Below are 57,671 nucleotides of genomic sequence, written 5' to 3' on the forward strand. Positions count from 1 at the left end.
TTAAAAACACGGCAAAACTGGCATTTTTACGCATTACAACACAACAGTCCCCACCACATGCGGCTTTTTCTCGCTACCATTCATGGTTAGGAAAACCAAAAGGGATCGATTCAGTTTCCTAACCATGAACGCTAAACAGCGTTAAAGCGTTAAGCTGCGACACCTCCTTTCCAGCCCAGGGCTCGCGGCTTCCTTTTTCACTTCGCATTCACTTCTTTAAACACAAATTCTGAATTGTGCGCTTGATCGCTCATTTAAACACCTTAATGAGATATATCTATTAACACGATATATCTAAATTTAAAGCATTACGCGTTACCGACGTCAGTAGCGTTAAGACAAAGCGGCTCGCCCCCTCACAGGCTGGTAGCTGATAACAACACTGACATTCCCTTAGTCTGAGAGAGAACACACCCATGCCACAGATTGATGAGTTGGTCCTGGATCCACCCTTTAACGTGACGCGTGCCAGCCACGTTGTACTCAACGTGCGCGACCTTACGGCCAGCAAACTGTTTTACACCGAGTTAATCGGGCTGGTCATCAGTGACGAGGATGATTCCGCCGTCTATCTGCGTGGGCTTGAAGAGCGTGGCCATCATAGTCTGGTGCTACAAAAATCATCTGAAACTACCTGCGCACGTATAGGTATGCGGGTGCGCAATGACGAGGATATTTATAAGGCGCAAGATTATTTCGCCAGCCAGGGCAAAACAGCCACACTGGTGGACGCGCCCTATCAGGGATTGACGTTGCAGGTTAACGATAACGTCGGCGTGCCGCTGGAGCTCTGCGCAGATATGGTGCCCTGTGAGCGTATGCTTAAAAGCTATCAGCACTATCGCGGCGCCTGCGCGCAACGGCTCGATCATTATCAGCTTCAGACGCATGACGTGCGTCAGGCGTGGTCGTTTTATCAGCCACTGGGTTTTCGCGTTAGTGAGTTTACCTATTCGCAGCCGGATAACGCCCCGCAACATTTATGGGGCGTCTGGCTGCAACGCAAAGGTAATCCCCACGATATTGTTTTTACCCAGGGACCCGGACCGCGCCTGCATCACTTTGCTTATACCTTGCCTGACTCCAATGACATGATCCGTGCCTGTGATGTCGCCGGGGCGCTGGGATATTCAACACAACTCGAACGTGGCCCAGGTCGTCATGGCATCAGCGGTGCACTGTTTATTTACTTTCGCGATCCCGATGGTCATCGCATCGAGCTTTTTAATACGCATTATCAACACATCGACCCTGAACCCGCGCTGGGCTGGGATTTGGCCGATCCTAAACGTGCCGACCAGTGGGGTTTACCTGCGCAAAACAAGTGGTTCACCGAAGCCAGTACGTTCACCGGTGTCCCACTGATTCAACCTGATATTCATATTGATCCGCCCACGCTTGAGCGTTTTTTGGCCCTGGCTAACGATGGCTAGCCGCTCAGTTCGCTCGCTGTAAATCAGATAAGTGTCCTGCCTGAACAGGTTGCCGCTAACAGCTATACGGAGAATGGATCATGAGTACCTTAATACAAAGTCCCCTCGTCAGAATTTTAGTGGCTTACGCCCTGGGCGTTATGGCTGCGATGACCGTCAGTGAAGCGGTGACTGAGCTCGGCGCCATCGCCAAAGAGTTTCATGTATTCGAGCACAGCCAGATAGGCCTGATCATGTCATTGCCCTCGTTAATGGTTGCGTTAGGCGCACTGCTGGCTGGTTACATTGTGGATCGTGCTGGCGATCGCATCGTACTGCTGGCCGGCGCAGTGATTATCGTCACAGGCGATCTGTTTGTTGTCGCCGCTCCGGCATTCAACCTGTTACTGGCAGGGCGTATCGTCACCGGTATCGGTTATGTACTCACCGCCGTCGCCGCTGTCACGCTGCTTATTCGCATCACCACCGGAAAGCAACGGAATATGGCCATGGCGCTGTGGTCAACCTTTGTGCCAGCCAGCTTCCTGCTACCGTTTCTGTCCGCGGGTCTTGCGGATCACTTCAGCAACTGGCGTGCAGCCTTTATTGCCCATTCGATATTGACACTTTTACTGGCAGCCGTAGCCATGGTCAGTCTGCCGCGCCGCACCGCTGAGGAGAAAGCACAGTTTTCCCGCACACGGGGACTGCGGAATGTGCTGAGAAGCCCACTGACTTATCTGCTCGGCATTTCATTCGGGGCAGATGCTTTCCTACAGACTGGCATTATCTCGACGCTTGCGCCTTACCTGTCTAAACGCTACAGCGTGCCACTGGTAGACGTGGCGCACTGGAATGTGATGGCGATGGTGTGTAACGGCATTGGCTGCCTGATGGTGGGTGCCCTGCTCAACCGGGGAGTAAAAGCTGCAGCTATTGGGTTTATTGGCTTGTTTCTTACCGGCTTGCCTGCACTGGCAATCTATACCCTGTCGCTGGGATTCATGGTGTCGATAGGTGCTTCATGGCTGTTTATGTTTGGCAGCGGTTTGCTGGTGGGCATGTGGGCGCTGGCACCGGTAGTTGCCCCTTCAAGAGAAAGTATCGGGGCCACCAGCGGCTTAATCACGCAATTCACTTTGGTCGGCGTGTTTTTAGGTCCGCCGTTGTTTATCGCGGCGCAAAGTAATCAGGACCCTCAATCCCTTGCCGTGCTGGTTATCAGTGGCCTGGTGGTGTGTCTGGCGGGCGTGCCGATCTGGCTGCGCGATGTACATCATCACCCCGGTCAGGATAGTAACGCTGCCAAACGCAGCACATTGAAAAGTCACAGTTAATACTCTCCAGACTCTGAAACAGAAGAGCCATTACAAGAGGAAGTTATCATGTTGGATATTGTTATTATTGGTGCCGGCCCCGCCGGGCTGGCGGCCGCCCTGCGCCTGCATCAGCAAGGTTTCCGGCCGCGGTTATTTGAAGCCGTTGCTGAGATTAAACCCCTTGGCGTAGGCGTCGATATCAAGCCTTACGCAGTGAAAGAACTCACTGAGCTGGGCTTATATGAGGCGTTCGTTGCTATTTCAGTAGAAGCCAAGGAGTCCGTTTTCTATACCGGGTACGGGCAGCAGATCTTCGGCGAAAAGTGTGGTCGCCATATGGGCTATGACCATGACCAGCGTTTCGTCCATCGCGGACAGCTACAGATGATGCTGTACAAAGCAGTGCAGGAACGGCTGGGCGCTGATGCCATCACGCTCGGCTGTCGCTGCAGCCATTTTGAGCAGGACGACAATGGCGTAACGGTGCATTTTGATAACCACCTCAATCCTTCCGCACCGCAAAGCGTACGGGCCGATATTGTCATTGGTGTTGACGGTATTCGATCGGTGATACGCAGCAAGCTGTTACCGGGCTCCTCGCGCAGTCATTTCTCAGGCTTAACCTTGTATCGCGGCGTGACGGTCATGCCTCCCTTCAAAACCGGCGGCAGTATTCTGCACATTGGCGATCCGATCCGTCAGGGAACGCTTATCGTCTATCCCATTCAGGATAACGTCGATGGTCAGGGTAATCAGCTGGTGAACTGGGTGATTGAACAGGATGAAAAACCGCAAAGCGAAGAGGACTGGAACCAGGAAACCGGCGTGAAAGAGATCGAGCATGTATTCGACGACTGTAAGCTCGACTTCCTCGACGTCAGTGAAATGATCCGCAACGCACGTGAATGTTACCTGTTTCCGCTTATCGATCATGACCCGCTACCGCAGTGGTCGTTTGGCCGCATTACTCTGCTGGGCGATGCGGCCCATGCCATGTATCCACGCGGGGGTAATAGCGTCTGCCAGGCCTTTGTTGACGCACGCGTTATAGCAGAAAAGCTCGCCAGTATCCCCGATCCGGTCGCCGCCCTGAAAGCGTACGAAAACGAACGTCGTGAAAAAGTGAACTGGCTGGTACTGGCATCACGCGGTGAAGGCCCGGAAGTGGTACGCCGCATCGTCGAAGAACGCAGCGGTGGCCAGCCGTTCGACGACATCGAAAACATCTTCCCTTACGAAGAAGCCCTGTCAATTTTCAGCGAATACCACGCCAAAGCCGGTATGCGCATCCCGACAGAGAAAGAAACTGAGCAACCGGGCAAGTACAAGTCGGTTTTTAGCACACAAAAATAATTTCCCTACTTAACAAAACTGAAAGGAATGGACTATGAGCAAAATTATTGATGCCAACATGCACTGGCTGCCGGGCGAATTGTTTTCCGATCGCAAGCTGCTGAATTCTTTTCTCGATTGCGTGCCAAAACAATACGGCGTGCATACCCGCGTAGAAAAAATTGAAGGTAAAGATCTCAGCCAGCTCATTATCGAGCAACCTAAAGGTTACGTGAACCTGAACTACGCGGAAGGCCAATATACGCTGGAAAGTCAGCTGGCTGATATGGAAAAAGCGGGTGTTGACCACGCCATTTTTCGTTTACCGGTATGGCAAGAATGGCTGGATCTTGAGACCTGTAAAGAGGTCAATACCCGCATGGCGGAATACGTTAAACGCAGCGAAGGTAAAATGTCTGCGCTGGCGGTTGTGCCGCCGTGGGGAACCGAAGATTGCCTGCGTGAAGTTGATCGCTGTCTGAATCAGCTCGGTTTTCGCGGCGCGCAGATTGTGGCGCATTATGGTCAGATTTATCTCGACGATGCGGCGTTTCGCCCTTATCTGAAATTCCTAAACGATCTGAATGTGCCGGTTGTGGTCCATCACACGCCGTTGCCGGTAGATTTTAACTCCGTCTTGCCTTACACCAACCAGCGCCGTCAGTTTGGTCGCTGCGTTGATCAGGCTACCGCTGTGGGTCGTGAATTATTCAGCGGCATGTTTGATGAACTGCCGAACCTACGCTTTATTCACTCTATGCTGGGCGGTGCATTTTATGCCTTTGCAGACATGCTGGTGCCACCACAGCATCAGTTCAATGATGCCGTAGACCGTTTTCAGACGGGTACGGGCAATCTACGCGCGCAGCTTAACAATAATATTTTCTTTGATACGTCTGGCGCACCGCAATGGGGCAAGGCACAGCTGGAAGCAGCGGTGAAGGTCATTGGCGGCAAAAATATCCTTTACGGCAGCTCTTATCCCATCCGGAAGGACTGGTTTTTTAAAGGCATTGAGACGATTCAGGGGCTGGACATCAGCGAACATGATAAATCCAACATTCTGGGAGGCAACGCTGCACGCCTTTTCGGGCTGGAGTAATGCGTAACGGCGCTGCATCAACGCCGTAAAACCTCTGTAATTTACTTACTGCTCAGTCATCATGCTGGGAGCGGCGGGCTTCTGCTCGCCGTATTTCCCCCCAGGCTAGCCAAATGGAATTATCAACCTCTTGAAAAATTTAGACATTATCCGTTTCGCTCTCTTAATCACAGGAGAAAAAAACACGGTTTTTCAGGATGCAAATAACATGCCGGCCCACTTCAGCGAGCGCTGAGTGAGGTGGTTACCTTTACCCGCAGTAATAAAGGCCCGGCGTGCAAAGGTAAAAGATGCCGGTCACTGCGTCGTTTTGCTTTAGGCTGGCTGCCAGCTAACTTCCAGCGTTTCACGCACGGCCGCTTCTTCCAGATGGCGCACCAGGATATGTTGCATCTCCATCAGCTTTTCCTGATTTGGCGCGGTCAGGCTGACGTGAAAGATCCCTTCCTGCGCTTCCATCCGCACTTCTCCCATACTCATGCGAAAATGACCGCTGTTTTCATCAGTAACTACCGGCGTACGGTGCTGAAAATGGCTACACAGGCGCTGCAGAAAACGTTCACCGTTCGGTGTCACAATATCCGCAACACATTTCACGGCACCCTCATGCAGCACAGGGGCTTTAAGCAAGGCTTCAATTTGGCTGGCGGCGACGTGAATGATACTGCCCATGCGCACCACGATGTCGTCCGCAACCGGCTCCATTTTGGCGCGCAGACTTAATGCACGCTTCAGGTGATCCATCGCATCAACAATAGCCTGGGGGGATTTACCCTGTCCTTTCGGCCCCGCTCGTGCCATCAGCATATCAATAGCGTTTTTATTGGCGCTGAGAAACGCATTACCTTCGGCAGTAATGCTGTAACGCTTGCGGCCGCCCTTCTCTAAATCGATTTCGGTATAGCCGCGATCGTAAAGCCAGGTTAATGCAGGATAAAGCACGCCGGGGCTGGGTTTGTAAGTGCCGCCTAACCGATCATTCACGGCGTGAATCAGCTCGTAGCCGTGACTAGGCTGTTTAGCGATAATTGCCAGCAGTAAAAGACGTAACTCACCATAATCGAAGGCGCGCGTGCGGCGACCCGGTTTGCTGCGGGTTTGCACTTCTGTCACTTCGGTTGGCCCGGTTGTCAGATCGTTTTCACTCTTACCCGAACGGCGTTTTTGCACCATCATTACCCCGCATGAATAAACCCACATAATTGCTGGGCCAAACTATATCTAAATTGTCGTCATACACCAAGCTGATGCGCCAAATAATGAATATTTTCAACCTATTTCGCTGGCTGGGATCGCATTTTTTTCGCTAATTTCGATTGTTTACCGCACAGGTAATATAGCAGGCAATAGAGAGAAAGGCGTGGACAGGCATAATGCTGGCCACGCCTGAAGTGGCGGGTTAATGATCCAGCACTGCGACGAAATCGCACTGGATTAAAATATTACCGCTGAAGCTGCCGTCCAGCGTATGACGCGCCGGTCGCGAGTGTATATCCGGGAAGGCGCGTTCCCAGTAACGGTTTACAACTTCACGCTGAGATTTATCGTTCATCCACAGCGTCATTTTGATGACATCCGCCAGCGAGCCACCTGCTGTTTCAACGATACTCTGGACGTGTATGAACATCAGTTCGCACTGGCGATCCAGACTCGCTGGTACCTGCTGCGTGACACCGTCACGACCATAAATCACGCCTGAATAGAGCATCGCGCCAATGCGGCACGCTGCCGGAATGGGGTTAGCGTGCGGAAAGGCGTCAATGTAAATACTTCGCCGGTTAGTCATAGCCTCTCCTGCTTAATAGTCGTCATCGGCCATTTTTCCGCCAAAGCGATACACCAGACGCAGCCGCTCGGCGTGGTAGTTGCCGGTCACTTCAGACGGCGAGTGCACATAGTCGAACTCAAATTCCAGATGCAGGCGCGGCGTCAGGTTATAACCGAGGATCATAAATGCTGCGTTAATGTCTTCAGCAGGCAAGGGATAGTAAATGCCGGTAGAATCTTTCAGCTCCAGGCGGGTAATGCCGAAAACGCCTAAATATCGCTCGTCGTGATAAGCATAACGCAGCGCAAACGCGTTGCCGGGCTGGTTGGTCGTCACCATAGAGACCAGCGGCTGACCACTCTCAAGCGGCGTGTGATCATAAATACCGTAGCTGTAAGGCGCGAAAAAACCTCCGCTGAGAAAGGCGTCCTCTTTTGACGGCACATGCGTGGCGGCGAAATAAATATCGTGGTTGCGCGAACGCAGGCCGATGCGTCCAGAATAAAGATCGGTATTGATATTGTGATAGGGAGCCGCCTGATCGTTAGCATCCCATTCATGCAGGTATTGAATGCCCCAGTATGGCGTCCAGTTACCGAACTTCAGACTTTCAACCGGAAGCTTTAGCCCGCCATAACCCAGTTGTGCCCTTTTATCGAAGTTGTAATACCAGGCCTCAGCGGTAGTATTCCAGAACTGTCCATAACGCAGGCCCAGGGTGGTAAAGCCATCGCTGTCTACGGATGGTATGCTGGTATCTTCAATTTCAGGGCTGCCGGCATCGCCTTTTACAAACTGATCCGAACTCAGCGGCTTAAAACGATAAATTCGGTAGGCATTGAATTTAAAATCGCCTTTTTGGTTTAACGCATAGCTACCGCCGAAGCCCTGATAAAGCGCCGGGATCATCGTCCAGCCTTCACCTTCGTTGGCGAATGGCGTGTCCAGTCCAATGCGACCCGCTTGCAGATCAAGCCCGTAACCCTGATAGCGAAGAAATGCTTTGCCGAGCACCGTGACGTTGTCCGAGGGTAAATAAATCTCCGTTTTTTCCACATCCGATGAGTTTAGCCCGAGGTTATAAGCGCCATAAGCTCCCAGGCCGACGCTAAAACCTCCAATACTCGGGCTGCGATACTGAATATCACCCCCCACCGAACTGGTGCGTTTATTCGGTAATGTTCCGCTAAATTCCTTGAAGTACGTCATGGTTTTTAGCTCGCCAGAAATATTTCCCTGTGTCAGCCAGTCGTTAAAATTGTCCGTATCGGTTGCGGGTGATGCATCGGCATGACAGAGCCCGCAGCACAACGCCAGAGGCGCTACGGTTAATGCAGCAATTTTGGAATTTTTATAGAGACGCATTGCCAGATAACCTCGTATCAGTTTGTAGGGTTTATCACTTTTTTGACACAGGGAAGCTCGCCGTTTCTGTTGAGAAACGGTTGCTTTGCGCTGTGGGTTATCCGGGCAAAACGACGTCACCCGGTACGACGAGTGTTCAGACGCAGCGGCCTGATGTAAGTTTTACAACTGCGCCAGCAGGGCCTTGCCGTAATCGTTGCCGTTAGGAATGCGAGTAATCGTGTGGATATGAAAGCGTGCTGGCTGTTCATTGGTTAACCACATGCCGCTGTGGTGATCAAATTCCAGCATTACCACCGGGCTCTGGATGCGGTAGTAAAATACGTCATCATCGCCGCAGCCACCAATCCAGCTCCACCATGTTTCATCAAGATAATGTTCAATCAGCTTTAGCCGCGCCTGGTACGGTGCATCAGGCAGAAAGCCGAGGAATACCCCGATCGTCGCCATCAAGGCAGCTTTTTGTGATGGGCTAAATTCAGCCACGCAGATGCCTTCTGACGGGATAATCCGATTGTCCTGAAAGGCACCGCCGAGGTGACGCTGATCGGCAAAGTTGAAACGCTCCGGCGGCATTGCCGGATCTTCCATCAATGCATAAACGGTTGCGCGTGTCTGTTGCTCGCTACTCAGCGATTGCATTAGCGCCAGGCCGTGTTGTTCCTCAGCGGTGAACAGTACGCAATCGCTCTCGTCGCCGCGTGCAATGACATTAGGCTCTACGCCCATAAAAGTCGGCGCAATCACCAACTGACGGCCAATCATGAAACAGCAGAACGCGACGTGATGGCCATAAATGCTCCACCCCCAGGGCTGGGTGGTCGATGGTTCGCCAAACAGTAAAAAGTGGAAGCTCCAGCGGTTCATAATGTGTGTCAGATCGTAGAGTTCACCGAGAAAATGGTTGGCGTCCATTAACTGTTGTACTTTGTGAAAGCCGCGCTCACTGGTGCAGCTTCGCAGCAGTTGCCAGAAGGCTTCCCGGCTCTGCGGCGCTGTCTTTTCAAGACGCAGACCGAAATCGTTAAATGGAATCTCCGGGTTGTACCAGGCACGCCACTCTCTGGCATCAATGGCGTATCGCGCTTGCGCCTGTTGCGATTCGTCCAGCGTGACAAGTAGCGCCTGCGCCGCCGCTACCGCCTCTTCCACGGCGAATCCTTCATCCTGCAAGGTAAAAAGATCAGGTTTTATCTCGCCATCCGTGGTGATCCCGCGAAAAGTCTCATCCAGCATTGTTTGCCAGTGCGCTTTAAGTTTTTGCGCTTTTTCAGTAGCCAGCATGCGCTCGCTGTAGGTAGGCAAATCGACGCCGCGCGCCAGCGCGATGCGCGGGGCATCGGCAGGCATTAAATAATCTCGAAAATCTTGACTGCTCATAGAGCCTCCCAGGATTTAGTAAGATGCCGTTTCTGCTATTACGTGATTTTCGATATAACCGAGACGTTCTATCTCAAGCCGCATCACATCCCCCGGCTTCAGGAAACGTCCGGTTGGCGCACCAATACCCGATGGCGTGCCTGTGGCAAGAATGTCACCCGGTTCAAGCGTCATTACTGTAGAGAGATATTCAATCTGGCTATAAATGTCGTAAATCATGTCGCCCGTGCCTGAGTGCTGACGGAGCTCGTCATTTACGTACAGCTTCATATCCAGATTAAGTGGATCGGCGATTTCATCGGCGGTGGTAAGCCAGGGGCCAATGGGGCCATGAGTATCGAAGGATTTTCCCAGCGTGAAGGTAGGTGATTTATGCAGCCAGTCTCGCGCGGAAACGTCATTGACAATTAAATAGCCAGCAATAACGGATGCAGCATCGCTGGCTTTCACATGTCGACAACGTGAGCCAATCACAACACCCAGCTCCACTTCATAATCCATCTTTTCACTGGCGTCAGGTTTAACAACCGGCGCAAAGGGGCCGTTGATGCAGGACACTTGTTTGTTAAACCACATCTGGCTCTGCGGAATGGGAATACCGGCCAGGCGTGCCTCTTCCGCATGTTTACGGTAATTCATCCCGATACCTAAAAATTTCTGCGCATCGTGAACAGGCGCTTCCAGCTGTACCGCCGGGAGCGGAAAAGCTGGCCCGCAGGCCTCTTCCAACGCGGCCCTCAGATCAGGCAAATCAGTCAGAAGCTGCCTCATCGAATCACTCACGCCTGCAATAGTGGAAAGATCAATGACCTGTTCGCCAACGACTTTGCCGATGCGCGTATGCCCCTTCTCGGTAAAACGTACCAGTTTCATGCTGTGTTCCTTTCCTGAATAGGAGTGAGTTGCGACAGGATAATTTTCCAGCCAGATACCGCACGCCGCAGCACCAGGGTCGAAAAGCCGTAGCGGACTTTTTCTTCTCCACTCTCAAGTAAACGCACCGTATTGCATGTCGGCCCGGTGAGAATGGCGATGTCTCTGTGAATCGTAATTTGCGGCTCCGCGCGTGCGATAGCGACAAACCCGCCCATGCGTTCAACGTGATTTAGAAACTGCGATTTGCTGTGAACCATGCCGGTGCTGTGGATGTGAATCAGATCGTCAGCCAACAGGTTTTCCAGCGTGGCAAGGTCCGCCTGAATGAGTGCGCGCTGACGGCGGGACTCTGTCTCCAGCAGTGCTTTTATATCCGGGCTCATTTTCTCTCCTTAACTCAAATCAGCCCATCATATGAGCCGCCGTCCAGTTGCAGAATTTGACCAGAAATAAAGGAAGCCTGGCGACTACAGAGAAAGGCGCAGGCAGCGCCAAACTCCTCGGGTGAACCATAGCGCCCGGCGGCAATGGACTGCTCGTTGCGCCGGCGTGCTTCGTCGCGATCAAGATTTTCGTTCTTTATCAGGCGTTGCAGCATAAATTCCTGACGCGGCGTATCGATACGTTCAGGCAGCAGGTTATTTAGCGTAACGTTATCTTTAGCAACGTCGCGGCTGATGGCTTTACATATCGCCGTGAGTGCGGTACGCGCAGAGGTTGATAACCCCATCATGTAATGTGGCGATTTCACCATGGCGGAGGTGATATTGACGATGCGGCCAAATCCTCTTGACTGCATACCCGGAATCCAGGCGCGGATGAGTTGAACGGCAGGAATAAAGTTGGCCTCCATAGCAATGCGTAATGCCATTTCGTGCCAGTCTTGCAATGCCCCAGGCTGGGGGCCGGCGTTGTTAGTGATAAGAATATCAACGTGTGGTAGCGCAGTGAGGATTGCTGCCCTGCCCTCTTCCCGCGTCAGATCGGCGACAATAAAATTAACGTTAATGTCAGGGAATTTCACCGCCAGGGTGCGTGTAACCTCCGTCAGCTTACTGACGTCACGCCCGTTTATCGTAATGTTAACCCCTTCAGCTGCCAGCGCTTTCGCGCAGGCCAGGCCCAGCCCCTGTGACGACGCGCAGATAAAGGCGATTTTGCCCCGAATACCCAAATCCATGATCTCTCCTGCCGAATGAACGGTGTGTTGAAAGCAAAGGTATACGGCAACGGCAGCATAATGAGCTGACGACAACATGTCGCACCATAAAAAATAGATATATCTGTAATTGCGATATGTCTAGATAATGCCCTGCTCTGCCCAACAAAACTCAGAAGTGGATCACGGAACAATCACGGCTAGCTGTATTCAATTTTTTACGCAATGGCAAGGTTGTTTTTAGTTGTCTGAACAGACTGGCAAGGACAGCTTGTCATGCTCTGGCTTCGTGTGTATTTATTGCGGAAAAGATCTAAAAACGGTTCGAGGGCGGCTGACTATAAAGAATGGATTAACAGTGAGTTAACAGCGTAGATGATTCCAAAATCCTGCCCGTTATTGTTGCAACAATTTAAATATGTTGAGAGGTAAAATAGTGGAGATAATCCATAGCTGTTTAAACAATAACGAAACGGGTGAAGCCATTATTCTGCTAAATACAGTCGCGGCGAGAAGAGCTTATGATACATCGAAGGAGATGATGATTAACTTCCTAAAAAATCGGGAAATAAAAGATTATTTTCTGCCTTCATGCTGTCACGCTACAGGATAAGCCTGTGGTTATGCAAAACGTGATAGCACTATTTTTAAACAAAATTTAGAAAGCCTCACCCTGTAATATAAAAATATATTTATAACATTGTGGTTATTTTTTATCACGCTAGCAAAGCACGTTTTTTCAACCTCTTATCTGTATAAAACATGTCTCTGACAGAATTTCAGCGGTAAAACCTTTGCGTCTCACCTGTCCATTAAACAGCACGAAATGCTAATGAAGCATCGACTAAAAGGCAAAACAGCACATAAAAGCAAGGGTTGCATTTACAAAAAAATATAATTCTTTGCAAATGTTTAATATGAAAACCCTTTCCATGAAATTTGATACTTCATATCACCCGGGCTTCTTTGCTGTCTTGTTGCTTCCTGTCATTTTCATCGTCGTGCGTATTTTTAACGACTCGCTTTTCGACGCTTTACAGGTCAACGTAATTGAATCAGCGCAGGCTGTCTGGTTGTTATTCTGCTGCCTGTTTACGCTGGCTTATATGAAGCCATGGCAACGTTTAAATTCAAAACGTATGTTCTGGCTATGGGCTGCGCAATGGTGGCTGATGCTGTTTGGCCGCAGCATAAGCTGGGGACGTGACATTTTCCCTCATCATCCTCACTGGATTTTCAGGACGCTTTCAGTCGTCTGGATTGCGCCATTGATTATTATGCTGCTCTCGAAAGATTTAAGAGATGAGTTAAAACAAAAACTCCATACGGAGGCATTTCCTGTGCTCTATTTCGCATTATCGCTGGTGTGCTTTCTTATTTCTGACACCGTTGAGCACAAGCGAGCCTTATATTTTATATTTGTTGCCAATAAACACTATCAGGATATTACGGAAGAGCTTTATGAACTTCCGTTTATGCTTGCTCTTTTTCAGACAGCCTGGCATTTCATGAAAGCAGATAAAAAATCATTAAAAATAGAAGGATATAAAATATGCGCGTCAGAAGAAGTTACCGAGTAATTGATGACAATCATTTATATCAGGCCATCCTTAATAAGTTTTTTAACGGCCAGCTTGAGGCGATCGAAATTTTTCGTAGCGACAGAGATACCAAAGTTTTTAGCATTCAGGAAGGCCTGAAAAAATACGTTGTTAAGGTAATAGTCAAAAAACGTAAAAAACTTTTTTACAGAGCCTTAGCAAGAATAAAAAGTGATCCTTATTTTAATCTGGTTAACATTACGCACAGAATGCTTGCCTCTGATTGTCATGTTGCTTGCTGTCATTATGCAGTGGCTCGCGGAAAGCAACATAACGAGTATGCTGTGATCGTCATGGAGCATATAAAGGGGAATAATCTTCGTTCAGCCAAAATTGAACTTTCTGCTCATCGTGATGAGATTATCAAAAGTGTAACAACCCTGCACAGGCTATGCGCTTTCTCTTCTGATATTAGTCGTGAAAATGTGCTGATCACGGATAACGGCATTCGATTCATTGATATTTCAGGAAAAAAGGCGACGCGTTTTCGCCGAAATAATGACTGGTATGATCTTGAGCACCGTTTGGGAATTAAGCGCAGCGTAACGAACCTGTCATATAAGTTTTTTATGACGCAGAAGAAACTGAAATCCTGGACCAAAGCCGTGAAAAAGGGTTCCGAAAGGCATAAGCTAGCGAGCTGATCTTTATCTATGTAGTAATGCAACGCCCCGCCGGTGTTTCGCATCCCGTTATTTATTGACAGAAAAGTTGCAGTGATTACAGAATCACTGCAACTTTTTTATTGATATTACGCGTCAGAGGATCGCGGCCGTGGAGCAGAAAGGCCGATCAATAGCGCCATAAGTAGTGAGAAGTTATCAAAATTCGATAGCTCCACCACGCCTCGTACTAAATAAGCCGAACTGGCGATCAGGATGATACTTAACCATGCATACTGGATTTCATGGCGCGTATTTTTCCAGTGCTTATAGGATGTCCGGAAAAGCACTGTAAAAAACAGAATAAGTGTTGCCAGGCCAGGGACACCGCCAGAAAACCAAAAAGAGAGATACATATTATGAGGGCTAATCGGTTCACGGAAAAACCAGCCAGGGTGCGAGGGTAAGTTCAGCGCATAAGCCTTGAGGTAAACCTTATCTCCTAGTCCATAACCAATGACCGGATTTTTCAGAATCATATCCAGACCTGCTCCCTGCGTTCCCGCGCCAAAACGCTCGCTGCTGCCTGTCTGTTGAAGTTTATGACTAACCAGCTCCGTCTGTTTAAGATTGAATAAGGATAACGCAATCAAAAGACAAGTGCCTGCTCCGAGTACCAGTGAGCAAAATTTCCAGCGACGCATGAAAAAGCACCATAACAGAAACAACGTAAAAATAGAGAGCCAGGTTCCTCTTTGTAAGGTGCCTAACATGAGAAAAATATACACCGCCGCTGCAATCACTGCACAGATAAGGAATGCAGGCGTTTTCTTCAAAGAAAGCCATAATAAGGCTGGCAGGGTAAAGATAAGCGCATCAGTAATAAACCGATGCTCATAATTAGTAAAAGGCATTACACCATGGCGATACTCAACAATATATATATAAGCTTCCGATATAGCTAAAACAATAAAGAGAATAAGCAAGCTTTGCAGCCAGGTGCGAGCAAGTTGCTGCGCAGATAATTTCAGCAATAAGACAGAAACAAATAATGGCAGCAGGAAATTTGCAAACAGTATATGCTGATTAAAATATTTCAGACTCAGATGAACGTCTATGGAAATCAATGTAGAATAAAGACCATAAACAAGCATTAAGAGCGGTAAAAATAGCCTGACTGGCGTGAAAATTGTTCTCAAAACAGACTTATCTATCCAGATAATCGTTATGGCGGTGATTAAAATAGCGATGTGAACAGCATGTTTATAACGCGTAATTCCGTCAAAGAAATAGGTGACACTGAACAATATAAAAAGCAGTCTCTGCCAGTTTTCAGCCAGGCTTTCCTTTCGTGAAAACAGAGACAATGCGCCTTCCATAAACTCCCCTTAAATATTTTCGTAGTATTCAGATTTTAACATGTGATTTTAATCAGGTATGTCCAGCTGTTGTAAATCGATAAGCGGAATATCTTTATAAGGTACTGAGGTTTCTAATGAGAGAGTAAATAAAGGAGGATTAATGCGCTCCCGCATAAAAGTGAACAGAGGCAAAATTTTATCAAGATCCTGCTGTAACTCAGTCACCAGTTTTGATGAAGCAGATTTATCGTAAAATCGCTTAAATGACCCAGACAGATCCAGCCCTGCGCAAATTATTTTTTCATAACGTAACGAATAAGCCATCTGCATACAGGCGTAAGCTACTGTTTTACAATTGCAATATCCTATTGAAATATCTTTGGAAAAACCCAAAATTCTTTTTTTACGTGATAACGGAACATACATCACAACGTCAGGATGTCGCTGGCAATATAACCAGAACTTTAATTTTTTTATTGGCCCGGCTTTTTCCCGCTTATAAAGCTCATGAATGATATAACAGCGTTCCGCAAGCCATGTTTTCTTATCTGCTGGCGCTTTGGCATAAACATCTTCATTGATTACGCAGTAATCGCTTAGCTCAACATTACGTTCAAACTCACTTTGCCGTGATGTGATAAAACGAATGTCCGTCACCATATAGATGAAAGGATGAATTCCATTTTCAATCAGCCACGAAGCAGAGCCATTTACCGCGATAACATCATTACTGGCCAGCAGTGACAAAGGTGTTTTGACAGCACTGGGACCGGAAAGAAAGATGATGACATTTTTAGCCCGCACCTGGCTTCTTACCTGCTTGAGGGCTTGCTTGTTAAAAATCACTCTCGCCACCTGACTCTGTTTATTTACCTTTTAATGCCAGTTTAAACGCCTTGAACCGCTTGCGGAACTGGGACTTCTTTTTCACCCAATGATAAAAGAAGCCCTTATGGAATGCATTAATGCCTAAATGTCGTTCTAAGTCGATGTAATCCTTGGCAATTCTCATCTTATTGATCTTCTTGCCCGACAGATCTATAAGCCTTAACCCGTTATCAGAGATAATGAAGTTTCCTTTATGCGGATCCCCCGAAACCATACCATTTTCATGCAAACATGAAATAATTGAGACAATTTCTTTTTTAACTCTTCAGGTACGGTGTGATATAAGCTCAGTTCCTGACCGGGTATGTACTCAATCAACATAATGAACAAGCTGGCATAATTAAATATCTTTTTCTCTGCCAGAAGGTAAAAATCGTTCTGGAATTGTACGCCCTTTGACCATAGCTCATCGGTTTTTTTCATTAGATTGAGATAATAGTCCCCTTTGATAAATGACTTCAGAAACCGCTCAAGTTGTTTCTCTTTGGGCTTAAAAACTTTCAGTACATACAGCTTTAATTCAAAATTAACCAATACAACTTTCGTATCTTCAATATTTCGGAAAACTTCTTCTACTGTCAGGCGGTTGTGAATAAAATCCGCAAAGACCCTTTTATAGTCCTCACCCTTTCCTTTGGTGTAAATAACGTAATCATCACATTTGGTTTTAACCAACATGTTAAGCTCCAACTCGTTTAGCGACATGTAAAAATTTTTTCAGTAGATATAAACTGAAATAGCTTATCATTTTGGCTGTTCTTTTCTGTTTTTTCATATGAAGATAAGCATAACGGTAATGCATTGGAGTAGTTGGCTGCATTGAGGCCATATCCTGCCAGGGTGAGTTCGCCAGCGCGTGCCAGAACGGTTTACATTCCTGATATTTTTCCGCCCATGAAAACCAGGGTTTTGTGGGACCAATATAGTGAATTAGCGCGGCGCTATTAATATCTTGCTGTGTAGTATTTTTCAGTAACCGATTGATACTAAACTGAACGTTATATCGACTATCTAAAGGCAGAACGTTATTCAACAGAGTAAGATTGAACAGATCCTGATCGTAAAAAGTTAACCGTTTTACCACGTCGCTATCACTAAGCAGATCTAATATCTGTTGTGTGATATTTAAGCCAGCCCATTTTCTCAGGTCGAAATAAATGACACCTGTATTGAAGTAACCCGATGTAAGCCCCGCGCAGTTCAGTTTGCTGGCGCGCTCTTGCCACCATTCACCGCCACGTTCATGCACGGCACCTGCAATTTTTCCCTGCAGGTCCAGATGGGTGAAAATATCGAGGCTTCCGTTACAAATTACATCCGAATCAAGATAAAGAAGCGTATCCATTCTACTGGCCAGATAGTCAGCCATTAAAAAACGATAGTAGATAGCTGTAGACCATAGCTTGTTCGTTGGCAGCGTTTTCTGATCGTCTTCATTTACTCGCAAGATACTGACCAGATGACCATACTGTTGTGAAAATTGTTCTATTTTCTTAAGGCCAATCTGGCAGTTGTCATTAATGAAAATGAAAAAATGGATGGCTATATTTTTATTATGCTGCATCACTGATGCCATTGAAGCCAGACAACCCGCTAAAAAAAATTCATCGGCACCATAAGCAACGCGAAGCGCAACGCTTTCTTCCTCTATGCTCAGCGGATTAATAACGTCTTCTGATGTCACTTGCAGGCTTAATTTTTGAACATCGTTATTTTTCATAAGATGAATGTCTGTATAGTCATATTGTCATAACGATTTGCGTATCGTTCGCTGCTGAATTTTTTGTGATTTTTTGAGAGCGGCTTTGATCAGACGAGCTTCTTTTTTGATCACGCTGGAATAATCCAGTCCTGTATAGATCTTTAAAAAATAGAGATAGTCTCGCGCATTCAGACCGAGTTCCAGTGTGGAATAATATAGGCCAATCAGATCCTTATCTCGCCAGCGGCGTGGGACATGGTGACGAGACTGCGCACGATGGAGGTCAATGATGAAAAGATCAACCTCACCTTCATTTCCTTCTAAAGATTGTTTTAGCAGGAAATGGCATAAATAACAGTCCCGATGATTAATGCCGATCTGATGCATACGTCTTACCGTGGATGCCAGGCTTCGGATTAACGTGTATTTTACAGAAGGAGATGGCCGGTTGACTTTCCAGTCCTGACAGAAATCCTCAAGGCTAATAGCGGGATTGAGATCTTCTGTGATAATAAAAGACTCCCGATTCAGCGGGTTCCAGTTCTTTTTGCCATAAGCTACGCCTTCCATTGTAGCAATGCCGTGACGTTTCAGGCGGTTAATAGCTTGCCATTCATTATCGGCCCCTAATACCGGCATCTTCAACGTAACGATATTCTTCAGTATTTCCCTGATTGTGGTTCCGCTATGGTATTTCAGGAAATAGCTTTCTTCCGCAAAATTAAATTGAATCGTGCGCCGCGTTCCGACCTGCCGGTAAGTTTCGCCCTGGAGTTGTTTTACCTGAGCAAAAACATCTTTATTTTCCCATTGGGATTTAAAGGGCTCTTTAAGAATCTGCACGTGCATCCTCATTCATAATGATAGCCGACGCACGCTCCGCAAGCTGATAAAGGTTATTCTGTTGCAGATAATTTTTGGCGCTGTTCTGCCAGTATGTTATGCGCTTTTCATCCAGCAGCGCTTCAGCCAGAGCTTCATTTATATCCGTCTGTGTAACAGGCTCCGCCAACACCAGTCCGCATCCTGAATGGGTAACATAGAATGCATAACCACAGGTGCCGCTGACAATAGCAGGCAAACCGCAGGCAATGGCCTCGATAATGACGATACCGCCTGCTTCCTGATAGGCCGGATGCAATAATAAATCAGCGGCAATCATCAGGTCGTTTATATCTTCCCGGCCTGAAAAAAACCTCACCCGATCGCTAATACCGAGCCGGGAGGCCAAACGCTGATAAGGTTCCGGCTTATCTTCACCAACCACCACGAATATGCATCTGGATCGGATATTTTCGGGCAGTGCAGCAATAGCATTCAGGCTTCTGTCAACGCCTTTGCGTTTGAAGTCTGAACCAACCTGTAGCAACAGAAAACTTTCGGATGTGGCCCCAAGTTCTGCCCGAAGCTGCTGAATGCCTGCAGATGAGCGCGCAGGTAAATGCTGGAACCGATCGGCGTCTATCCCTGGCGGCAGCATATGGATGCGCGAGTCCTGGGTATGATAGTGAGACTGGAAATCTGCTTTTTGCTTTTCAGTTAATAAAAGCAGATGCGTTTTGGCCGTCGGAGCCATTACTGCTCTTTCAGCCCGCATATAACTGCGATAACGCGGTGTCAGCTTGTAAAAAAAGCCTTTTTCCTGGCTGGTTTTCTCGGCATAACAGACATCAGCAGCAAAATAATAATCAAGGCCGGGCATTTTGTTAAACCCCACCACGACATCGACAGGATATTTTTCCCGATGCTTTCTGACCCATTTGCTGAAGTTTTCATTGCTGCTGTGGTTGGATAATCCTATCCTCGTGACGATAACGAGTTCAAATCCGGGAACGGGTTCCCCTTCCCAGGAAAACGTATACACGCGAATATCGTTGCCTTTATCCTGGCTGGCGCGGGCAATACGCATAAAATCCCGCTGCATACCGCCATAAGGGAAATAGTCGTGAAGGCAGAAAGCTATTTTCATCCGGCCTTCTCCGCTGTCACAGCACTATTTACCGCATCAATAACTTTTTCGACGGGTATATAGGATAAGTATTTAAAGCTCCGATCGATTTCGCTGCGTTTCGGCATGGGGTGATAATTACCTGCCCATACCATCCAGAATTTTTCTGTCCAGGGATGCCATGCACGATGATCCGTTGCACCAAACAGGCAAATAATGGGCGTGTCTACTGCGGCGGCAATATGCATCGGTGCTGAGTCAACACCGATAAAAAACTGTGCATGATCAATGACCGCAGCGAGTTCATCAAATGTGGTATTTCCCGCAAGTGTCATTACGGGTTTCACTTTGCATAGTTCGGCGATACGCGCAACGCAACGTTTGTCATCTTCAGAAGGACCGCAGGTAATAATCACCTTATGGTGAGTAACCCGCTGAATATAATCGATAACTTCGGCGAATTTTTCATCATCCCAGTATTTGAATTTCTGACGTGCCGTTGGTTGTACAACTACGTATTTTTGCTGATCCCACTCTTTTCCCAGACGGAATTTTATCCCTTCCCAGACAAAGGCGTGATACCCCATTTTGGTGTTTTTTACGGTAACAGGAAAATCAAACGCATTAAGGATAGACAGGTTGCGTTCCACGACGTGTGTACCTTCCGGTTTCACTAATTCATGGAAAAAAAGACGCCACAGAAACTGGTTTCGCTGCTGGAATTCAAAAGCAACGGAATAGCTGGGCGATATGAGACGCGTCATGAGACCGCTGAGCCATTGATCGCTTAAATTAACCACGAGATTATACTTTTCTTTATGAAGCTCATGCACCACTTTGAGGTAATCAAGCGTTTTATTCGAGAAGCTGGCTTTTTTATTCTTGACTGCAAAGATTTTATCTACATCATCATTTACGCGCAATATTTCAACGCTGCCTTCATAACCCAACACATCAATGATCGCGTCAGGATAATTGGCTTTTAAGCTGCTGATCACGGGTGTAATCAGCAACATGTCACCATGAAATCGAAACTTAATGACAAGTATTTTTTTTATTTTAATTTTTTTCATGGAACGCGCCAAATTTATTAATTCAAAAAAGAGAGCCGACTATGATCGTCTGATGCTCTGTCAAAAAATTACCATTTTATGCTATTTTTTGTCACGTATTTGTCATTTTGTTGTAAAGTTCACTTACCTTGCATTTTTTATTGTAACAGCGCAACCTTCACGATTCACGCTTTGGTTTTTTCTTTATTTTCAGCGGGTTGGCCCGCGCTTCCCTCATATTTTTAGCGATGTGCTTGAATGTATTTTGCCCAAAAGGATAGTTTTTATGTTGAATTTCAATGACTGGTGGGAAGTAGAAGGAAGCTGGGTAGAACCACCTAATACGCGTCGTGGAGGATTCAGCGGTGTGATCAAAACCGTGGTAAACGGTGAGGTTGTGTACATTAAACGGATGGAAAATCATCTGTATCATAGCTTACGTTATCCCTTCGGGCTTCCGACAATCATGCGCGAAGTTAATGCCATTAAGCATTTACAGCGTTCGGGTGTGGTTGTCCCAGAAATTATCTTTGGGGATGCAATACGCAAAGATGGACAATGGCGAGCTCTTCTCGTAACAAAAGAAATGAAGAACTTTTTATCGCTAGAGGACTGGTACAAAACGGGAGCGTATCAGACTATTGAAGCGTCCGTTTACGAGAGAATACTTAAGGAAATAGCTTCAGCTTTTAGAAAAATGCATCTGCAAAAACGTCAACATGGCAGTTGCTATCCAAGACATATTTTCATTCATTACGCAGATCATATCCAGGCGGGTTTTATTGACCTTGAGCACAGCCGCAGAAGACTAACCTGCGCCCAGGCTAAGAATCACGATTTTACTCAGTTTGGTAAGAAGCTTGCCGGCATGCCCAAAGACGATTGGGAGAAAGTGCTCAACTGGTATGAACAACTGGCTTAACAGCATACCGTTTAGTCATACCTGATTCGCTGGATAAACGACACGTTGTTATCCAGCGCCCATTACAGACAGACACAACCCGCGAAAACAGGCGCAAGTTAACGATATTATCAACCAGCGTCATTAATCATATCGCCGTGCGATTTTGCGTTATTTGATCGCATATAGGGCTGCACTTTTATAAAATAAGTGGTATCTGATGGGATGTCATTAAGAACAATAGACGCTGCGCCAACAGTGACGTCATCACCAATTTTCAGATCATTTCCAATAATATGTGAGCCAGCACCAATAGTTACATTGTTGCCGATTCTGATGCACCCTTCCTGATACCTGTACCGTTTCCCGATAGTGGCATTTTGAAGGATGGTCAGGTTTTCTCCTGCTATTAATATGTCAGTGATTACTATCCCGTTGAGGTGCGGAATATGTAATCCCTTCCCTATCTTCGCGCCGAGCATGATTTCAACGCCGAATCGGTCTTTGAGACGTGAATTGATTCTTTTGGCATTTTTTTTCTCGCTTTTATTCCCTGTTGCGTACATTTCATTTGCAAGGCGCCACCAGAAAAGAAAATATTTACGTCTGCCTTTTATTCTTTTTGGGAGGTCTATCCAGCTAAACTTTTCCTTTCGGGTGACTTCTTTTAACCAATATTGTTTTAGCACATCACTATTATGCCTACTCAAAAACCTTAAGGCTGAATAATAAATTCTGATGTCAAGCATGTTATACCGAACCCTAAGCAATGTAATTTTTTTGTAAAAAAAATATATTATATTTTACTTAAGGATTGATGCAAATCTATTCTGACGAAAGTCACTATTTGGCGCTCCTTTTGTACAAAACAGACTCAGATCCCTAAGCAAAAGGTTGTGAAACCATGATAATCGCGGTATTCAGCGGCTTTCTGAATCAGGAAAATCTGATTACTGCTCGTTACAGAAACTGCTAAAAGGATCCAGCAGTTTAACCATCGCTTTACAAAGCGGTTTTCCACTATTTTCAACAGGCTACATACGCTTATGTGGTATGGTATTTCATGCCTGCCATTATCGGCGTAAGGGGGTAGCGCACTGACAGAAATGCGCTAAACAGCATGTACACGCCTTTTTTGAGGTAACAGAACGCCTTTCTTTTTAGTCAGGGATGTTTTCTCACTTTACAGTTATGACTGGATTTAACCTTGTGAAAAATAATGAAAACTATCATAAGTAAAACCGCCTGCCGGACATAGCACGCCGTCTCAATATTAATTTTTATAAAGATATGACGCCTGACAAAAAGGATTAATTTCTTTCTATGCAAGCGTGCGACCTCATTCCATGTATTCATGATCTGAGCGCTTATGCCATAGTTGTTATTTTTTATTATTTTAAGAACGAGTGAAGTAATTATCCAGTCCGTTAATTTATAAACAGTTTTTACAGTATCCCATTTCAATTAGAAATCAACAGAAAATTAACTATGCCTGAAAATATTAGGAAAAATAATGCTTCAGCCATTTTTACCTTAATGTAAAATCATATTGAATACTGAGCTTTATATCCCAGTAATTCAGCCTGTCGCCCAGGGCACTTCCGTCTCTTTTCTCTCTGCCCTTATCAGCAGCAAGAAATATGTTGAGTCCTTTTAGCGGCCCCTGTGTCTGACGATGATTTATTCCACCCAGCAGGCCAAGCCCCTGAATTTTGACATCCTGGCGGTTTGATTCATATCCATGTGTAACGATTGGCGCCACAATAACGCTTGTTGAGGCTGTCAGATTATAATTAATCCCGGCCTGCCATGAGACCATATTTTCCCGATTACGATCGAGGCTTAAAGAAAAAGGGTATCCGATGTCAGTATCCACCACGGCACCGCTAATTGCATGTTGCATATAACCTGCACTGGTAAACAGATTCCCCCAGGGGGCCAGCCAGGTGAGTTGTCCGCTAACCAGTGAAGTCTCATCAGGCGATATTTCCGAACGGCTCAGACCGTCCAGATGAACATAAAGACCCAGCAGTTCACCTTTTAAGGCATATTTGTCGTTTAACTCAAACCGTTTTTCCAGAATAGTTTGCAGTTGCGTTGAAACATCTTGCTGAATTGAGGCCCCAACAGAATAACGGCTTTTTTTATCGTGCCAGCTGGTAGCCAGAAATGTTCGTGGGCGGTGCTTATCGTATTCCCCCGTTGCTGCATTATAAACGCCTTCATCACGAATGCCGGTTGCTGAATCCGTCCAGTTAAACACGCGCGTGCGCCACATAGCCCAAAATTCCAGATGAGGTGACATTGCAAAATAGCCCAGCGCGCCTTCCGAAACTGTCGGTAGCGTTCGCTGTGAGCTACTGCCGATTAGCGGGATCCGCCACGGCAGACTGCCATAACCGTAGTCAGTGCCAAAACGCCCAACTTTTAACAGCATATGGTCTGAATATTTAATATTCACCGCACCCAGTGCAAAGCCAAAGCTATCATGATTATCAAGATACCAGCGGGTACTCATATTTTCACGTGCGCCTAATTTATAAACATAATAAGCGCCACCTTCTACACCAACAGCATCCTGATAATAACCACTCCTGAAATCAACTAAAGCACCTTGTACCCAGGCATAAATATTTTTTGCATTTCCCGCACTGGGTTTATCCGCTCGGCGCAATTCATTTTTTAAACGTATACGCAATGCGGGATCATCTTCAGTTATTTTCTCAGCATGAACGCAGGCACAAGTAGATAGCGCAGCTATACTTATAGCTGCGATTTTCGCATTTATTTTCATATTTAACCTTGCAGGTTTTATTTTTACGAAAGATTTATCTATTGAAGTCTTTAATTAATTGTTGTTGCGCACGTTTGCGCACCTCAATTTCCTTTACAATCTCACTGAATTTTTTATCCGTTAGCGGATAAAACCAAATAACACCTAAAGCTAATAACATAAACAGGCAGGGAACCAGCGCGATTGATATTCTTATACCCATAATAACGTCAGATGTTTGTGCCTGGTTAGCAATATATCCGCTCATTCCGAGAATAAAAGCTGGAAACGATCCGCCAATTGCCTGACCGCATTTACGTGTAAAAGAGAAAAATGAATATGTCAGCCCCTCGATACGTACACCCGTTAAGTATTCGCCGTATTCAACCGTGTCAGCTTCCAGCGCCCACATAACAGTCATAGTGATCCCCTGCCCAATAGAAGCAATTGCCAGCGCCGTCAATGCGTATAATGGTGGCTGGTCAGACAGCAGAAAAAACAGCAAATAACCCAGCGTCCCGATGCCCGCACCGCTAAGAAATGTATTTTTTTTACCCAGCCGCTTAACCAGCCGTGGAACCAGGGGTGCCGAGCCGAGCGAACCTACCAACATTTGCACCAACACCAGTATGGAAAACAGTTCAACATCATTCAGTACGTAGCGTACGTAAAACAGTGAAGAGGCACTGACGGCGAAAGTTGAAATCAAAATACACAGCGCGGCGATGCACAACAGCATGAGCGGCCGGTTTTTCTTCAGCGTCTGTAGACTGATATGCAATGAAGGCTGCGCGACGATACGAACCACATTTTCCCGTGTGGATTTAAAGCACAGGAAATAGAGGATCAAACCTGTCACGGCAAGGGTAACGGTCCAGTCAAAATAGACGGATCGTATTTCTGACGCACCAACACCACTTATTTTGGGTCCGATAATAAATGCCAGACAGACAAACGTCAGCGCCGCCGCCACGCTACGCGCAGCGCCCAGTCTGGCGCGAGACTGAGGCTGCTGCGTCATGGCGGTAGCCAGCGATCCGTAAGGAATGTTGACCAGGCTATAGCAAAGACCCAGCCCCATATAGGTCACGTAAGCATAAATAACCTTACTGGTATGACTCCATTCAGATGGAACACAGAATACCAGCACGCTGAAAAGCATCAGCGGTGGCGTAGCAAACAACAGAAAGGGGCGGAATTTACCCCAGCGCGTATTCACGCTATCCACAATACGTCCCGCAGCAATATCGGCAAAGGCATCAAAAACGCGCACGACCAACAGCATGGCTCCGGCGGCAGCGGCACCGACGCCTGCAACGTCGGTGTAATAGCTGAGCAGGAACAGCGCGCCCATAGCAAAGGCGATGTTGTTGGCTACATCCCCCAGGCTGTAGCCGATTATGGTTCGCCATGGCAGTTGTTGACTCATTCCTTGTCTCCCTGAGCTGGCTTTTCGCCAAACGCCATTTCTGTCCAGCGCTTTTTCAGCACAAAAGCGGCAGATTTTGGCCTCCGATCACGGGTAAAAATGCCTTTTTTATTCCCTCCGACCCGCATGATGCCCTGTGAAGTAGCGAAATCGGCGAAGTTCCATACCTGCTCGCCGGTCACCGCACTGACGCGATCAAATACCCGGTGATACATCGCCAGCCAGGCGCACTGATACTCCTCACTCCACATATCCTGGTAAACCGAGTGCAGGCCCGCCAGGGTATCGACACCGTATTCCGTCATAATAATCGGACGGTGTAGTTTTGCCTGCCATGCCAAAAGCTCTCGCTCTAATACCCGCTCGGCCTTCTCCAGATCTCCACACTGAACGTACCAGCCGTAATAGCGGTTCAGGCAGACGACGTCGAAAAGATCGGTAATGGTGTCGGTTTCAGCATCGCAGAACATCACATTAACGCAGGTGATCGGTCGTGTCGGATCTAACTCACGGGTGGCCTTAGCCAGCGGTTCAAAATATTCCCGGGCGCCTTCAGGACGTGTATCCGGTTCGTTCGCGATACTCCACATCACGACACTCGGATGATTTTTGTCGCGCTCAATCAGTTCTTTAATCGCCTGCAAATGCGCTTGCTGGGTTTCACCGTTAATGGCTTCTTCGCTGTAGAGTTCTTTGGGCTTTTCACCGGCGTCAAAGCCAATCCCCAGCGACAAATTAAAGCCAACCGCCGCCGTTTCGTTAATTACCACGATGCCATGTTCGTCAGCCCAGTCGAGCATCTCCTCAGCATAAGGATAATGAGAAGTCCGGTAGGAATTGGCGCCAATCCAGTTCATCAGGGCATGGTCGTGGACCATCAAAACAGGATCAAATCCTTTTCCACGAAAATCCGCGTCTTCATGTCTGCCAAAGCCAGTAAAATAGAACGGCTTGTGGTTGATCAAAAACTGCTCGCCTTTGACGGCAACCGAACGGATGCCAACCCGTAGCGGATATTCATCGCGCTCACCCTCGGCTTCACTGGAAACCCACAACTCATACAAATATCCCTTACCCGGTTCCCAGAGATGAGGCTTATCCAGGATAAATGTGCCTGTTGCGCCGTGACCCGTCGCAACTTTCTGCTGCTTGCTGTCACGTAATTCGACCTGGATGTTTCCGCAGGCAACCACTTCCCATGACATGGTTGCCTGCTTCCTGCTGGTCGCCACGTCAGTCAGCACGGTGATGTCCTGAACGTACTTTTTAGGGGTGGTGTAGAGCATCACGCTACAGTGAATACCCGCATAGTTGAAAAAGTCATGAAAATAAGACTGCTGTTTTTTTCCATTTTCCTGCTGAGTAACCATGCCCGGCGGAATAGTTTGCCAGTTGAGTTCGTTATTGACGCAGACGGTGATGCGTACTGTTTCTCCAGCGGTTACCAGATGGCTAATATCTGCTTCAAAAGGGGTGTAGCCGCCCTGATGTTCCATCACAAAGTGATCGTTGACCCATACACTTCCCCGGTGTGTTACGGCATCAAAGCGCAGCACGATGCGTCGATCATTCCAGCCATGTGGAATACGGGTTTCCCGCTGATACCAGACATCCCCTACGTAATCATGGATCGCTGCATCGGCAAACTGGTCGTTATAACTTCCCGGTACGGCGATAGCGCGACGCTCCGGTAACGCCTGACGCCACCAGGATTGCTTTCTTCCGGCATCATCTGCATCAAGTGAAAAAGACCAGAGTCCATCAAGACGTTTAATTTCACGCGAAGGCGTTTCAGTGGGACGTAACATGATAAAGCTCCTTAAAAATAAGAAAGGGGGAACAGAGTCCGAAAGGCGCATTTTCTGACTCATCCTTCAACGGAATAAAAGTAATCAGAAAGCGGTTACACAGACTTAACATGAAGCATCAGCAGGAAGTATTTGCGGAGTGGCGTTCTAAAATGACGATCATAAATTTTCATATTGCAAGTGGCGTAGCGTGATTGCACTCGCAAAATAAATAAACACATCATTGACTTTAGCCGCACTTTGTTCAACCGAACGTTCGTTCGAGAGATTTCAGCTTCTTGCGTTACTTTTTTACGAAGCGGGAATTAAAAAACGAAAGTGTGAGTACAAATTTGTGCCTTGCCGGACAACTCTTTTACAATGCCGGTAACAAGCCACCGAATTTATCTGGAAACGCAATGACGCTAAACGCAGTTCCCCCAACCCCTGAGCGCGTACTGATTGCGGCACGGCAATGTTTTTCCATCAATGGCTTTCATAGCACCTCAATGAAAACCATCTGTAAAACATGCAATATTAGTCCCGGTACGCTTTATCATCATTTTCCCTCCAAGGAAGCGTTAATTCAGGCTATTATCCTGGAAGATCAAGAGCGTGCGATGATGCATTTTCGCGAACCCATTGCAGGAAAAGAGCTCGTGGATTATCTGGTTGCATCCTGTCTGCAGGTCACTGAAGAAGATCAGGCACAACGTGCATTGGTCGTGGAGATCATGGCAGAAGGGATGCGTAATGCTGAAGTTGCGAAGATGCTCGAAGAAAAATATCAGGCAATTACGGCTTTGCTGACCGAACGCCTAAAGGAAGCCAGACAGGCTGGCGTTATCGGTATGGCAGTTGATTTATCCTGTGCGGCAAGATTACTTTTAACCGTAACGTATGGCGCGATTGCGGGTGCAGAAGCGCTGGCAAAGGGCAACAGAGAGATATTTTCCACCACGCTGAAAAACATGTTTTGTGGGCTATTGCAAATTCCTTCACCGTTTCCTGCCACGTAACGACTACAGCTCCCACTGTACGGGCCATGTCTGGGCAAAAATGGACGCGCGAGTTGGCCTGTGTGGCCGAAAGCGATCTGTCTGAAGATCCCGACAGGGCGGTAACAGGCTCACCGTCTGCTCGCGTTACTGCTCCTTCGGAATAGCGACCACAATGCTAAACATTTCAGTGATTTTCATCAGAGTTCAAAAACAAAAAACCTGATTTTCGACGGATGTCAGAAAATCAGGTTTTATCTGTCAGCGCAGTCATAAGCGGTTTTCGCCCTCTGAGATTTTACTTTTTGGCTGAAATCTCAGCGGAGAAACGTGACTCGGCCTATTACGCGACTCAGAACATGCGGAAGCGGTATTCAATGCTCACTTCTGACCCAAGCGAGTGGGTCCGCATGTAGCGACCGTCCGTCAGCACCGGGGTTTTGCCGCTGCTTTTGTACGACCAGCCCGGACCGAACATCACCCACACCGTCAGGTTCTTTAGCTGCGGGTCGGAAGGCGCCCAGCGGCTGAAAACGCTAATTCCACCACTGCGTACGTGGTTGCCCTTGTAACTGAACTGGGCGATATTGCCCGACAGCCCCACTGCCAGTTCCGGCGTCAGCAGATAGTCCGATATATTCGCCAGTACCAGCTCCCCGTCGCGCATATAGTCATCGCCCGCATTGGCCATTGAGATAAAGGTGCCACGCGAGTTTTTGCTCATATGACGTGGGTAAAAACCCACTTCGTTAGCCTTTTTGGCATCGGTATAACCTATCCCCCACTTGCTACTCCAGCGATCAGCCTTCCAGGTGGCATCAAGGGCAAAGTGCCAGGCGTTATTGTCGAAGTCGCGTTTGCTTTCAGGCATGGCGGTATATTCATCGAGAGCGTAGGTAGCGTAGATTTGCGTGCCGATATTCAGCCGCTCGATGGGCCTGAAGTTAGTGAATAAGAGATGGCGGCGCAGATAGCTGTCGCTTTCACCGTAGCCGTCGGCTTTTCCATAGCAGATCGCCGCTGGCGAGGTAATTGATATTGCGTCCGGTATTCGTCTGGAAGTGCTGCTTGTCCGGTGAGTTACGTTGCATCGAGTTTTCGATATACGCCCCGCGCAGAGTCAAATCGTCATAGCTTAGCGAGCTGCTCCAGCCGGAATAGGTGGTTGGCGACAGGCGCGTTGAAGTGGTGATAACGCCGAAATTTTTCAGTACCTGCCAACCCCAGCGGGCGTTGAGCTGTACATCCGCCACATCATATTTCAGCTTGATATTGCGCTGGCCGAATTTAGAAAAGCCTCCGGCATTGCTTTTCTTATTTCCGCTGCCCTTATTATAAAGCACACCACGAGAGTTAAAATAATCGCTGGCTCCCAGCTTAACGGCGCCATAATAGATGGCATCAACGCCGATTATATCGTCAAAATAGCCAGACTGATAATCAATCGCAACGCCCTGCCCCCAGACATTATGTACGTGTTTAGGTTTGGCATTGCCTTCATTCAGATATTTCCACTGGTTCATTAGTGATAGCGACATCGTTGAATCACGAAAAAATGGATCAGCGATAATATTATTTATCGCCGTATCTTGTTTAAGATTATCATTATTATCAGCAGCCCAGACTGACGCAGAGATGCCGAGCGCAACAAGCGCCAAAGCAATGCGATTCAGGTTCATAATATTACCCTAGCATAGAGCCACAGCGCGTTCTTACCGGCGAGCGTTAATAGCGAGCTGCGGCCAAACGGAATGAAATGAATGTTATTTTATTCGTCGTCGAATGCCTTTCCCTGCTTCGACGCATTTCAGCGAACCGATTTACGGCACCCTATAGCGAGCAAATTTAATAAAATATTTAATTTTTGGTTATCACCTTATTAAAACCACTTTCAAAGCCATCGAAGAACATCCCGACCAGTCCGAGGAACTGATCATCGCGTTCCACCTGTTTTAAAATGACGGTCATGATTTCTTGCTGCTATGCGGCGGCGCTGGCATAGAAGCGACCCGACATGCCCCTGGTTCCTTCGCCTAAACAGCCTGGCTATCTGTACGTTGTCGTGGATCAGCAGCAAACTGGCCCACACCTGATCGCTGTCGGGAACAGTAAACAGAACATCTTTTAACAGTGCGAAATAGATGGTCACCGCATCATCAAAAGATATTACTGTCTTATTTTTACCGGACAGGCTGCAGCATTTACGACAACCATTAACTCTGTCAGCCGTTTTTCATTTATATTCTCCTTTTTATCCGCCGACCAAAACAAAAAACCCACGTCCTTTTTCGGGAGCGGTGATAACCGTTCGCGATATATGACGTAGGTTTTGCCTGTATATACAGTAACAATCCAGTGACGGCGACAATATCATCAACGCCGATAAATCACACTCACTTTTTAGGCATGAAATTAATATCTGTGATCGTGTTCATATCGTAAATGGCGCATCAAACCTGAATATAAATATTTAACGAAAAACAGACTTATATATAAATATTCGATTAACTGAAAGGCGTAAAAAAATAATTTAATTTATCCTTTTAATATAAAAATTCTGTTTTATTTATTGAGCTCTGTCACAGAAAATAGCCTGTCTCTCTGGACGACAACGATTACTGGGCGTATTTTCATTGTCATCCTGGGATTGTTACTGAATGCAGGCAAAACCTAAGATATTTGTCGCAGCCGCGCTGTGTGCAAGTGTCTTAGGTTTTTTTTGCGCCTATCAGGCCCTGACCATCACACAAGGAGCACCAATGAAAACAAAAATACTCGCCGCCGCCCTGCTTTCTGCCTTCGCCTTCACCGCGCAGGCAGCATCGGCCCCGCTGAAGATTCTGATCGTCAATGACGACGGCTGCGAATCGCCAGGTAGCACCTCGCTGCAAGACAAGTTGACGGCTAAAGGCTATGACGTCTGGATGGTGGCCCCGGCCACTAATCAGAGTGGTATTGGCTCCGCCATTACCTTTAAAACCGGCAAGCTCTTCGACGTTAAAAAAGTCGCCAGCAAACGTTACTGCTTCCCCGGCACGCCAGCCGACGCCGTTGATTTCGGCCTGTGGGGGATATTGAAGGACGCCGCGCCAGATTTGGTTATCTCCGGGGTTAACGACGGCCCCAACACTGGCATGTCGCAGGTAAACTCCGGCACCGTCGGCGCCGCCGCACGCGCTGTACGCTATGGCTTTCCGGCGATTGCGGCCAGCATCGGTTACATCCTTACCGAAGATGAGATGAAAAATAAGTGGCCGAGCACCCAAAAATACTGGCCAGAATCGGTCGATTACGTTGTCAGTATGGTCGATAAGCTCAACGCTAAACACAAGGCGGGCACACCTGTACTGCCCAAAGGTTCTGGCCTAAGCATTAATTACCCGGCGTTGGCAAAAACAGACATCAAGGGCGTGCACTACATCGGTAACGAAGTATTCCCCACGCCGCAGATCGGCTATGAATTGTTGGCAGACGGCAAGGCAAAGCAGACCATGAACCCGGCTGCGCTGACACCGGTTCTGAACGACACTGACGCCGGCTGGCTCAATAAGGGATATATCACCTATACCCTCTTTGACGGCGTATGGAACGCCCCGCAGTTTCAGGCGCAATACGAAGCGCTGTTAAATAAATAAGCGAGTCATGCGATAACAGCTAACCCTGTATTTATAAGTCAAACCTGAGTGGCGGGCCTGGCTGGCGCTCAGGTTTTTTTAATGCTGTTTCATCAATGGGTGCAGCGAGCGCGCTGCTTTTTTATGCGTTACACGACAGAGAACGTCACCAGCCCAGCGGGAACAATCTGTTCCCCGGCAGAACACGTTTATCTGTCAGCAATTTAAAAAGTCAGCAACGCAGATCCTACTGACCTGCATTCGTTAACGAACGCGCCAGAATATGTTCCGGCGCCCCGATTGCTACAGGTAAACAGCCGCATCGTCGCTTCGGTCATGAGATCGGCTTTCTCAGAAGGCAAAAACTCACCATTTACATCTCTTTCAAAGAGAAGAAATTGCGTATCTGTTTTAAGCCGCCGCGCCTTTTGGCTGTAACGCGATATGCCCTGCCCACAAACTGGCAACCCATTTAACACCTTTCGCGGTGAAGCGTGCCTGAGAAAAAGCGTGCTGATTTTCACCAATACCGGAATGCAGAGTGAAATAGCCCGCCTGCAAATGATAGTGCTGCGGTGTCAGTACACCATTAGCGCGATACATGATGTTACGCTCCAGCAAAAATTGCCGGAATTCCGGTTCCTTCGCCTTCAGCATTTTGCAAAGCTGACGAAAGCCTAGCGCGTCCTGAACGTCTACAAAACGGTCAAAAAATTCAGCCTTTGGGGCAGAGAGCGCCAGTTGCTGTTCTGCTGCCAGACGCTGTTCAAACTGTTCCGCCCAGGCACGTGCGGCGGCGGCAGGATTAGTAAAGTCCGGTAAATGTGCACTTTTCTCGCGATCCTGCCAGCGATCGAGCGCTTCTGCTGTGAATCCTGGAGAAAGTCGCGCAACGGCCAGTAAAGAGTCCCGTTTATTCAGGCAATATTCCTGACGCATTTCCCCTTCCCGCTCATAAACATTAACGCTTATGGGCTGCGAAAGACGTTGCGCAGCTTCCAGGCTTTTGATCAAACGCTTCACCTCACCATGAGTAATGCCGGTCATTTTGGCAATTTCACGGCTGCTCATCGTGATCGATTGATTCAGCGAATTGAGGTTTTCTGTCGACATCATCATAGGCATCACCATCTACTTACTCACACTAATACCCAGCGGGCAGTAGAAATAGTATACAAATACCTGTTCAAATATCCAGTATTTATTTTAATCAATTTCGTAACCCGGAACGGTTACGCGCAAAAAACATTACCAGGGGCGTGCATCTTGCTGTCAGCTCTGCCTGTTGTGTCCTTCGCCTGCGAAAAGATGATGACTAAAAGTCATTCATTGATCTACTCACGCCGGGCAATTTCATTGGCGCAACGACGACATTAACTCCTAAGTCCTGCAGGCGATGTAAAACGGGAACCGCTGTACCCTGGTTAACAATTACGGCATCGAATTCATTAAGATGGGCAAAGCTATGCAGCGCCCGACGTTCAAATTTGGTGTTATCCATCATTAATATACGTTTCTGCGCAGCGTCAAACATTGCGCGTTTAGTTTCGACCGTTTCTGCCGACTGGTGGAACACGGTGTCGTCAATGATTGCGGACATGCTGACGAAAAACATATCGGCGCGCAGACTGGCAATTTCATTGCGCGTCATGCGGCCCATAAAGGCATTACACCAGTTATGAAACTGGCCACCCAGACCCAGCAGGGTAATATCGCGCACATTTTTTAATTCGCTCATCAGCGTCAGCGAATTAGTGATAACGGTTAAAGGCGCTTTGGCGGGAAGAAGACGTGCCATTTGCAGGACAGTGGTGGAATCATCCAGAAAGATGGCCTGCCCGGTTTCCAGATAACTTGCTGCTATCTCCGCTATCGCTTGTTTTTCCTCCAGCTGCCGCGTTGCGCGATAAATATCGCTGGATTCCACCAGGCTGGTAGGTGTAGCAGAAACCACGCCGCGTGATTTATGCAGTAATCCACGCTCCACCATTTCATCAATGTCGCGGTGGGCGGTCATCAGGCTAATACCGAAGCGCTCAGTAATATCTTCAATGCGGATCGCACCTTCTGCCATTACGGCCTCTGCAATCAACTGGCGTCGCGCCAGCTGCCGCGCCTGTCGGCTGTCACTCGGTAAAGTTTCTGCCATGAATACGCCGAGAGAATTTTCTTGCAGGTTTTGCGCCATATATCATCCGAGATTACGAGAGAAAAATGCTATTTCGGTGCTAATTACACCGCCGAAACGACTATTTAGCAAATAGTGATGCGCGATAAAAAAAGGGCGCCGCAGCGCCCAATAACATCGTTCGCACAATTACTCAGATAAAACAAAAGGTGAAACAAACTTGTTGGCGTTTTCTTTGGTAATCAACACGCAGTCAAATAATTGTTTCTCTGCGGGTGCACCGGTTTTACCCGTTTTGAGGAAGCTGTCAGCCTGCTCAACCGCTTTCTGCGCAAACTGCGCGACCGGCTGCATCACGGTATAGGCCAGCGTACCGGCTTTCACAGCATCCACCGCATCCGGGGAGCCATCAAAACCGCCAACTTTTACCTGATTCAGTTTGCCCGCTTCTTTCAGGGCGGCGATAGCACCTAGCGCCATTTCGTCGTTACCGCTGATCACTCCTTTGATATTGGGATTGGCCTGTAACAGCGATTGCATTTTGTTAAAGCCTTGCGTCCGATCCCAGTTCGCCACTTCTTTACCAACCTTTTTCAGATTTGGATATTGTGACAATACCGTTTCAAAACCGTTGGCACGCGTAGCGGCATTGTTATCTGAAGGCGGGCCAACCAGCTCAACATAATTGGCGCTGTCACCGACCTGTTTTACCCATTCCATCGCACCTACAGCTGCACCTTGTGCGTTATTAGACACTAACTGCGCTTTTGCCAGGCCACTTTGGTTTAGCTCGGCATTGATCACAAATACCGGAATGTGAGCAGCAATAGCTTTTTTAACCGAGCCGATAGAACCGTCGGCGTTCGCCGGATCCAGAATGATAGCTTTAGACTTATTGGTGATCGCAGTATCAATTAGCTGGCTCTCAGTATTGGTATCCCCCTTATGGGCGCTAACTTTGGCGCTGTAGCCCAGCTTTTCCGCCGCTTTCTGGGCAACCTGCCCTTCGGCCAGCCAGTAAGGGTTGGAAGGATCGTTAACGATAATGGTCATCAAGCCATTATCTGCCCAGGTGGGTGTTGCAAATACTGTTGCAGCGGCGGCGGCGGCCAGAATGAAACGCTTGCTGTTAATGAACATATTGTTGCTCCGTTATTATTGGGGGTACAGGTTTACGGGTTCACTCCCGCGCAGGGAGCGAAATTTATCGTCCGCGCCGACCGTATTGCAGCGTGTTAAGCAACACGGCCAGCACAATGACCGCGCCAGTAAATACCGTCTGCCAGTAAGCAGAAACACCGATAATCACCAGACCATCAGAGAGAAAACCGATGACGAATGCGCCGAGCAGTGTGCCGCGCACATTGCCGCGTCCTCCCGTCAATGCTGCGCCACCGATTACCACGGCAGCTATTGCCGTCAGTTCATAAGTTGTACCCGCCGTTGGACCGGCTGACGTAAGCTGAGAAGAAAGCACCAACCCAGCCATCGCAGCGCAAATGCCCGAAAGCACGTAAACGCTAACCTTGATGCGTTTAACCGGCACGCCGGACAGATCCGCCGCGCGTTCATTACCGCCCGAGGCATACAGCCAGCGGCCAAAAGCTGAACGGCTGAGCAAGAAGCCACAGGCCAGCGCAACCACACCGAGTACCAGAACACCCACCGGAATGTTGAAAATACGATTGAATCCCAGCCAGTCGAATCCCGTATTGCCCAGCGCTTCGCTGCCCGACAATTTGTTGTAAGTCAGGCCATTCGTCATCAGCAGCGCAACGCCGCGTGCGACATACAGCGAACCCAGGGTGGCAACAAAGGCCGGTACGCGACACCATGCGATCAGGATCCCGTTCACTAATCCCACCAGCGCGCCCATTGCCAGCGTTAGAACGGCAACCGCCCACACCGGCAGATAAAGCACCACGCCCAGCGCTTCCAGATTAATGCCTTGCATCAAAAAACCCGCGAAAACGCCTGCCAGGCCGAGCGTTGAGCCAACCGAAAGATCAATGCCGCCATTCAAAATAACCAGCAACATGCCAATGGCAGGTAAGCCAAAAATGGCTACATGTGACGCCATAGTGAGAAAGTTGGCACCGGTAAAATAGTTTGGTGAAAGAAAAGAAAAGGTTGCGATAATAATCAATAAGGCGATGAAGGCGCGCCCTTCAAGCAGCAGGTGTGCCACATTCATGCCTTTTGACGCATTCGCTTTTTTGGCGACGGGCGGCGTTGCGCTCAGCGTCTGGCTTCTGTCTGTCATGTTTTTTGCTCCGTTTTTCATCGTCATGCCACCAGAGATTCGCCCGAGGCGGCCATAATGCGTTCTTTGGTTACGCTGGAATCGAAGATGGCTGAGATCCGCCCTTTGCTCATCACCACAATACGATGGGCAATACTCAGGCATTCGCCGACTTCGGAAGTGGTATAGATCACCGCTAAGCCCTTTTTGGCGTTGTCAGCCAGCAGACGAAACACTTCGGCTTTAGCGCCAATATCAATACCGCGGCTGGGTTCATCCAACAGAATGATTTTGGGACGAGTCGCGAGCATTTTGCCGATCACCACTTTCTGTTGGTTACCACCGGAAAGCGAACCAATCGCGGCCTCACCACCGGCGGTTTTCACCGTGACGTTGCGGATGCCGTCGTTGATGAGCTGTTTTTCACGACGCGTTGAAAGTATCAGCCCACGTACGAAGTCGCTGATACTGGCAAGAGAAAGGTTTTCACCGACGGTCATGGTCTGGACCAAACCGTCGCGTTGGCGATCTTCAGGCACCAGCGCCAACCCCCCTGCGATACGCTGTGAAATTGACAGGCTGGAAACATCGTCATTTTCTAAAAGAATGCTGCCGCTGGACTGGTGTAAACGTCCCGCCACGCATTCCATCAATTCAGTGCGACCTGCGCCCATTAAGCCGTAAATGCAGACGATTTCCCCGGCGCGAACATTAAGAGAAACGTTGTCCACCAATTTGATACCCGCCTCGCCTTTTACGGTCAGATCTTTGACTTCCAGCGTGGTATGTCCAAATTCGTAGCCCTGGGGTGGCGAGCCAAGCTCAAAGTGGTCGCCAACCATGTTGCGCACAATCCATTCAAGATTGATTTCATCGCGTTTGGCATACGCCGTCATTACGCCATCACGCAGCACCACCGCACGGTCGGTAATTTCCAGCGCTTCTTCAAGATGATGCGAAATATAGACAATCGCCACGCCTTGACTGGTCAGGTCGCGGATTACCTGAAACAGCACTTCAACTTCTGCTGCGCTCAAGGCAGAAGTTGGCTCATCCATAATCAGAATTTGCGAGTTCACCGATAATGCGCGTGCAATTTCAACAATTTGCTGCTGACCCAGACGCAAATTTTCAACGGGGGTTAACGGATCGATCTCTTCTTCAAGCGCCTCCATCAGATGGCGGGTAATCCGCGCTTCTTCGGCGTAATCTACCCCGCCGGGTTTCATAATTTCCCGGCCAATAAAGATGTTGTCGCGGACGTTCATGTTTGGGGCAAGGTTAAGTTCCTGATGAATGATTGAGATGCCACAATCGCGCGCTTCTGTGGCGGAATGAAACACCTTGTTCTCGCCATTCAGCACAATCTCTCCTGCGCTAGGGTTGATCACCCCGGAAAGGATTTTCATCAGCGTCGATTTGCCTGCGCCGTTTTCACCAAACAGCGTGGTGACTTCACCACGGCGAATTTCAAAATTGACCTCTTTCAACGCATGGGTAGAGCCATAGACTTTGCTGATGTTCCGCGCTTCAAGGATCACTTCACCTTTTAACAGCGCCGGATTAACTTTGAACTGGCTCATTTCACCTCCAGACTAACCGGGGTTACCATCCAGTTTTTGGGATTAAGCAAACGAAATACCCCAACCACCTGCACCGTTTTACCGGGTAAGGCATCACGATCCACTTTGTCTAATACCGCCTTTTTCATCGCGCGATTAATGGCAGAACCCGCATTCTGATATTCGATCTGATTAGTGAAATCGCCGAACTGGATTTTGCCGGTTGCATCACGTAAATCGGTGCCGGTAATCGCCGGCCCGGTTTGCATTCTTACCTGAATTTCTTGCGGCATATTCGCCACTTTCAACGTGTAAATGCCCATCTGTCCCTGTTCGACTACCCCTTCTAATTTGACAGGCAATACCGGTAGCGGCGCACCCACGCCATATTTTTTCGCCGCCTCTTGCTGATTAGCCAGCACTGCCTCAGCCAGCGTTTTGGCGTCAACCGCACGTGAGATGACATCTTTCTGAATATCAGGAAAGTTTTTATTGCCATACGTGTCCGGTGAAAAAGCCTGCTCCTGCACATCATTGGCAGACCCTATTTTGACCACTTTGGTATCCAGTGCCATTGCACCGATGACCGCAATAACAGCGATGCCAATGAAGGTGTAGCGCCGTAAACGGCGACGTGAAATCTGGCGCGTAAGGGTAGAGACATCGGACATAACGTTGACCTCTCAGGCTGTTTAACAAGCGATATAAACCGCCCTAAATGTTATAAATATGATAACTGCTCTGGAGAAAATTGTGCTGATATGGTTAAGTTGTCAACAGCCAGCCACGTTTTTTTTGCAGAGAGAGATCTGGATCGCTTATTTCTGCCGTATTCCGGGAATATAAATTAATCCATTGAGTTATAAACATTATTTACCAAACTCCATTTCGGTAACCTTCATTGTACCGGCGATGAAATGTGATCATCCTCGCTAAACCAACTGAAATATATTCCTTAAACCGAAAAATAATACGATTTGAGTGTTATCTCAGTGAGATGTGGTGTATGTAATTAATTATCAAAATCATCACATGTTGTTAACAGCGTTTCCCTCTCAGGAACGCAAAAAGCGGGATAGCAATGAAAAACTTTTTTCTTACCGGTAAAGGGCTACCGCAATGGCGAGGAGGCGTGCATGGATAATCGCGACATTATTCTGGGTGTGGATTCCGGCACTTCTGTGGTTAAAGCGGTAGCGTTTGATCTTGAAGGCGTGCAGCTTGACTGCGCTTCAGTACGCAACAGTTATTACCGTGGCGAAGGTGGCGCAGCACAACAATCCATGACGCAAACCTGGCAGGATGCGGTGACCGCAATCCGCAAGCTGGCCGAGCGCGTCGATAATTTATCTGAACGCGTAGTAGCCGTTGCTGTGACCGCCCAGGGCGATGGTAGCTGGCTGGTCGGGGCCAATAACCAGCCCGTTGGCGATGCCTGGATTTGGCTGGATGCGCGTGCGGCACCGACGGTTGAACGCCTGAATCAGTCTGAGCTTGCCCGCGCCCGCTTTGAAGCAACCGGAACCGGTCTGACTACTTGCCAGCAAAGTTCACAGCTTGCCCATAAGGATCGTCATTATCATGGACTGCTGGACAGTTGCGAAGTCGCGCTGCACTGCAAAGACTGGCTGTACCTGAATCTGACGGGGGTGCGCGCCACGGATCCCTCTGAAGCCAGCTACACGTTTGGTAACTTTCGCCATCAGCGTTATGACGACACCGTGATTGCTTCACTTGAACTGGAACATCGCCTCCATTTGCTACCTGAAATTATTGATGGAAGCCAAATCACGCATCCGCTCACGCCTGAAGCAGCAGCCTTAACCGGCTTACGGGCGGGTACGCCAGTCTGTCTGGGTTATGTCGATATGGCAATGACCGCGCTAGGCGCAGGCGTGCATACCGGCGAGGCCAATACGGCGTGTTCGATTGTCGGTTCAACGGGCGTACACCTGCGTGCGGCGGCGATTGAGGACGTCTGGCTCAATCCTGCTCAGACCGGCTACATTATTCCGCTGCCGTGGCCGGGTTTTGTCACCCAGGTACAGTCCAATATGGCCTCAACATTGAATCTTGACTGGTTACTCAATGTGGCAAGCGAACTGCTCAAAAGTTTTGGCTGTGAAACCGATCACGCCCGACTGGTGGAGCATATTGGCCGTTGGTTGAGTGAAGCGCAACCCGGTAGCTTGCTTTATCACCCTTATATTTCAGAAGCCGGTGAACGCGGCCCGTTTGTGAATGCTGAAGCCCGCGCCAGCTTTGTCGGGTTGAGTTACAACCATCAGTTTGGCGATATGGTTCGTGCGGTGGTTGAAGGCATTGGTATGGCAGCACGCGACTGTTATCAGGCGATGGGTGGCGCAATGCCCGGTGAGCTACGGCTTACTGGCGGTGCCATTCGTTCAGTCCAGCTTCGGCAAATATTGTCTGCCTGCGTTGGCGTGTCGGTACGGAGTAGCCGCCGTGAAGAAGCGGGCGCAGCGGGTGCTGCGATGATGGCGGCTGTCGCCATTGGTGCTTATCCAACCATGCAGCGCTGTGTTGAAACCTGGGTAACGCCTTTACTCGATACCCCTGAAGCGCCGCCATCCGAACTGGTTGCACGCTATCAACACTTATTCTCCAGCTATCAACAAATCCGCAACGATCTGCCGTCTGTCTGGCATCAACTGAAACAGTCATTCGCGGGCTGAATGTGTTTTTGGTCGAACCGGGTTCGTCCATACAGGAGTCAATAATGAGTGAAAATATTCTGGATTTATTTGTTATCGGTGGCGGCATTAATGGCGCGGGCATTGCCCGCGATGCGGCGGGTCGCGGATTAACGGTAATGATGTGTGAGAAAGACGATCTGGCGCAAGGCACTTCGTCGCGCTCTGGCAAGCTGGTGCACGGGGGGCTGCGTTATCTTGAATATTACGAATTCCGCTTAGTACGTGAAGCGCTTATTGAACGTGAAGTGCTGCTTAATTCCGCGCCGCACATTATTTGGCCGATGCGCTTTGTATTGCCGCACAGCCCGATTGATCGCCCTGCCTGGCTGGTCCGGCTCGGCTTGTTTCTGTATGACCATCTTGGCGGTCGCCAGAAATTGCCGGGTACGCGCTCGTTAAATTTAGCGCGTGATCCGGAGGGTGCGCCGTTGCTGGATCAGTATCAAAAAGGCTTCGAATATTCAGATTGCTGGGTAGATGATGCGCGTCTGGTCACGCTCAACGCCCTGGATGCCGCCGAACGCGGCGCAACCATTTTACTGCGCACGCGCTGCCTTGCTGCAACCAGAAAAGACGGCAAGTGGGAAATTACGTTGCAAGATGAAGCCAGCGGAGAGCAGCGTACCGTGTTAGCGCGCGTGTTGGTCAATGCAGCCGGACCCTGGGTGTTGGACATCGTTAACCAGGTGACCCATACCCGCAGCAACCGCAGCGTGCGTCTGGTGAAGGGTTCGCACATTATTGTGCCTAAGTTCTGGGAAGGTCAGCAGGCATATTTGGTACAGAACAAGGATAAGCGCGTCATTTTTATCAATCCGTATGAAGGCGACAAAGCGCTGATCGGCACCACGGATATTCCGTGGGAAGGCAAAGCCGAAGCGGTGACCGCTGATGATAGCGAACAGCAATACCTTATTGATGTGGTTAACCGTTATTTCAAAGTGAAACTTACGCCGGGCGATGTCATAACCCGTTTTTCCGGCGTACGACCGCTGTTTGATGACGGTAAAGGCAACCCGTCGGCGGTGACGCGCGACTATGTGTTTGATCTCGACGATCAGCAAAACGCCCCGCTGCTCCACGTATTTGGCGGTAAAATTACCACATTCCGCAAACTGGCCGAACACGCGCTGCAAAAGCTGGCGCCTTTCTTCCCAACGATGGGACCAGACTGGACGCGCAGCGCCACCTTGCCCGGCGGCGAAATCGCTAACGCCGACTTCTACAGTTTTCTGCAGCAGGTTAAATCCCAGTATCCCTGGCTTCCTCAGCCGCTACGTAAACATTATGCACGTCTGTACGGTGCCCGCTTAATGCAGCTTTTAGGAAATGCCAGTGAACTGGCTGATTTAGGACGTCACTTTGGCGGCCTTCTATATGAAATCGAAGTCCGTTATCTGGTTGAGAAAGAGTGGGCACAGCAGGCAGAAGATGTGATTTGGCGGCGCACCAAACATAAATTACATCTGAGTGAAGAACAGCAGCAGGCATTTACGCAATGGTTTGATGCCACGTTCGTCACCATACCACCTCAGCCTCTACGCGCGCACGCAGGATAAGGAGAGACTCATGCCGTTAACGCTTTCTCTGAATACTAATCCTCTGGTTAACCGCTTCGCTGATCCGGAAGATTTGATTTATACCGTCGCGCAGCAAATTCGCATTCGCGACCTGCAGCTCACGCATGAATTTATTAATCCTTCCTGGGCCGCGCCAACGATTACGCAAATGGCGCGCCGGATGAAAAAGGCGATGAGCGAAACCGGTGTATGTGTCACCTCTGGTATGACCGGGCCTTATGGCCGGCTGAATCATTTCGGGCATCCCGATGCGGATGTGCGGCGCTATTACATTAACTGGTTTAAAACTTTTGCCGATATTACGGCTGAACTTGGTGGCAAAGCGATAGGATCACAGTTCGCCATTTTTACCTATAAAGATTTTAATGACGTCACGCGACGTGAAGAGCTGATAGTCATCGCAATTGACTGCTGGGCAGAGGTCGCCCAGCACGCCAAATCGGCGGGCCTGGAGTATTTATTTTGGGAACCGATGAGCATAGGGCGTGAATTCGGCGAAACGATCCCGGCGAGTCTGGCATTGCAACAGCGCTTAAGCCAGGCGCCTTTGGCATTGCCAATGTGGATGATGGCCGATATTGATCACGGCGATGTAACGTCTGACGATCCGCGCGACTACGATCCCTATGCCTGGGCTGAAGCCGTGCCGCGCTATTCACCCATTCTCCATATAAAACAAAGTATGATGGATAAAGGCGGCCACAGACCCTTTACATTACAGTATAATGCAGCCGGTCGAATCCAACCGGCTCCGCTACTTGAAGCATTAGCTAAAGGCGGTGCGCAGAATAATGAGATTTGCCTGGAGTTAAGCTTTAAAGAACGCGAGCCCACCGACAGTCAGGTGGTCGCAGATATTGCCGAGAGCGTTGCCTTCTGGGCCGATCATATTGATTCGGGGGTACAGGATCTCCATTTGGTCCGCTAACCCGTTATGTCACTTTTACTGGAGTAAGTCATGCAGCCGTTGAAAGTCGCCTTTATCAAAGCAAACTGGCACAGCGAAATCGTTTTTCAGGCCCTGGTTGGGTTTGAGCAGGAACTTGAAAGCCGTGGAACGTCATTCGAGATTAAAACGTGGGACGTTCCGGGCGCTTTTGAAATGCCGCTGCTGGCTCAACGGCTGGCGCAAACGGGTAAGTTCGATGCCATTGTCTGTGCTGCGCTGGTGGTTGATGGCGGCATTTACCGTCACGACTTCGTTGCACAAGCAGTCGTAAGCGGACTGATGCAGGCGCAGCTGACCACCAACGTGCCGGTCTTTTCTGTGTCACTGACGCCACATAACTTCCAGCCAGCCGATGAGTTCATCAATTTCTATACCGAACATTTCGTGAAGAAAGGCAAAGAAGCCGCTCGCGCTGTAAGCCAAATTCACGCACTGGCTATCTGATTTTTTTATGAAGTCTCCCGTTTCCACTGACAGCGATGAGTCGCTCGCCATCCGCGCGGCCTGGTTGCATTATGTCGGCGGTTATACGCAGGCTGACGTAGCAAAGCGCCTTGGGCTGCCTTCGGTTAAAACCCATCGATTAATTGCGCGAGTGGTAGCAGAAGGCGCTGTAAAAGTTTCGATTGACGGCGATATTGTCGCTTGTGTGGAGCTGGAGAACCAGCTGCGTGAACGTCACGGGCTGCGCTTTTGCCGTGTTGCTCCAGATCTGGGCGAAGCAGGATTGCCGGTGCGTGCGCTGGGTATGGCTGGAGCAGATTACCTGCGCAACCTGCTCAGTTCCGCGCAATCAACTACGCTGGGTTTAGGGCATGGACGGACCCTCTCTGCCGCCATTCATCAGTTACCGCGGCTTGATGCGCAACATATCCGCTTCGTCTCGTTGCTGGGATGCCTGACGCGTCATTACGCCCTCAATCCACACGATGTTATGCACCGCATTGCCGAAAAAACCGGTGCGCAGGCGTATATGATGCCAGTGCCTTTTTTTGCTAATACCGAAGAAGATCGCGACGTATTGCTGGCTCAACGCGGCGTCAGCGAAGTATTTGCGATGGCGGCCCAAAGCGAAGTGAAACTGGTGGGAATCGGAACAGTGGAGCCGGCCGCACAGCTGGTAGAAGCCGGCATGATAGAAGAGACGGAAATTCGAGATATTTCAGCGTCCGGTGGTGTGGGAGAATTGCTCGGTCATTTTTTTGATGCCCGTGGGCAGATGATCCATAACAGTCTGACCGCCCGTACGCTGGCTGTTTCGTTTGATATTCGCCGCCGTGATGAGATTGTTGCGCTGGCGGGAGGCATATCGAAAATCCCGGCTATCCGTGCGGTATTGGCCAGCGGGCTGCTCACCGGTTTGATTACTGATGAGCTGACGGCACAAACATTGTTAGCTGCGCTCTGATCCACAACCAGTTCTGCAAATTTTTTCAAAACCTAAAAAAACGATTTTCTAAATCGCGCAGAATCAGCACAAAACGTCCTCCGGTTGTCTTAGGGAGATGTCATCTCTCTGCCCGCCAAATCACTATAGGCATCACTGAATAAGCCGTGCTGAAGCATCACTAAGACTTCAATCCGGCGCATCGCAACGCGCCGAATTTAAATTTACTTAGCCCTGCTCGCCGTTGCTCTCGGCAAAGGTAGCTTTATTACGCGTAACCGAATAGGCTACTTTTTTTACGCTTTCCGGCGAAGTTGTGATTTCAACTGGCGCAATAGTGACACGCCCCAGGCCAAACAGGGTCGGGACATAGCCGCCGACGGTGTGTTTACCCGCCGGGACATAGATCAATTTACTTTCACCGTTAAGCAATTCGCCAGCGTCCTTGCCGTCAACCGTCAGGTAGACATTTGAGCCATCATCCGCGCGCGTCATTATGTGTGAGACATCGATTTGTGTTGGACCAGCAGCGAATTCATTTGGTGCATCTTCTGATGAATGCTTAGCGCATCCCGCCAACAGAGTGGCGGCCGTGATAGCGGCGAGTATAAAACGATAACGCATTATGACTGTCTTTCTCCGTAACATATGAACTGTCTATTTTAGCGCTTTTAAAAAAGGATAAAAGTACAGCCTGCTTCGGCATGCTCTTAAAATTTGGCTTATAGCGTTATGATTTTGTAAAAGTTAATGAAGGAAGCACTGCTTTAGTGAAAGATCGGTTAATGCGGTGTTCGCTCCATTACTCAGTATTTATACCGCCCCTACTGGCTCATAACATACTCTGGCAAACTTAAATAAACATTAGTTAAACTAATCCGTAATTTAACTTATCTAATGCAGCGCATTGGTGCAACAAAGTCAATGCAGCGAATAAACAATTCCTTCACTTTTTGAACACCCTCAAATATTCACAAATTAATAATAATCTTTGTTTATGCATATTTTATGCAAAATTCAGCGGTTTTATGCAGCAATATTTGCATAGATATTTAGATAATTATTCATTTAATTCTTTTCTTAATGATCCTGACGGCACGGCATACCACCCGGCAGCAATACATATTTTTTTCAGCAGTGATAAATTATGTCGGCGCGGTTGATTGCGCTCTCTATCCACGTCTCTACACAATAAATATCTTCATTAAGAAAGGTTTTTCTATGGATAAGTTATCTTACGCGTCTGAAAGTAGCACATCTGCCTGGTCAACCTACCTGCAACAAATTGACCGTGTTACGCCCTACCTTGGCGATCTTTCACGTTGGATAGATACATTGCGACATCCTAAACGTGCCCTGATTGTTGATATTCCTTTGCAGATGGACGATGGATCTATCCGGCATTTTGAAGGGTATCGTGTTCAGCACAACCTTTCACGCGGTCCGGGTAAAGGGGGCATTCGTTATCATCCCGACGTTGATCTCAACGAGGTGATGGCGCTTTCAGCATGGATGACGATTAAATGCGCAGCAGTGAATTTACCGTATGGCGGTGCAAAAGGCGGCATTCGTGTCGATCCGTTTACGTTATCGGAAGGCGAACTGGAGCGCCTGACCCGTCGTTATACCAGTGAAATCGGCGTTATCATTGGGCCGCAAAAAGACATTCCCGCGCCGGATGTTGGCACTAACGGCAAAGTTATGGCATGGATGATGGATACCTATTCCATGAACATCGGCACCACCGTTACCGGCGTGGTGACGGGGAAACCGATCCATCTTGGTGGCTCGCTGGGACGTGAAAAAGCCACCGGTCGCGGCGTATTTATTACCGGACGCGAAGTAGCCCGCCGTGCGGGGATTGCCATTAAAGGCGCACGCGTGGCGGTTCAGGGATTTGGTAATGTCGGCAGCGAGGCGGCACGTTTATTTGATGAAGCAGGTGCGCGCGGGGTGGTCATTCAGGATCACACCGCAACGCTGTTCAATGCCGATGGCATAGACATGACTGCGCTGACGCAATGGCAGATTGAACATAAGCAAATCGCGGGTTTTGAAGGCGCCCAGCCAATCGAGAAAGAAGCCTTCTGGACTACTGAGATGGACATCTTAATCCCGGCGGCACTTGAAGGCCAGATTACCCGTGAACGTGCAGAAGCCCTGGGCTGCAAACTGGTGCTGGAAGGTGCAAACGGCCCAACCTATCCTGACGCGGATGACATGCTGGCGAAGCGTGGCATCATTGTCGTACCGGATGTGATATGCAACGCAGGCGGCGTCACTGTGAGCTACTTTGAATGGGTGCAGGATATGGCCAGCTTCTTTTGGAGCGAAGATGAAATCAACCAGCGCTCGGATAAGATCATGACCGACGCAATGGTTCACGTCTGGGAAAAAGCCAAAGAGAAAGAATGCTCACTACGCACCGCAGCCTATATCGTAGCCTGTGAACGTATTTTAATGGCGCGTAAAGATCGCGGCATCTATCCAGGCTAATCACCTCAGCGCTGCTGTTTCCGGCAGCGCTTTTCGTTTCCATAAATACGCAAAAGCAAAACAGCACGCAGCATCAGTGATGTTCACGCCTGCTATGTCACCTTCCCAGGCAATAATCAAAGCGTTTTGAAGTGAAAGATAGCGAAAAACTGAATCTGGAAGCTGTTTCGATAAATGGGTGCGGTAATTTTATTTTATTGATATGTTTATTGGAACAATAATTCCATCCAAACATGAGCGAAAAAAATGTCCCCTACCCTTACGCCGCAACTCATCCTACAACAAGAATCTGAAAGCCGTTTACCCACTTTTGATTTTCAGCTGGCATGGCAGCTCGGCCAGAACCTGCAACAGCGTGCCAGCGAACAAAACTTACCGGTTGCTATAGAAGTTTATGCCTTTGGCCAGCCACTGTTTCTCGCTGCGTTGCCGGGTTCAAGCCCAGACAATCTGGAATGGATGAAGCGTAAACGCAATTCAGTGTTGCGCTTTAGTCATGCCTCAATGTACATCGGTTTAATGAATGTGCAAAACGGCAAGCCAATGGTTCAGCAAAACTGGATTGCCCAGGATACCTTCTCCGATCATGGCGGGTCCTTTCCGCTGTTAAACGATGCTGGCGTCGTATTTGGCGCGGTTAGCGTTAGCGGTTTACCTTCAGAAGAAGATCATATGTTGGCGTTATGGGGTATTCAGCAACTTCAGCAGCACCTTAACGCGAAGAATTGACTACCGCTGTGATTAAGGGACGGGAAATTTTATCTGTCAGGTCATTTCAGTGTACCTTCCCGTCCTCTGTTACGCTTGTCGCAGAACCCGCCTGCTACTGAAGCGCTGAGGTAGCTTCTTCTGTTTTAAATACGGCTTTCAGCAAAGATTAGCTGGATAACGCCTTTCTGTTAGTGTCGGTCATTTTGCGCAGCTCACGTCACCCATCCAAAATCGGGCTTTAGCCGTCTGCTTTATTCCTCTTTGCATTTTACTTATTCACTTATGAGCCAATAATTGCCTATAATTGACTCACATAATGAGCCGAATAAGTCAGGTTATTCGGCTCAATGCAGAGGACAGAGGAGATAAGCCACATAATGGCGATACGATGGATCTGGCAACAGGCCGACTGGCCCCACTTTTACTGGCAAAATGCGCAGCTTTTGCCACGGCTGCGTCAGGTTCAGCATGTGCGTGGTATGTTGCTGGGGCGTGCCAGCCTGCATTCCGACAAAGAAGCACAAACGCTGGACACGCTACTGGCAAATATCCTTTCATCATCGGCGATTGAAGAAGAACGCATCAATGCGCAGTCAGTGCGTTCATCGCTGGCGCGGCGTCTGGGCGTTTCTGAAAAACAACCTTATCCGGTATCCGATCGCTCCGAAGGGTTGGCTGCGATGATGCTGGATGCAATTAATAACCGTGACCAGCCGCTGACATTACAACGCTTATGCCTATGGCATCACTGGTTATTTCCGGCTGATGAATGGTCAATCCACTCGTTGAGCATCGGTACATTGCGCGGTAACGAACCGATGCAGGTTGTTTCAGGCCGCATCGATCGCCCCACCATACACTTTGAAGCTCCGCCGCGTTCCGGTCTGGAAACACAGCTTGAAGCGTTCATCACATGGTTTAATCAGAGCCAGCGCGATGTTTTACTTGATCCTTTGCTACGAGCGGCAATCTGTCATTTATGGTTTGTGACGCTCCATCCATTTGATGATGGAAACGGACGCATCACGCGCGCCTTAACCGATTTGGCTTTGTCACAGGCAGACAGCCAAAGCATCCGGCTTTATGCCATGTCCTCAGCAATACTGGCTAAACGCACCGATTATTATCGTGTGCTTGAACAAACGCAGAAAGGCGATCTGGATATCACCGGCTGGCTGGTATGGTTTCTCGATATTCTGGATGAAAGTCTGCAACAGGCGATGATCGGTGTTGAACGCACGCAACAAAAAGCGCGGTTCTGGCTACATCATCAGAATGTGGGATTGAGTAAAGAGCAGGTTAAAGTCCTTAACCGCTTGCTGGATGGTGGCGAACAAGGGTTTGAGATGGGAATCAGTGCCAGCCAGTACCAGAAAGTCGCGAAAGTGAGCAAAGCAACAGCAACGCGCCACTTGACCGATTTACTGGAAAAAGGTTGTCTCTCTAAGCTGGCAGGCGGCGGACGAAGCACGCGGTATCAAATTAAAATGGAATAAACGGCTGTGGTCTTTAAATGCGCTGAAATCTATCGGAATCAAAAACGCCGAAAGCATTATCGCTACCGGCGCCTTATTATCAGGCTGCTTTAACGGCGCGCACTTTCTTGTTGCCGGTTGCGTCAGCCTCTTCTTTCACTACCGCAGTAGCGGACGTGGCTGCCGGTAGCTTGCTGGTTCGCAGAATATGCTGCACGGTATCTTTCTGCTCAGCAAGCAACAGGCCAAGGGTTTCAGCCTGCGTTTCGTCTAGCGCGGATTGATGCTGCAACAGCCAGTCGGTAAAGGCTTCAGCCATATCGAGCATTTTGTCGTAAGCATCGGCCTCTTTCTTATTGGCAAACGTCATCTTCTCTTCACCCTTTCTGACTACTACAAATTTTGTCTCGACAGTCATTTTCTCGCCTCCGATACTGTTAATATATACAGTATATCATGACGGCCGCTGTTTTTCACTGGAGAATTACAATGTAAGCAGCACAGACATCAGCAGGCTTAAGCGATTAATTCTTCGAGAAAATTTGCTAGCGCTTTGCGCGGGTCGTCCTCCTCCGACACGATCATCTCAATACCCCACTGGCCCAGCACCTCTTTTGCTACCGGGTTATTACGATTGGTGAACAGATAGGATTTAGGTCGCGCAGTCGCCAGGCCGGTGCGGCCCCACATTTTAGTCAGGCGGTAAAACAGCAAGCGAATATTGAAATCGCTGATGCTGTAACCAACAAACAGCACCGAATTGCCCATCACGTCATGCGTCAGCTTAATATCAAGCGGGGAGTCAAAATAGAGCCGCTCAAAGTAGCTGCTCTCATCCAGTACAATCGAAGTATCGTCATCAAAATCGCCATGAAGTTTGATGATATGTCGCTTATGTTCCGTCAAAGCCACTAAATCAGCAGCGTTGGCAACCTTTGAATAAGGCACACCGTGTGCATCATGCGCGGCCTCCAGCCAGCGGTCGTAATTGGTCGTGTAAATGCGCGAGAAGTTGCCTTGAGTGATCACGGTGTGGATTTCAGATGTTCGGACGTCAATATCGGGTCGATGCCATTCACGATCCATCCAGCTGCGTAACGGTCCCAGCGAACCCTTTTTCTGCTTATAGTATTCCGCCAGCGAAAGGTGGTTGCCATAGGTATTGAAAATTGTAGGATCGTAACCTAACTCGTTGGCGAGATGGGCGATCAGCTCATGCCACTCCGGCAAGCCAAGATTACGAGAAATGCCGGCTCCGGCAAAAAGTATCAGCTTTCCTGAGTCATAGGCGCGTTTCAGTTCTGGTTTCATGCCATTCCCCGAGCGGTTTTCAAGAAGTTGGCAAAGCGGTCCAGCGCAATACGCCGCATGGAGATCTCATTTTTCTTTTCGCCCATCTCTGCAAAAGTTTGATCGCAACCTTCAGGAATGAAAACGCAGTCCCACTGGAAGCCGCGTGTACCGGCGGGCTTCGGCGCGATAGTGCCTCGAAGTTCGCCAGAAAACTGATACATTTTGCGACCATCGCAGTAGCCCAGCACGGTTTTCGCCGTAACCTGTTGACTATCCAGACCCTGTACCAGCGCAGTAAAGCGTTCGGCGTCTAAGCGGTTCCAGAAAATACGCGTTAGTCCCGCCGGTAAGCCATTTAAGCCGTCCAGATATAAACCGGTGTGCTCGACAAACAACGGGCGGCCAATAATAGAAAAGGCTTTGGTTAATTTGTCGCGAACCAGTTCCAGCTCATTTTCGGTTTGAATTTCTTCAATACGGCGGGCGATAGGCAAAACGTCAACCCCAACAGGCTCAAGGATTTTGCGGACCTCCGCCAGCTTTTGCTCGTTGGCAGAAAGAAATCTGATTTTCATGCTTCTTCCAGGTTAAGTAAGCTGCCAGATTGTTTTTTTAGAATATTGTAAAGCAGAATAAATCGTTAACGCTGGAGAGTGTAGCGCAAATCGCCAGGCGAAGAGGGAGCACAACGGAAGCGACCATACTGCTTTTGACTAATAAACCGTACCCGGTAAAAGCCTGATGCGTTTTTTTTGCTTACTGTTAGCGTAGCAGGAATATCGATCAATAATTTGAATGAGTTAGCCGCAATCCTTAAATGCAGGGCCAGATTATCTGAGGACATCGCATCTGGCGTGGCAGAATGTCTTACGCACCTTCATAAAAACGCCTCCGAAGAGGCGTGTTTTCATGGCGTTCGCTAAGCGGCAATTAGAAGTTGTAGCTTGCAGTCACCGTAAAGTTACGCGGCTCGCCGTAAACGATGCTAGTGCCAACGTTGGTATCGTACTCTTTGTCGAACAGGTTATTCAGATTGCCCTGCAAAGACAGGTTTTTCGTAACCTGGTAGCGAGCGAACAGATTAACCAAAGCATAACTGCCTTGAGTCGCACGCCAGGTGCCGTTACCTGCTGGAGCGCCCACATCCTGCCAGACATGCGTCTGCCAATTGACGCCGCCGCCCAGGGTCAGATCCTGCACCATTGGCAGGCGATAGCTCGTGAACAGATTGAATGATGTGCGTGGAAGTTGCGGGTTGACCGTTTCTCCATCACGTTGTTCAGCAATATAACGCGTCCCACCGAACGTCATCTGCCAGTTATCGGTCAGCGCACCATTGATTTCAAACTCAATACCACGGCTGACAGTACCGCTCTGCCCTATATAGGCCGTTTCAGTGGTTCCTGCAATCACACGGCCTGTACTTTGCGCTACGTTATCCAGTTCGGCGCGGAATACAGAAACAGACGTTGTCAGACGGCTGTTAAACCAATCAGATTTAATCCCTGCTTCATAGTTTTTTCCGATCACAGGTGAAAGGTAGTTGCCATTGCTGTCGCGATAATCCTGCGGCTGGAATACCGAGGTATAACTGGCGTAGGCCGACCAGTTTTGGTTGATGTCATAGATCAACCCACCGTAAGGTGTGATGTTGTTCTTTTCCATCTCATCGGTCATCGTGGTGCGATTCCAGTTGGTATAGCGGGCCCCCAGGATCAAATGCAGTGGGTCCGCCAGAGAAATGCGCGTCGCGAGATAAGCCGATTTTTGACGGGTAATATTACTGTCAGTGCTCTTCGTACGTGGAGACCAGTCAGTTTCACGGAATTGACCGGTGTAATTGTTATAGTTCCCCAGCATGTCTGGAGAAATATTCTCGAACGCACTGTAATAATTATTTTCCTGGCGGTTATAACTAATCCCGGTCATTAATTCATGCTGACGACCAAAAAGCTCATAAGGACCGCTGGAAAAGGCATCTAAGCCATCAACTTTACGTTTTGCAGTGTTATAACCGGTGCCCCCTACCGCATCATAATTGGAGGAAGCAGGATATTCATTTATGCCAATGCCAGTGTTCTTGTCGAAATAACCGCTGACGTACATCATCTTGCTGTCCATAGTCATTTCGTTATGGGTACCATTCAGCGTGATGTTCCAGCCGTTATCAAAGTTTTGTTTCAGGTTAACAAAGATTTTTTTGCTTTCTTTATCGTTGTATGTCCAGTCAGGTGCGGTGTTGAAACCACGCCGGGAATGGATCTGACTGCCATCGGTATACCAACGCGGCGCACCGTTCCACATTGGGCTGTCGGCATTAATCTTCTGAAATTCGTAACCAACGGACAACGTAGTCGAGTCGGTCAGATCGGCATCAACCACACCATAAACAAACTGTTTTTTCGCACCATAACGCTCAATAAAGCTGTTATTGTCCTGGAAGCCAGCAACCAATCGGCCACGCACATTGCCTGATGCGCTCAGCGGGGCCGAAAGGTCGGCAACATAACGTTGTTTATCCCAGCTGCCATAACTGGCGGAAATATTGCCGGTAAAATCGCGACTGTCAGCGTGTTTCCTCACCATGTTAATAGCGGCAGACGGATTCCCCGGACCGGTCATCAGGCCGGTTGCCCCGCGAACCACTTCAATACGCTCATATAAAGCCGTATCGCTTTGTGCGTCTCCCAGATTCCAACGCGAAGCAAACACGGTCGGAATGCCGTCAACCATATAATTATCAATCAGGAAGCCGCGAGAGTAATAAGTGCGTCTGTCCATATCCGCAACGTTCTGCTGAATGCCTGTGGTATTGCTTAACACCTGCCCCAGCGATTGCAGTTGCTGATCTTCCATGCGCTGCTGGCTGATGATGCTCACCGACTGCGGAATATCACGCAAGGTGGAAGTCAATTTAGTTCCCGCACGGGTTACCGGCACGCTGTAATCAGTCTTTGTGGTATCCGCAACGCCGCTGTCCTCTGACGCACTGACCAGCATAGTCTGATTATCTGTCGCAGCTGATGTCGTGGTTTCTGCCGCACGCGCAGGGTTAGAGAAAGAAGCCGCGATGACAACCGCCAGTAGCGAGAGGCGCAGGGGGTTATGTTGCACAAGCGCAGCCGTGTGCACAGCAGTTTCCCTGACGCACTTAACATCGAAAGACATCGGTAGTTCCTCATTTATATTTTTGATTTTCTGCCACTGTTCACGGCCACGCTTTCTGCCGGAAGAACCTGATATGCCCCCCTGCTTCTTGATTTATTCAGAGATGCCTTCCCTGAGTGCCTCAGTGCGCTGGCGTGATGTTATTTGTAAAGCAAATGAGAAATATACGCATTGTCATTATCATTGCAAGAATTTGTTAACAACCCATGAAAAATTTCTCGAAACCTTAATGGACAAAAACTGATTGATAAAGAAGGATTTTTTTCAAATTAAGGTGTTTTTTGAAACCAGGAGCGTGAAAATTGTTTTAATGGTATTAAGATAGCGACAAGATTTTGCTGGTTTTACTTAAATACGAATATACAACGCTGCGCAAACCGGTGAGAAACAGCACACACCAGCTTTGCATTTGTATGTGTGGAAGCGTTGCTGGCGTTCAACAAGGCAGGCATTTATAGAGATAACCCCTTCGGGTTAACGCTATTTCAAATAAGCCAGAAAAAATTTTCCCGGAAAAATAAACATTCATTACAAACCGTTATTAACTTTTTAAAATTTGAGACCGTGCTGATTATTTTTGAGCCGTCCGCACATTATTTAAAGCAGGCATGATACCAGTGAGGATTCGGTTAGCGGTAATAGATGAATATTGCACCATTCTACTTGTCTCACTGGGCTAGTGGCACAATCTGTCCATATTTTATGGATACTACGGCAGCACCCATACGCAGAACTACAGGTTGCACTGCATGTTTACTGGCCGCGTGGCGTTATTTTCTGTATACCATTCGTATGGAGTTTTGCCGTTCTGTCTTAAGCGGTAAAATATATTTTGTCCATATGGCGATAATTTAAACGGCACTACAGCGAGCCATATTTTTAAAATCTTGCCTTTTTATGCTAATGCTTAAAAATCACATTTGTGCCTGGCGTAGCAAATAACACATTTCACCCCTTCTACATATTTCCTTCTCAACCTATTTTCCGTAAACTGACGTGCTTTATGTATATTCGTTTTAAATTTAAGGATTAATCAATGAGTGATGCGTTAAAAGCGTTGAATAACCTACGTACATTACGTGTTCAGGCCCGTGACGTTGATATTGATACGCTAAATGAAATGCTTGAGAAGCTTTCGGTGGTGATCGCTGAACGTCGCGAAGAAGAAGAAGCGGCGCTTGCGTCTGAACGAGAAAAAGCCGATAAGCTCGCAAAATATAAAGAAATGCTGTTAAACGATGGCATCGATATTGCCGATTTATCCCGGTTGGTTTCGGTTGAAGGGAAAACTAAAACCAAAAGAGCACCACGTCCCGCTAAATATCAATATACTGACGAAAATGGTGAAACTAAATTCTGGACCGGCCAGGGCCGCACGCCTTCTCCCATCAAGAAAGCACTGGAAGCGGGCGGTTCACTGGACGATTTTATGATTTAAATTTTATCGCGGCGCTTATCCAGGGCGCCGCGCTGTTTTATCCTGTTGCGCATATCATAAATAATACGCTACGTAGCCCGCATTCTATCCGTGATCACCCGCTGACACTCAGCCGTTTTTCCGGTATGAGCGCAACGGTATTATGTTCAGCGCTTTCTGCTGTTAGAAAATTTTTACATGCTAAATTAATAATATGCGTGTAGAAAACCATGCGTTACCAAACGCTCTAAAAACAGAATATAACAGGTTAATATAAAAGGGTTTTATGCAGGGAAAAGAAACATCGCTGAATTCTTTAGCATTATTCCGTCAGACGCATCATTGATGCTTCATTAAGCAAAAATTTTTCTATCTTCAAAACGATGCTGCCGTGAGATACAGCTTTCACGCCTGAGAATCCTTGCAAATATGTTTAATAACGTTCCGGTGCTTCACGCATCTGCACTAATAATTATATACGCGATCGCTACCTTCCAGTGCATAACCCATAATTTTCCTGGCGACATTGCTGACTATATTTAACGCTAATAAGCTGGAACGTGCGGTGCGTCATAAATCGCGTGCCGAAAAAAATTCCGCCCCTAAACCGTGTAGTCTGCAAATCATTTAACGCGATACTTGTTTAAATATGCCGTTAGGCGCATCACGCGCAGTGAAGTTAACACTGTATTGAACATCCCTTTTTTAAGTAGCCAGTTACAGAAAATTTAACGATTCAGGAAACACATTTCACCAACATCAAACTGTAGGCTCCAGCATGAGCAGGTCTGCCGTCACAATGACCTGTTCACACCCATTTTACTCTATTCACTTACATAGTTTATCCAAAAAAATCATCACATTATGCAGGGTTTTTACTCATTCACCGACTCACGGTTGACGTAGGTAAAAGTTTCCCAATCGTATATACAATGATAAGCATTATCATTATCATATGCATTTGCTTACAAACGTTAATTAAACAGGGAGTTTTCTCAAGTGAATGTAACTATACGTGTCCAAAAGCGTCCCGTCGCGCTTTTGCTGGCTGGACTGTTAAGTACTTCTGCTTACGGTGCTAATGAAGAAGAAACTGAAAAGCTGGCTGATGATGAAACCATGTTAGTCACCGCTGAACAGGAACTAAAACAGCAGCCGGGTGTTTCAACGATTACGGCGCAGGATATTGAGAAAAGTCCTCCTGTTAATGACCTCTCAGACATCATTCGTAAAATGCCTGGCGTCAATCTCACCGGCAATACGGCCAACGGTAGCCGCGGTAATAATCGCCAGATCGATATTCGTGGCATGGGTCCGGAAAACACTCTAATTCTGATTGATGGCGTACCTGCGACTTCACGTAATTCGGTGCGTTATAGCTGGCGTGGTGAGCGCGATTCGCGCGGCGACAGCAACTGGGTTCCGCCGGAGATGGTTGAACGTATCGAAGTTATTCGCGGTCCTGCTGCGGCACGCTACGGTTCTGGTGCGGCAGGCGGCGTAGTGAATATTATTACTAAACGTCCGACGAATGACTGGCATGGATCGTTATCGCTTTATACGAACCAGCCAGAGGATGACAAGGAAGGTGCGACTAAACGCGCTAACTTTAATCTGAGTGGTCCGTTAGCGGGCGAAGCGTTAACTATGCGTTTATATGGCAACATTAATAAAACCGATGCTGATGCTTTCAACATCAACACGGCAGAAAATGGGTCAGCGGCTGCGGGTCGGGAAGGCGTACGTAATAAAGATATAAATAGTGTGATTTCCTGGAAAATCAATCCATTACAAGTCATTGATTTTACTTATGGCTATAGCCGTCAGGGCAACATTTACGCCGGTGATACGCAATACAGTAATGGCGCAGGAAATGCGCTGATTGAATCACTTGAAGGCGATGAAACCAACCGTCTTTATCGCCAGAGTTATGGCCTGGCGCATAACGGAATCTGGGACTGGGGCCAGTCGAAACTGACCTTCAATTATGAAAAAACAAACAACACGCGCTTGCTGGAAGGTACAACAGGTAGCGGAGAGGGTCGCATCAACAGCAATACTTACTCCACCAGCCGTTTTGAAAGTTATCGTGCAGGCGGTGAGGTAAGTTTCCCATTAGAATTCCTGCGTGATCAAACCGTTACGCTTGGTGCTGAGTGGAATCGTGATGAACTAGA

General features: G+C 48.3%; 47 protein-coding genes and 2 pseudogenes (1 of these 49 running past the window's edge). 19 read left to right on the plus strand and 30 right to left on the minus strand.

Annotation, left to right across the window (positions count from 1 at the left end):
• The first annotated feature begins 416 nt into the window (after nucleotides 1–416).
• The 4 genes from hpaD (at nucleotide 417) to QRY16_RS11950 (ending at nucleotide 5,165) form a co-directional block, all read left to right on the plus strand.
• Nucleotides 417–1,433: a 3,4-dihydroxyphenylacetate 2,3-dioxygenase gene (hpaD, locus tag QRY16_RS11935; RefSeq protein ID WP_289776718.1), complete on the plus strand. Its 1,017-nt coding sequence runs from the start codon at nucleotides 417–419 to the stop codon at nucleotides 1,431–1,433.
• Between the two features lie 80 nt (nucleotides 1,434–1,513).
• Nucleotides 1,514–2,749: an MFS transporter gene (locus QRY16_RS11940; RefSeq protein WP_289776719.1), complete on the plus strand. Its 1,236-nt coding sequence runs from the start codon at nucleotides 1,514–1,516 to the stop codon at nucleotides 2,747–2,749.
• 48 nt (nucleotides 2,750–2,797) lie between these two features.
• Complete coding sequence (locus QRY16_RS11945) at nucleotides 2,798–4,084, plus strand: FAD-dependent monooxygenase (RefSeq protein WP_289776720.1); 1,287 nt, start codon at nucleotides 2,798–2,800, stop codon at nucleotides 4,082–4,084.
• Between the two features lie 34 nt (nucleotides 4,085–4,118).
• Complete coding sequence (locus QRY16_RS11950) at nucleotides 4,119–5,165, plus strand: amidohydrolase family protein (protein ID WP_289776721.1); 1,047 nt, start codon at nucleotides 4,119–4,121, stop codon at nucleotides 5,163–5,165.
• 315 nt (nucleotides 5,166–5,480) lie between these two features.
• Here the strand turns inward: QRY16_RS11950 and QRY16_RS11955 are convergent, their stop codons facing one another.
• From QRY16_RS11955 to QRY16_RS11985, 7 genes are all read right to left on the minus strand, one after another.
• A complete protein-coding gene (locus tag QRY16_RS11955; RefSeq protein ID WP_289776722.1) occupies nucleotides 5,481–6,341 on the minus strand; it encodes a DUF2218 domain-containing protein in 861 nt (286 codons plus the stop codon).
• Between the two features lie 223 nt (nucleotides 6,342–6,564).
• The gene (locus QRY16_RS11960; protein ID WP_289776723.1) at nucleotides 6,565–6,951 is read right to left on the minus strand and encodes a RidA family protein; all 387 of its coding nucleotides are present in this window, start codon (nucleotides 6,949–6,951) and stop codon (nucleotides 6,565–6,567) included.
• A gap of 12 nt (nucleotides 6,952–6,963) precedes the next feature.
• On the minus strand, nucleotides 6,964–8,298 hold the full coding sequence (locus tag QRY16_RS11965) for a hypothetical protein (RefSeq protein ID WP_289776724.1): 1,335 nt from the start codon (nucleotides 8,296–8,298) through the stop codon (nucleotides 6,964–6,966).
• Nucleotides 8,299–8,460: 162 nt separating this feature from the next.
• Nucleotides 8,461–9,678, minus strand: a complete 1,218-nt coding sequence (locus tag QRY16_RS11970; RefSeq protein ID WP_289776725.1) for a DUF3500 domain-containing protein — start codon at nucleotides 9,676–9,678, stop codon at nucleotides 8,461–8,463.
• A 15-nt stretch (nucleotides 9,679–9,693) separates the two neighbouring features.
• On the minus strand, nucleotides 9,694–10,551 hold the full coding sequence (locus QRY16_RS11975; protein WP_289776726.1) for a fumarylacetoacetate hydrolase family protein: 858 nt from the start codon (nucleotides 10,549–10,551) through the stop codon (nucleotides 9,694–9,696).
• Nucleotides 10,548–10,937 carry a nuclear transport factor 2 family protein gene (locus QRY16_RS11980; RefSeq protein ID WP_289776727.1) on the minus strand — a complete coding sequence of 130 codons (390 nt, stop codon included), beginning with the start codon at nucleotides 10,935–10,937 and terminating at the stop codon, nucleotides 10,548–10,550. Before QRY16_RS11980 ends, QRY16_RS11975 begins: the two co-directional genes overlap by 4 nt.
• Nucleotides 10,938–10,951: 14 nt before the next feature.
• Complete coding sequence (locus QRY16_RS11985; protein ID WP_289776728.1) at nucleotides 10,952–11,734, minus strand: SDR family oxidoreductase; 783 nt, start codon at nucleotides 11,732–11,734, stop codon at nucleotides 10,952–10,954.
• Between the two features lie 911 nt (nucleotides 11,735–12,645).
• Between QRY16_RS11985 and QRY16_RS11990 the strand changes: the two genes are divergently transcribed.
• Together QRY16_RS11990 and QRY16_RS11995 are read left to right on the plus strand one after the other, a co-directional pair.
• Nucleotides 12,646–13,293 carry a hypothetical protein gene (locus QRY16_RS11990; RefSeq protein ID WP_289776729.1) on the plus strand — a complete coding sequence of 216 codons (648 nt, stop codon included), beginning with the start codon at nucleotides 12,646–12,648 and terminating at the stop codon, nucleotides 13,291–13,293.
• Nucleotides 13,266–13,958 (plus strand): lipopolysaccharide core heptose(II) kinase RfaY, encoded by a 693-nt coding sequence (locus QRY16_RS11995; RefSeq protein ID WP_193406186.1) that lies wholly within the window; start codon nucleotides 13,266–13,268, stop codon nucleotides 13,956–13,958. The genes QRY16_RS11990 and QRY16_RS11995 overlap by 28 nt, the downstream gene beginning before the upstream one ends.
• Before the next feature lie 107 nt (nucleotides 13,959–14,065).
• On the opposite strand, the gene rfaL is transcribed toward QRY16_RS11995, so the two are convergent.
• The 7 genes and pseudogenes from rfaL to rfaQ form a co-directional block, all read right to left on the minus strand.
• Complete coding sequence (rfaL, locus tag QRY16_RS12000) at nucleotides 14,066–15,295, minus strand: O-antigen ligase RfaL (RefSeq protein ID WP_289776730.1); 1,230 nt, start codon at nucleotides 15,293–15,295, stop codon at nucleotides 14,066–14,068.
• Between the two features lie 48 nt (nucleotides 15,296–15,343).
• Nucleotides 15,344–16,123, minus strand: a complete 780-nt coding sequence (gene waaZ, locus QRY16_RS12005; RefSeq protein ID WP_289776731.1) for a 3-deoxy-D-manno-oct-2-ulosonate III transferase WaaZ — start codon at nucleotides 16,121–16,123, stop codon at nucleotides 15,344–15,346.
• 19 nt (nucleotides 16,124–16,142) lie between these two features.
• Nucleotides 16,143–16,870, minus strand: a pseudogene (gene rfaY, locus QRY16_RS12015) (lipopolysaccharide core heptose(II) kinase RfaY).
• Nucleotides 16,845–17,885, minus strand: coding sequence for a glycosyltransferase (locus tag QRY16_RS12020; RefSeq protein ID WP_289776734.1), 1,041 nt, complete (start codon nucleotides 17,883–17,885; stop codon nucleotides 16,845–16,847). Before QRY16_RS12020 ends, rfaY begins: the two are co-directional and overlap by 26 nt.
• A 27-nt stretch (nucleotides 17,886–17,912) precedes the next feature.
• Complete coding sequence (gene rfaP, locus QRY16_RS12025) at nucleotides 17,913–18,710, minus strand: lipopolysaccharide core heptose(I) kinase RfaP (protein ID WP_193406191.1); 798 nt, start codon at nucleotides 18,708–18,710, stop codon at nucleotides 17,913–17,915.
• On the minus strand, nucleotides 18,697–19,836 hold the full coding sequence (locus tag QRY16_RS12030; protein ID WP_289776735.1) for a glycosyltransferase family 4 protein: 1,140 nt from the start codon (nucleotides 19,834–19,836) through the stop codon (nucleotides 18,697–18,699). The genes rfaP and QRY16_RS12030 overlap by 14 nt, the downstream gene beginning before the upstream one ends.
• On the minus strand, nucleotides 19,833–20,888 hold the full coding sequence (gene rfaQ / locus QRY16_RS12035; protein WP_289776736.1) for a putative lipopolysaccharide heptosyltransferase III: 1,056 nt from the start codon (nucleotides 20,886–20,888) through the stop codon (nucleotides 19,833–19,835). Before rfaQ ends, QRY16_RS12030 begins: the two co-directional genes overlap by 4 nt.
• Before the next feature lie 265 nt (nucleotides 20,889–21,153).
• Between rfaQ and inaA the strand changes: the two genes are divergently transcribed.
• Nucleotides 21,154–21,789, plus strand: a complete 636-nt coding sequence (inaA, locus tag QRY16_RS12040) for a lipopolysaccharide kinase InaA (protein WP_289776773.1) — start codon at nucleotides 21,154–21,156, stop codon at nucleotides 21,787–21,789.
• Nucleotides 21,790–21,899: 110 nt separating this feature from the next.
• Here inaA and QRY16_RS12045 read toward each other — a convergent pair whose 3' ends face one another.
• The 4 genes from QRY16_RS12045 to uidA form a co-directional block, all read right to left on the minus strand.
• Nucleotides 21,900–22,517, minus strand: coding sequence for a serine acetyltransferase (locus QRY16_RS12045; protein ID WP_289776737.1), 618 nt, complete (start codon nucleotides 22,515–22,517; stop codon nucleotides 21,900–21,902).
• 779 nt (nucleotides 22,518–23,296) lie between these two features.
• Nucleotides 23,297–24,562, minus strand: coding sequence for a glucuronide uptake porin UidC (gene uidC / locus QRY16_RS12050; protein WP_289776738.1), 1,266 nt, complete (start codon nucleotides 24,560–24,562; stop codon nucleotides 23,297–23,299).
• A 34-nt stretch (nucleotides 24,563–24,596) separates the two neighbouring features.
• On the minus strand, nucleotides 24,597–25,970 hold the full coding sequence (uidB, locus tag QRY16_RS12055) for a glucuronide transporter (RefSeq protein WP_289776739.1): 1,374 nt from the start codon (nucleotides 25,968–25,970) through the stop codon (nucleotides 24,597–24,599).
• Nucleotides 25,967–27,778 carry a beta-glucuronidase gene (gene uidA / locus QRY16_RS12060; RefSeq protein ID WP_289776740.1) on the minus strand — a complete coding sequence of 604 codons (1,812 nt, stop codon included), beginning with the start codon at nucleotides 27,776–27,778 and terminating at the stop codon, nucleotides 25,967–25,969. The genes uidB and uidA overlap by 4 nt, the downstream gene beginning before the upstream one ends.
• A 398-nt stretch (nucleotides 27,779–28,176) precedes the next feature.
• On the opposite strand from uidA, the gene QRY16_RS12065 reads away from it, so the two are divergent.
• Nucleotides 28,177–28,776, plus strand: a complete 600-nt coding sequence (locus tag QRY16_RS12065; RefSeq protein ID WP_419776129.1) for a TetR/AcrR family transcriptional regulator — start codon at nucleotides 28,177–28,179, stop codon at nucleotides 28,774–28,776.
• A gap of 331 nt (nucleotides 28,777–29,107) precedes the next feature.
• On the opposite strand, the pseudogene QRY16_RS12070 reads toward QRY16_RS12065, so the two are convergent.
• Nucleotides 29,108–30,434: pseudogene (locus QRY16_RS12070) on the minus strand (OprD family outer membrane porin).
• A gap of 1,080 nt (nucleotides 30,435–31,514) precedes the next feature.
• On the opposite strand from QRY16_RS12070, the gene surE reads away from it, so the two are divergent.
• Nucleotides 31,515–32,390, plus strand: coding sequence for a 5'/3'-nucleotidase SurE (gene surE, locus QRY16_RS12075; protein ID WP_289776742.1), 876 nt, complete (start codon nucleotides 31,515–31,517; stop codon nucleotides 32,388–32,390).
• A gap of 390 nt (nucleotides 32,391–32,780) precedes the next feature.
• On the opposite strand, the gene QRY16_RS12080 is transcribed toward surE, so the two are convergent.
• The 6 genes from QRY16_RS12080 to QRY16_RS12105 form a co-directional block, all read right to left on the minus strand.
• Nucleotides 32,781–33,488, minus strand: a complete 708-nt coding sequence (locus QRY16_RS12080) for a phage antirepressor KilAC domain-containing protein (protein ID WP_289776743.1) — start codon at nucleotides 33,486–33,488, stop codon at nucleotides 32,781–32,783.
• A 196-nt stretch (nucleotides 33,489–33,684) separates the two neighbouring features.
• Nucleotides 33,685–34,557: a DeoR/GlpR family DNA-binding transcription regulator gene (locus QRY16_RS12085; protein WP_289776744.1), complete on the minus strand. Its 873-nt coding sequence runs from the start codon at nucleotides 34,555–34,557 to the stop codon at nucleotides 33,685–33,687.
• Between the two features lie 129 nt (nucleotides 34,558–34,686).
• Entirely contained in the window at nucleotides 34,687–35,637 is a 951-nt protein-coding gene (locus tag QRY16_RS12090; RefSeq protein ID WP_289776745.1) for a D-ribose ABC transporter substrate-binding protein, read from the minus strand.
• Nucleotides 35,638–35,701: 64 nt separating this feature from the next.
• Nucleotides 35,702–36,760 (minus strand): ABC transporter permease, encoded by a 1,059-nt coding sequence (locus QRY16_RS12095; RefSeq protein WP_289776746.1) that lies wholly within the window; start codon nucleotides 36,758–36,760, stop codon nucleotides 35,702–35,704.
• Nucleotides 36,761–36,783: 23 nt separating this feature from the next.
• A complete protein-coding gene (locus QRY16_RS12100; protein WP_289776747.1) occupies nucleotides 36,784–38,322 on the minus strand; it encodes a sugar ABC transporter ATP-binding protein in 1,539 nt (512 codons plus the stop codon).
• Nucleotides 38,319–38,972: a DUF2291 family protein gene (locus QRY16_RS12105; protein ID WP_289776748.1), complete on the minus strand. Its 654-nt coding sequence runs from the start codon at nucleotides 38,970–38,972 to the stop codon at nucleotides 38,319–38,321. Before QRY16_RS12105 ends, QRY16_RS12100 begins: the two co-directional genes overlap by 4 nt.
• 465 nt (nucleotides 38,973–39,437) lie before the next feature.
• On the opposite strand from QRY16_RS12105, the gene QRY16_RS12110 reads away from it, so the two are divergent.
• Genes QRY16_RS12110 through QRY16_RS12130 form a run of 5 tightly spaced genes read left to right on the plus strand, consistent with a single transcriptional unit; the run spans nucleotide 39,438 to nucleotide 44,955 of the window.
• Complete coding sequence (locus QRY16_RS12110) at nucleotides 39,438–40,997, plus strand: FGGY-family carbohydrate kinase (protein ID WP_289776749.1); 1,560 nt, start codon at nucleotides 39,438–39,440, stop codon at nucleotides 40,995–40,997.
• A 44-nt stretch (nucleotides 40,998–41,041) separates the two neighbouring features.
• A complete protein-coding gene (locus tag QRY16_RS12115; RefSeq protein WP_289776750.1) occupies nucleotides 41,042–42,577 on the plus strand; it encodes a glycerol-3-phosphate dehydrogenase in 1,536 nt (511 codons plus the stop codon).
• Nucleotides 42,578–42,587: 10 nt separating this feature from the next.
• The gene (locus QRY16_RS12120) at nucleotides 42,588–43,526 is read left to right on the plus strand and encodes a sugar phosphate isomerase/epimerase family protein (RefSeq protein ID WP_289776751.1); all 939 of its coding nucleotides are present in this window, start codon (nucleotides 42,588–42,590) and stop codon (nucleotides 43,524–43,526) included.
• A gap of 30 nt (nucleotides 43,527–43,556) precedes the next feature.
• On the plus strand, nucleotides 43,557–43,991 hold the full coding sequence (locus tag QRY16_RS12125) for a 6,7-dimethyl-8-ribityllumazine synthase (protein ID WP_289776752.1): 435 nt from the start codon (nucleotides 43,557–43,559) through the stop codon (nucleotides 43,989–43,991).
• Nucleotides 43,992–43,998: 7 nt separating this feature from the next.
• Nucleotides 43,999–44,955, plus strand: coding sequence for a sugar-binding transcriptional regulator (locus QRY16_RS12130; protein ID WP_193406206.1), 957 nt, complete (start codon nucleotides 43,999–44,001; stop codon nucleotides 44,953–44,955).
• Between the two features lie 207 nt (nucleotides 44,956–45,162).
• Here the strand turns inward: QRY16_RS12130 and QRY16_RS12135 are convergent, their stop codons facing one another.
• Complete coding sequence (locus QRY16_RS12135; protein ID WP_193406207.1) at nucleotides 45,163–45,558, minus strand: hypothetical protein; 396 nt, start codon at nucleotides 45,556–45,558, stop codon at nucleotides 45,163–45,165.
• Nucleotides 45,559–46,155: 597 nt separating this feature from the next.
• Between QRY16_RS12135 and QRY16_RS12140 the strand changes: the two genes are divergently transcribed.
• The 3 genes from QRY16_RS12140 (at nucleotide 46,156) to QRY16_RS12150 (ending at nucleotide 49,637) form a co-directional block, all read left to right on the plus strand.
• Nucleotides 46,156–47,430: a Glu/Leu/Phe/Val family dehydrogenase gene (locus QRY16_RS12140; protein ID WP_289776753.1), complete on the plus strand. Its 1,275-nt coding sequence runs from the start codon at nucleotides 46,156–46,158 to the stop codon at nucleotides 47,428–47,430.
• A gap of 246 nt (nucleotides 47,431–47,676) precedes the next feature.
• Nucleotides 47,677–48,159, plus strand: coding sequence for a heme-degrading domain-containing protein (locus tag QRY16_RS12145; RefSeq protein WP_289776754.1), 483 nt, complete (start codon nucleotides 47,677–47,679; stop codon nucleotides 48,157–48,159).
• Nucleotides 48,160–48,518: 359 nt separating this feature from the next.
• Nucleotides 48,519–49,637 carry a Fic family protein gene (locus tag QRY16_RS12150; RefSeq protein WP_289776755.1) on the plus strand — a complete coding sequence of 373 codons (1,119 nt, stop codon included), beginning with the start codon at nucleotides 48,519–48,521 and terminating at the stop codon, nucleotides 49,635–49,637.
• A 79-nt stretch (nucleotides 49,638–49,716) separates the two neighbouring features.
• Here QRY16_RS12150 and QRY16_RS12155 read toward each other — a convergent pair whose 3' ends face one another.
• The 4 genes from QRY16_RS12155 to fhuE all read right to left on the minus strand — a co-directional run bounded on the left by QRY16_RS12155 (nucleotide 49,717) and on the right by fhuE (nucleotide 54,077).
• Nucleotides 49,717–50,034 carry a YebG family protein gene (locus tag QRY16_RS12155; protein ID WP_289776756.1) on the minus strand — a complete coding sequence of 106 codons (318 nt, stop codon included), beginning with the start codon at nucleotides 50,032–50,034 and terminating at the stop codon, nucleotides 49,717–49,719.
• 98 nt (nucleotides 50,035–50,132) lie between these two features.
• Nucleotides 50,133–50,927, minus strand: a complete 795-nt coding sequence (locus QRY16_RS12160) for an SIR2 family protein (protein ID WP_289776757.1) — start codon at nucleotides 50,925–50,927, stop codon at nucleotides 50,133–50,135.
• Nucleotides 50,924–51,484 (minus strand): non-canonical purine NTP pyrophosphatase, encoded by a 561-nt coding sequence (locus QRY16_RS12165; RefSeq protein WP_289776758.1) that lies wholly within the window; start codon nucleotides 51,482–51,484, stop codon nucleotides 50,924–50,926. Before QRY16_RS12165 ends, QRY16_RS12160 begins: the two co-directional genes overlap by 4 nt.
• Before the next feature lie 355 nt (nucleotides 51,485–51,839).
• Entirely contained in the window at nucleotides 51,840–54,077 is a 2,238-nt protein-coding gene (gene fhuE, locus QRY16_RS12170) for a ferric-rhodotorulic acid/ferric-coprogen receptor FhuE (protein ID WP_289776759.1), read from the minus strand.
• Between the two features lie 1,036 nt (nucleotides 54,078–55,113).
• Between fhuE and QRY16_RS12175 the strand changes: the two genes are divergently transcribed.
• Both QRY16_RS12175 and QRY16_RS12180 read left to right on the plus strand, forming a co-directional pair.
• Complete coding sequence (locus QRY16_RS12175) at nucleotides 55,114–55,515, plus strand: H-NS family histone-like protein (RefSeq protein ID WP_289776760.1); 402 nt, start codon at nucleotides 55,114–55,116, stop codon at nucleotides 55,513–55,515.
• A gap of 990 nt (nucleotides 55,516–56,505) precedes the next feature.
• Nucleotides 56,506–57,671, plus strand: the 5' portion of a protein-coding gene (locus tag QRY16_RS12180) for a TonB-dependent siderophore receptor (protein WP_289776774.1). It continues 1,009 nt past the right edge of the window; only the first 1,166 of its 2,175 coding nucleotides appear in the window; it begins with the start codon at nucleotides 56,506–56,508; its stop codon lies off the right edge, out of view.

The sequence above is a fragment of the Mixta mediterraneensis genome, assembly GCF_030283135.1.
Taxonomy (GTDB): domain Bacteria; phylum Pseudomonadota; class Gammaproteobacteria; order Enterobacterales; family Enterobacteriaceae; genus Pantoea; species Pantoea mediterraneensis.

What these genes read in the sequence shown, in the direction of transcription:
- QRY16_RS12145 (WP_289776754.1), top strand. Translation starts at nt 47,677, where the DNA reads ATGTCCCCTACCCTTACGCCGCAACTCATCCTACAACAAGAATCTGAA.
- QRY16_RS12090 (WP_289776745.1), bottom strand. Translation starts at nt 35,637, where the DNA reads ATGTTCATTAACAGCAAGCGTTTCATTCTGGCCGCCGCCGCCGCTGCA.
- QRY16_RS11960 (WP_289776723.1), bottom strand. Translation starts at nt 6,951, where the DNA reads ATGACTAACCGGCGAAGTATTTACATTGACGCCTTTCCGCACGCTAAC.
- QRY16_RS11940 (WP_289776719.1), top strand. Translation starts at nt 1,514, where the DNA reads ATGAGTACCTTAATACAAAGTCCCCTCGTCAGAATTTTAGTGGCTTAC.
- QRY16_RS12125 (WP_289776752.1), top strand. Translation starts at nt 43,557, where the DNA reads ATGCAGCCGTTGAAAGTCGCCTTTATCAAAGCAAACTGGCACAGCGAA.
- QRY16_RS11950 (WP_289776721.1), top strand. Translation starts at nt 4,119, where the DNA reads ATGAGCAAAATTATTGATGCCAACATGCACTGGCTGCCGGGCGAATTG.
- QRY16_RS11945 (WP_289776720.1), top strand. Translation starts at nt 2,798, where the DNA reads ATGTTGGATATTGTTATTATTGGTGCCGGCCCCGCCGGGCTGGCGGCC.
- surE (WP_289776742.1), top strand. Translation starts at nt 31,515, where the DNA reads ATGAAAACAAAAATACTCGCCGCCGCCCTGCTTTCTGCCTTCGCCTTC.
- QRY16_RS12105 (WP_289776748.1), bottom strand. Translation starts at nt 38,972, where the DNA reads ATGTCCGATGTCTCTACCCTTACGCGCCAGATTTCACGTCGCCGTTTA.
- QRY16_RS12020 (WP_289776734.1), bottom strand. Translation starts at nt 17,885, where the DNA reads ATGAAAAATAACGATGTTCAAAAATTAAGCCTGCAAGTGACATCAGAA.
- QRY16_RS11970 (WP_289776725.1), bottom strand. Translation starts at nt 9,678, where the DNA reads ATGAGCAGTCAAGATTTTCGAGATTATTTAATGCCTGCCGATGCCCCG.
- QRY16_RS12100 (WP_289776747.1), bottom strand. Translation starts at nt 38,322, where the DNA reads ATGAGCCAGTTCAAAGTTAATCCGGCGCTGTTAAAAGGTGAAGTGATC.
- QRY16_RS12150 (WP_289776755.1), top strand. Translation starts at nt 48,519, where the DNA reads ATGGCGATACGATGGATCTGGCAACAGGCCGACTGGCCCCACTTTTAC.
- QRY16_RS12115 (WP_289776750.1), top strand. Translation starts at nt 41,042, where the DNA reads ATGAGTGAAAATATTCTGGATTTATTTGTTATCGGTGGCGGCATTAAT.
- QRY16_RS11995 (WP_193406186.1), top strand. Translation starts at nt 13,266, where the DNA reads ATGCGCGTCAGAAGAAGTTACCGAGTAATTGATGACAATCATTTATAT.
- QRY16_RS12065 (WP_419776129.1), top strand. Translation starts at nt 28,177, where the DNA reads ATGACGCTAAACGCAGTTCCCCCAACCCCTGAGCGCGTACTGATTGCG.
- QRY16_RS11955 (WP_289776722.1), bottom strand. Translation starts at nt 6,341, where the DNA reads ATGATGGTGCAAAAACGCCGTTCGGGTAAGAGTGAAAACGATCTGACA.
- uidC (WP_289776738.1), bottom strand. Translation starts at nt 24,562, where the DNA reads ATGAAAATAAATGCGAAAATCGCAGCTATAAGTATAGCTGCGCTATCT.
- uidA (WP_289776740.1), bottom strand. Translation starts at nt 27,778, where the DNA reads ATGTTACGTCCCACTGAAACGCCTTCGCGTGAAATTAAACGTCTTGAT.
- QRY16_RS12165 (WP_289776758.1), bottom strand. Translation starts at nt 51,484, where the DNA reads ATGAAAATCAGATTTCTTTCTGCCAACGAGCAAAAGCTGGCGGAGGTC.
- QRY16_RS12080 (WP_289776743.1), bottom strand. Translation starts at nt 33,488, where the DNA reads ATGATGATGTCGACAGAAAACCTCAATTCGCTGAATCAATCGATCACG.
- QRY16_RS12155 (WP_289776756.1), bottom strand. Translation starts at nt 50,034, where the DNA reads ATGACTGTCGAGACAAAATTTGTAGTAGTCAGAAAGGGTGAAGAGAAG.
- hpaD (WP_289776718.1), top strand. Translation starts at nt 417, where the DNA reads ATGCCACAGATTGATGAGTTGGTCCTGGATCCACCCTTTAACGTGACG.
- QRY16_RS12110 (WP_289776749.1), top strand. Translation starts at nt 39,438, where the DNA reads ATGGATAATCGCGACATTATTCTGGGTGTGGATTCCGGCACTTCTGTG.
- QRY16_RS11975 (WP_289776726.1), bottom strand. Translation starts at nt 10,551, where the DNA reads ATGAAACTGGTACGTTTTACCGAGAAGGGGCATACGCGCATCGGCAAA.
- QRY16_RS12030 (WP_289776735.1), bottom strand. Translation starts at nt 19,836, where the DNA reads ATGAAAATAGCTTTCTGCCTTCACGACTATTTCCCTTATGGCGGTATG.
- QRY16_RS12045 (WP_289776737.1), bottom strand. Translation starts at nt 22,517, where the DNA reads ATGCTTGACATCAGAATTTATTATTCAGCCTTAAGGTTTTTGAGTAGG.
- QRY16_RS11990 (WP_289776729.1), top strand. Translation starts at nt 12,646, where the DNA reads ATGAAATTTGATACTTCATATCACCCGGGCTTCTTTGCTGTCTTGTTG.
- QRY16_RS12095 (WP_289776746.1), bottom strand. Translation starts at nt 36,760, where the DNA reads ATGACAGACAGAAGCCAGACGCTGAGCGCAACGCCGCCCGTCGCCAAA.
- rfaL (WP_289776730.1), bottom strand. Translation starts at nt 15,295, where the DNA reads ATGGAAGGCGCATTGTCTCTGTTTTCACGAAAGGAAAGCCTGGCTGAA.
- QRY16_RS12120 (WP_289776751.1), top strand. Translation starts at nt 42,588, where the DNA reads ATGCCGTTAACGCTTTCTCTGAATACTAATCCTCTGGTTAACCGCTTC.
- uidB (WP_289776739.1), bottom strand. Translation starts at nt 25,970, where the DNA reads ATGAGTCAACAACTGCCATGGCGAACCATAATCGGCTACAGCCTGGGG.
- QRY16_RS12160 (WP_289776757.1), bottom strand. Translation starts at nt 50,927, where the DNA reads ATGAAACCAGAACTGAAACGCGCCTATGACTCAGGAAAGCTGATACTT.
- inaA (WP_289776773.1), top strand. Translation starts at nt 21,154, where the DNA reads ATGTTGAATTTCAATGACTGGTGGGAAGTAGAAGGAAGCTGGGTAGAA.
- QRY16_RS12140 (WP_289776753.1), top strand. Translation starts at nt 46,156, where the DNA reads ATGGATAAGTTATCTTACGCGTCTGAAAGTAGCACATCTGCCTGGTCA.
- fhuE (WP_289776759.1), bottom strand. Translation starts at nt 54,077, where the DNA reads ATGTCTTTCGATGTTAAGTGCGTCAGGGAAACTGCTGTGCACACGGCT.
- QRY16_RS11965 (WP_289776724.1), bottom strand. Translation starts at nt 8,298, where the DNA reads ATGCGTCTCTATAAAAATTCCAAAATTGCTGCATTAACCGTAGCGCCT.
- QRY16_RS12175 (WP_289776760.1), top strand. Translation starts at nt 55,114, where the DNA reads ATGAGTGATGCGTTAAAAGCGTTGAATAACCTACGTACATTACGTGTT.
- QRY16_RS11985 (WP_289776728.1), bottom strand. Translation starts at nt 11,734, where the DNA reads ATGGATTTGGGTATTCGGGGCAAAATCGCCTTTATCTGCGCGTCGTCA.
- QRY16_RS12085 (WP_289776744.1), bottom strand. Translation starts at nt 34,557, where the DNA reads ATGGCGCAAAACCTGCAAGAAAATTCTCTCGGCGTATTCATGGCAGAA.
- QRY16_RS12135 (WP_193406207.1), bottom strand. Translation starts at nt 45,558, where the DNA reads ATGCGTTATCGTTTTATACTCGCCGCTATCACGGCCGCCACTCTGTTG.
- rfaQ (WP_289776736.1), bottom strand. Translation starts at nt 20,888, where the DNA reads ATGAAAAAAATTAAAATAAAAAAAATACTTGTCATTAAGTTTCGATTT.
- QRY16_RS11980 (WP_289776727.1), bottom strand. Translation starts at nt 10,937, where the DNA reads ATGAGCCCGGATATAAAAGCACTGCTGGAGACAGAGTCCCGCCGTCAG.
- QRY16_RS12130 (WP_193406206.1), top strand. Translation starts at nt 43,999, where the DNA reads ATGAAGTCTCCCGTTTCCACTGACAGCGATGAGTCGCTCGCCATCCGC.